This is a genomic window from Mesorhizobium hawassense, assembly GCF_003289945.1.
GTDB classification, from domain to species: Bacteria; Pseudomonadota; Alphaproteobacteria; order Rhizobiales; family Rhizobiaceae; genus Mesorhizobium; species Mesorhizobium hawassense.
This window is the reverse complement of the sequence record NZ_QMBP01000008.1, coordinates 57,672-115,342: the sequence shown is the minus strand read 5'-3', so window position 1 is coordinate 115,342 and position 57,671 is coordinate 57,672. Positions and strand designations below refer to the sequence as shown.

At 58.2% G+C, this 57,671-nt stretch carries 49 protein-coding genes and 2 pseudogenes (2 of these 51 cut by a window edge); 31 read left to right on the top strand and 20 right to left on the bottom strand.

The window, feature by feature from the left end; translation table 11 throughout:
* The 4 genes and pseudogenes from DPM33_RS17830 to DPM33_RS37765 form a co-directional block, all read left to right on the top strand.
* Positions 1-312, top strand: the end of a protein-coding gene (locus DPM33_RS17830) for a transporter substrate-binding domain-containing protein (RefSeq protein WP_112098761.1). It extends 537 nt beyond the left edge of the window; only the last 312 of its 849 coding nucleotides appear in the window; its start codon lies beyond the left edge, outside the window; the stop codon is at positions 310-312.
* A gap of 78 nt (positions 313-390) precedes the next feature.
* A pseudogene (locus DPM33_RS37625) lies at positions 391-807 on the top strand (CapA family protein); the annotation flags it as partial.
* A gap of 304 nt (positions 808-1,111) precedes the next feature.
* Complete coding sequence (locus DPM33_RS37620; RefSeq protein WP_342634350.1) at positions 1,112-1,645, top strand: CapA family protein; 534 nt, start codon at positions 1,112-1,114, stop codon at positions 1,643-1,645.
* A 142-nt stretch (positions 1,646-1,787) separates the two neighbouring features.
* The gene (locus DPM33_RS37765) at positions 1,788-2,204 is read left to right on the top strand and encodes a helix-turn-helix domain-containing protein (protein WP_425373538.1); all 417 of its coding nucleotides are present in this window, start codon (positions 1,788-1,790) and stop codon (positions 2,202-2,204) included.
* Between the two features lie 196 nt (positions 2,205-2,400).
* Here the strand turns inward: DPM33_RS37765 and hxsA are convergent, their stop codons facing one another.
* The 8 genes from hxsA to DPM33_RS17775 form a co-directional block, all read right to left on the bottom strand.
* Positions 2,401-2,940: a His-Xaa-Ser repeat protein HxsA gene (gene hxsA / locus DPM33_RS17815; protein ID WP_112098759.1), complete on the bottom strand. Its 540-nt coding sequence runs from the start codon at positions 2,938-2,940 to the stop codon at positions 2,401-2,403.
* Positions 2,937-4,037 carry a His-Xaa-Ser system radical SAM maturase HxsC gene (hxsC, locus tag DPM33_RS17810; RefSeq protein WP_112098758.1) on the bottom strand — a complete coding sequence of 367 codons (1,101 nt, stop codon included), beginning with the start codon at positions 4,035-4,037 and terminating at the stop codon, positions 2,937-2,939. Before hxsC ends, hxsA begins: the two co-directional genes overlap by 4 nt.
* Entirely contained in the window at positions 4,034-5,443 is a 1,410-nt protein-coding gene (gene hxsB / locus DPM33_RS17805; protein WP_112098757.1) for a His-Xaa-Ser system radical SAM maturase HxsB, read from the bottom strand. Before hxsB ends, hxsC begins: the two co-directional genes overlap by 4 nt.
* The gene (locus DPM33_RS17800; RefSeq protein ID WP_112098756.1) at positions 5,440-5,706 is read right to left on the bottom strand and encodes a hypothetical protein; all 267 of its coding nucleotides are present in this window, start codon (positions 5,704-5,706) and stop codon (positions 5,440-5,442) included. Before DPM33_RS17800 ends, hxsB begins: the two co-directional genes overlap by 4 nt.
* A 327-nt stretch (positions 5,707-6,033) precedes the next feature.
* Positions 6,034-8,106, bottom strand: a complete 2,073-nt coding sequence (locus DPM33_RS17790; protein ID WP_112098754.1) for an ATP-binding protein — start codon at positions 8,104-8,106, stop codon at positions 6,034-6,036.
* Positions 8,107-8,450: 344 nt separating this feature from the next.
* The gene (locus DPM33_RS17785) at positions 8,451-9,005 is read right to left on the bottom strand and encodes a toll/interleukin-1 receptor domain-containing protein (protein ID WP_112098753.1); all 555 of its coding nucleotides are present in this window, start codon (positions 9,003-9,005) and stop codon (positions 8,451-8,453) included.
* A gap of 18 nt (positions 9,006-9,023) precedes the next feature.
* Positions 9,024-10,469, bottom strand: coding sequence for an SIR2 family protein (locus DPM33_RS17780; RefSeq protein WP_112098752.1), 1,446 nt, complete (start codon positions 10,467-10,469; stop codon positions 9,024-9,026).
* Between the two features lie 4 nt (positions 10,470-10,473).
* Complete coding sequence (locus tag DPM33_RS17775; protein WP_112098751.1) at positions 10,474-10,962, bottom strand: TIR domain-containing protein; 489 nt, start codon at positions 10,960-10,962, stop codon at positions 10,474-10,476.
* Positions 10,963-11,339: 377 nt separating this feature from the next.
* Here DPM33_RS17775 and DPM33_RS17765 point away from each other — a divergent pair, with 377 nt between their 5' ends.
* Positions 11,340-12,308 carry a DUF4917 family protein gene (locus DPM33_RS17765; RefSeq protein ID WP_112098749.1) on the top strand — a complete coding sequence of 323 codons (969 nt, stop codon included), beginning with the start codon at positions 11,340-11,342 and terminating at the stop codon, positions 12,306-12,308.
* Positions 12,309-12,791: 483 nt separating this feature from the next.
* Here the strand turns inward: DPM33_RS17765 and DPM33_RS17760 are convergent, their stop codons facing one another.
* The 3 genes from DPM33_RS17760 to DPM33_RS17750 form a co-directional block, all read right to left on the bottom strand.
* On the bottom strand, positions 12,792-14,201 hold the full coding sequence (locus tag DPM33_RS17760) for a hypothetical protein (protein WP_112098748.1): 1,410 nt from the start codon (positions 14,199-14,201) through the stop codon (positions 12,792-12,794).
* A complete protein-coding gene (locus DPM33_RS17755) occupies positions 14,198-15,388 on the bottom strand; it encodes an MFS transporter (RefSeq protein ID WP_167449121.1) in 1,191 nt (396 codons plus the stop codon). The genes DPM33_RS17760 and DPM33_RS17755 overlap by 4 nt, the downstream gene beginning before the upstream one ends.
* 114 nt (positions 15,389-15,502) lie before the next feature.
* A complete protein-coding gene (locus DPM33_RS17750) occupies positions 15,503-16,393 on the bottom strand; it encodes a helix-turn-helix transcriptional regulator (protein WP_112098746.1) in 891 nt (296 codons plus the stop codon).
* A gap of 267 nt (positions 16,394-16,660) precedes the next feature.
* Here DPM33_RS17750 and DPM33_RS17745 point away from each other — a divergent pair, with 267 nt between their 5' ends.
* Positions 16,661-17,656, top strand: coding sequence for a class I SAM-dependent methyltransferase (locus DPM33_RS17745; protein ID WP_112098745.1), 996 nt, complete (start codon positions 16,661-16,663; stop codon positions 17,654-17,656).
* Positions 17,595-18,743 (top strand): LysR family transcriptional regulator, encoded by a 1,149-nt coding sequence (locus DPM33_RS17740; protein WP_112098744.1) that lies wholly within the window; start codon positions 17,595-17,597, stop codon positions 18,741-18,743. Before DPM33_RS17745 ends, DPM33_RS17740 begins: the two co-directional genes overlap by 62 nt.
* Before the next feature lie 316 nt (positions 18,744-19,059).
* Here the strand turns inward: DPM33_RS17740 and pobA are convergent, their stop codons facing one another.
* The gene (gene pobA, locus DPM33_RS17735) at positions 19,060-20,229 is read right to left on the bottom strand and encodes a 4-hydroxybenzoate 3-monooxygenase (protein WP_112098743.1); all 1,170 of its coding nucleotides are present in this window, start codon (positions 20,227-20,229) and stop codon (positions 19,060-19,062) included.
* Positions 20,230-20,547: 318 nt separating this feature from the next.
* Here pobA and DPM33_RS17730 point away from each other — a divergent pair, with 318 nt between their 5' ends.
* From DPM33_RS17730 to DPM33_RS17645, 17 genes and pseudogenes are all read left to right on the top strand, one after another.
* The gene (locus DPM33_RS17730; protein ID WP_208648422.1) at positions 20,548-22,152 is read left to right on the top strand and encodes a GMC family oxidoreductase; all 1,605 of its coding nucleotides are present in this window, start codon (positions 20,548-20,550) and stop codon (positions 22,150-22,152) included.
* A 109-nt stretch (positions 22,153-22,261) separates the two neighbouring features.
* Entirely contained in the window at positions 22,262-23,653 is a 1,392-nt protein-coding gene (locus DPM33_RS17725) for an NAD(P)/FAD-dependent oxidoreductase (protein ID WP_167449119.1), read from the top strand.
* Between the two features lie 236 nt (positions 23,654-23,889).
* Complete coding sequence (locus DPM33_RS17720) at positions 23,890-25,191, top strand: ABC transporter substrate-binding protein (protein WP_167449118.1); 1,302 nt, start codon at positions 23,890-23,892, stop codon at positions 25,189-25,191.
* 69 nt (positions 25,192-25,260) lie between these two features.
* The gene (locus DPM33_RS17715) at positions 25,261-26,199 is read left to right on the top strand and encodes a carbohydrate ABC transporter permease (RefSeq protein WP_167449117.1); all 939 of its coding nucleotides are present in this window, start codon (positions 25,261-25,263) and stop codon (positions 26,197-26,199) included.
* 9 nt (positions 26,200-26,208) lie between these two features.
* Positions 26,209-27,051 (top strand): carbohydrate ABC transporter permease, encoded by an 843-nt coding sequence (locus DPM33_RS17710; RefSeq protein ID WP_112098738.1) that lies wholly within the window; start codon positions 26,209-26,211, stop codon positions 27,049-27,051.
* 11 nt (positions 27,052-27,062) lie between these two features.
* On the top strand, positions 27,063-28,127 hold the full coding sequence (locus tag DPM33_RS37440; protein ID WP_281004796.1) for an ABC transporter ATP-binding protein: 1,065 nt from the start codon (positions 27,063-27,065) through the stop codon (positions 28,125-28,127).
* A gap of 87 nt (positions 28,128-28,214) precedes the next feature.
* The gene (locus DPM33_RS17700) at positions 28,215-29,732 is read left to right on the top strand and encodes an aldehyde dehydrogenase family protein (protein ID WP_208648421.1); all 1,518 of its coding nucleotides are present in this window, start codon (positions 28,215-28,217) and stop codon (positions 29,730-29,732) included.
* A gap of 16 nt (positions 29,733-29,748) precedes the next feature.
* On the top strand, positions 29,749-30,558 hold the full coding sequence (locus DPM33_RS17695; RefSeq protein ID WP_208648420.1) for an aspartate dehydrogenase: 810 nt from the start codon (positions 29,749-29,751) through the stop codon (positions 30,556-30,558).
* 68 nt (positions 30,559-30,626) lie between these two features.
* Positions 30,627-32,246 carry a GMC family oxidoreductase gene (locus DPM33_RS17690; protein WP_112098736.1) on the top strand — a complete coding sequence of 540 codons (1,620 nt, stop codon included), beginning with the start codon at positions 30,627-30,629 and terminating at the stop codon, positions 32,244-32,246.
* Between the two features lie 3 nt (positions 32,247-32,249).
* Positions 32,250-32,741, top strand: a complete 492-nt coding sequence (locus DPM33_RS17685) for a hypothetical protein (RefSeq protein WP_112098735.1) — start codon at positions 32,250-32,252, stop codon at positions 32,739-32,741.
* 476 nt (positions 32,742-33,217) lie between these two features.
* Positions 33,218-34,231 (top strand): AraC family ligand binding domain-containing protein, encoded by a 1,014-nt coding sequence (locus tag DPM33_RS17680; RefSeq protein ID WP_112098734.1) that lies wholly within the window; start codon positions 33,218-33,220, stop codon positions 34,229-34,231.
* 11 nt (positions 34,232-34,242) lie between these two features.
* Positions 34,243-35,439: a CaiB/BaiF CoA transferase family protein gene (locus tag DPM33_RS17675; protein WP_146770276.1), complete on the top strand. Its 1,197-nt coding sequence runs from the start codon at positions 34,243-34,245 to the stop codon at positions 35,437-35,439.
* A 60-nt stretch (positions 35,440-35,499) separates the two neighbouring features.
* Positions 35,500-36,267: an alpha/beta fold hydrolase gene (locus DPM33_RS17670; RefSeq protein WP_112098732.1), complete on the top strand. Its 768-nt coding sequence runs from the start codon at positions 35,500-35,502 to the stop codon at positions 36,265-36,267.
* A gap of 62 nt (positions 36,268-36,329) precedes the next feature.
* Positions 36,330-37,997 carry an FAD-dependent oxidoreductase gene (locus tag DPM33_RS17665; RefSeq protein WP_146770275.1) on the top strand — a complete coding sequence of 556 codons (1,668 nt, stop codon included), beginning with the start codon at positions 36,330-36,332 and terminating at the stop codon, positions 37,995-37,997.
* A gap of 23 nt (positions 37,998-38,020) precedes the next feature.
* Positions 38,021-38,809, top strand: coding sequence for an enoyl-CoA hydratase/isomerase family protein (locus DPM33_RS17660; protein WP_112098730.1), 789 nt, complete (start codon positions 38,021-38,023; stop codon positions 38,807-38,809).
* Positions 38,810-39,230: 421 nt separating this feature from the next.
* Complete coding sequence (locus DPM33_RS36285; protein WP_167449116.1) at positions 39,231-40,271, top strand: helix-turn-helix domain-containing protein; 1,041 nt, start codon at positions 39,231-39,233, stop codon at positions 40,269-40,271.
* A gap of 433 nt (positions 40,272-40,704) precedes the next feature.
* Positions 40,705-41,792: pseudogene (locus DPM33_RS17645) on the top strand (isocitrate/isopropylmalate dehydrogenase family protein).
* A 69-nt stretch (positions 41,793-41,861) separates the two neighbouring features.
* On the opposite strand, the gene DPM33_RS17640 reads toward DPM33_RS17645, so the two are convergent.
* On the bottom strand, positions 41,862-42,533 hold the full coding sequence (locus tag DPM33_RS17640; protein WP_112098728.1) for a FadR/GntR family transcriptional regulator: 672 nt from the start codon (positions 42,531-42,533) through the stop codon (positions 41,862-41,864).
* 168 nt (positions 42,534-42,701) lie between these two features.
* On the opposite strand from DPM33_RS17640, the gene DPM33_RS17635 reads away from it, so the two are divergent.
* The 6 genes from DPM33_RS17635 to DPM33_RS17610 all read left to right on the top strand — a co-directional run bounded on the left by DPM33_RS17635 (position 42,702) and on the right by DPM33_RS17610 (position 49,490).
* Complete coding sequence (locus DPM33_RS17635; RefSeq protein ID WP_112098727.1) at positions 42,702-43,511, top strand: ABC transporter substrate-binding protein; 810 nt, start codon at positions 42,702-42,704, stop codon at positions 43,509-43,511.
* Positions 43,512-43,520: 9 nt separating this feature from the next.
* Positions 43,521-44,300 (top strand): amino acid ABC transporter permease, encoded by a 780-nt coding sequence (locus DPM33_RS17630; protein ID WP_112098726.1) that lies wholly within the window; start codon positions 43,521-43,523, stop codon positions 44,298-44,300.
* The gene (locus DPM33_RS17625; protein WP_112098725.1) at positions 44,297-45,091 is read left to right on the top strand and encodes an amino acid ABC transporter ATP-binding protein; all 795 of its coding nucleotides are present in this window, start codon (positions 44,297-44,299) and stop codon (positions 45,089-45,091) included. Before DPM33_RS17630 ends, DPM33_RS17625 begins: the two co-directional genes overlap by 4 nt.
* 11 nt (positions 45,092-45,102) lie before the next feature.
* Positions 45,103-46,611, top strand: coding sequence for an acyl--CoA ligase (locus DPM33_RS17620; protein ID WP_112098724.1), 1,509 nt, complete (start codon positions 45,103-45,105; stop codon positions 46,609-46,611).
* Positions 46,612-46,814: 203 nt separating this feature from the next.
* Positions 46,815-48,398, top strand: a complete 1,584-nt coding sequence (gene ggt, locus DPM33_RS17615; protein ID WP_112098723.1) for a gamma-glutamyltransferase — start codon at positions 46,815-46,817, stop codon at positions 48,396-48,398.
* 114 nt (positions 48,399-48,512) lie between these two features.
* Entirely contained in the window at positions 48,513-49,490 is a 978-nt protein-coding gene (locus DPM33_RS17610; protein ID WP_112098921.1) for a 2-dehydropantoate 2-reductase, read from the top strand.
* 118 nt (positions 49,491-49,608) lie between these two features.
* On the opposite strand, the gene DPM33_RS17605 is transcribed toward DPM33_RS17610, so the two are convergent.
* From DPM33_RS17605 to DPM33_RS17575, 7 genes are all read right to left on the bottom strand, one after another.
* Entirely contained in the window at positions 49,609-49,974 is a 366-nt protein-coding gene (locus tag DPM33_RS17605) for a hypothetical protein (RefSeq protein WP_112098722.1), read from the bottom strand.
* 73 nt (positions 49,975-50,047) lie between these two features.
* Positions 50,048-50,542, bottom strand: coding sequence for a VOC family protein (locus DPM33_RS17600; RefSeq protein ID WP_112098721.1), 495 nt, complete (start codon positions 50,540-50,542; stop codon positions 50,048-50,050).
* Positions 50,543-50,713: 171 nt separating this feature from the next.
* Positions 50,714-51,736, bottom strand: a complete 1,023-nt coding sequence (locus DPM33_RS17595; RefSeq protein ID WP_112098720.1) for a histone deacetylase family protein — start codon at positions 51,734-51,736, stop codon at positions 50,714-50,716.
* A 19-nt stretch (positions 51,737-51,755) separates the two neighbouring features.
* A complete protein-coding gene (locus tag DPM33_RS17590; protein WP_112098719.1) occupies positions 51,756-54,176 on the bottom strand; it encodes an aminotransferase class III-fold pyridoxal phosphate-dependent enzyme in 2,421 nt (806 codons plus the stop codon).
* 36 nt (positions 54,177-54,212) lie between these two features.
* The gene (locus tag DPM33_RS17585; RefSeq protein WP_112098718.1) at positions 54,213-55,226 is read right to left on the bottom strand and encodes an ATP-binding cassette domain-containing protein; all 1,014 of its coding nucleotides are present in this window, start codon (positions 55,224-55,226) and stop codon (positions 54,213-54,215) included.
* Between the two features lie 18 nt (positions 55,227-55,244).
* Positions 55,245-56,009, bottom strand: a complete 765-nt coding sequence (locus DPM33_RS17580) for an SDR family NAD(P)-dependent oxidoreductase (protein ID WP_112098717.1) — start codon at positions 56,007-56,009, stop codon at positions 55,245-55,247.
* Complete coding sequence (locus tag DPM33_RS17575) at positions 55,993-56,715, bottom strand: GntR family transcriptional regulator (protein WP_167449115.1); 723 nt, start codon at positions 56,713-56,715, stop codon at positions 55,993-55,995. The genes DPM33_RS17580 and DPM33_RS17575 overlap by 17 nt, the downstream gene beginning before the upstream one ends.
* A 264-nt stretch (positions 56,716-56,979) precedes the next feature.
* Between DPM33_RS17575 and DPM33_RS17570 the strand changes: the two genes are divergently transcribed.
* Positions 56,980-57,671, top strand: partial view of an ABC transporter substrate-binding protein gene (locus DPM33_RS17570; RefSeq protein WP_167449114.1) — the 5' portion only. 160 nt of this gene lie beyond the right edge of the window; the window shows 692 of its 852 coding nt (coding positions 1-692); its start codon is at positions 56,980-56,982; its stop codon lies off the right edge, out of view.

The following is a 57,671-nucleotide window of genomic DNA, read 5'->3' as shown; positions in this document are numbered from 1 at the left end:
ATTCGCAGCTATGACAGTCTCGACAATTTGAAGCTCGACCTTACCGCGGGGCGCGTCGACGGCGGCCTCGCCGACTATTTCACATGGCGCGATTTCCTGGAGGCACCTGGTGGATCGGTTGCGGTGTTTTTCGGACCGGAGCTGAATGGTGGTCTCTGGGGTCCGGGTGTTGGCGCTGGCATGCGCAAAGACGATAGCGAGCTGCTCACCAAGTTCAATGCGGCGCTCGACGCTGCCACCAAGGATGGGACTATCAAGGCGTTGAGCCTGAAGTGGTTCAAGACGGACATTTCTCCGGCCCTGCCAAAATAGCCCGGCCTCGCGGCCGACTTCGATGTGGTGCTGGCCGAGTGTCGGCGCCAAACCTTTCACGACCAAAAGGCGAGTTCCATGAGAGACCCATTTTGTGCGGTCGTAACCGGCCAATCATTGATCACGCATGACATCCGTCATGTTCAAGACGAACGGTTCGCGGAGGTTGTACGCTTCTTGCGGCAAGGTGACGTCGTCTTCACGAATTTCGAGTCGACGATCCTCGGCAAACATGGTGGTTGGCCGACCAAAGGCAGGTACTTCGGCTATTCCAGGGCTGAAGTGCTGGATGCCTTGCAGGACATCGGTTTCAACGCGCTCGCCTTGGCAAACAACCACGCGTTCGATCTCGGTGCTGGCGGCGTCCTCTCGACGCTAGAGGAAGTGCAGGGCCGGGGCTTCCTGCATGCGGGCATCGGGGTCGACGCGACCGATGCCCGCAAACCGGGCCGCCGCCGGCTAGGTACACGCGACGTCGCCCTTCTCGCGATCGATGCGGGTCCGGGGCCGTCCAGCATGTATGCCGAGAACCACACGGCCTTTCGCCCGGCTCGCCCTGGCGTCAACCGACTCAAGACCGTTCGGAAAATCGGGGTGCCGGACGGGCATTTCCGGCGATTGGCACGGCTTGGAGGCCATTTGCAAAGCTCTCCATTCGAACTGACCAATTATGCGCAGCCGGAGGATCCGCCGGAGGTGGCGAGCGACAGGGAGCTCAATTTCTACGGCACCGTATTCACTCAAGCCGCCAACTTCGGCCGCATGGTCGAAGTCGATCCAGGCAAACGCGAGCATCCATTTGTCCGCCATCCGTCAGGCGGCAGCGCAAGGCGATTTTGTGATCGCGTATCTGCACCACCACCATTGGGAACCGGGTTGGCAGGATGTACCGCTCTGGGTGCAGGCCTTTGCCCGCACATGCATCGATGCCGGTGCGAACCTTTTTGTCAGCCACGGTGCCCCGGTTCTTCAGGCCGTGGAAATCTACAATGGCTCGCCAATCTTCTACGGTCTCGGAAATTTCCTGTTTCACGTACATCCGGATGAGGGCGAATGGGATCCTCCGGAAGTCTGGCAGAGCATTGTCGCGGCTTGCCGCTATGATGCGAATGGGACGCTCGAAAACATAGACCTTTTGCCGGTCGTGATCGGCGAGGTAAATGAACGCACCGGATCCGAAACGGGAAAATTGGTTCCCATCCCCGCCGCCGGACACGTTGTGCGAGATATTCTCGAGGGTTTCGCAAGCCGCTCGCGTGCCTTCGGCACCGGGATCGAAATATCCGGATACGCCGGCAGGATAGCTGTGCCGCCTGCGCGAAAATTCGGCTGACACAAAACCCAGAACCGTTCGCGACGGATTTTCTACCCTATGACCTGTTGGAGCATCGAACGCGTTGTTGAAGCCTCAACGCTCTAGCCCGTCCCAGGCTGCGCAAAAGCCAAAGGCCGGGCGTGACCCTCACCCGGCCGATGTGCGTGTCGGCAGACGGATCGCGACGGTTCGCGTGCAGTCGGACGTATCACAGGCTCAGCTCGCCCGATCGATAGGAATCACCTTCCAACAGCTCCAAAAATACGAGACCGCTAGGAACCGAGTGAGCGCGTCCATGCTCTACGAGATTGGCAGGTCGCTAGGCGTCCCCGTCAGTCGGTTTTTCGAAGGCCTTCCGGAGAATGGTGAGAGCGGCCATGAGTCTTCACATCTACCAGTCGATGAGCGCATTGGCTTCATTGCCAGCGCAGAAGGTCGACGCTTGATCGAGCGTCTTGTTCGACTTCCTCCGCGAGTGCGTGCCCGCGTGTCCGCCCTTATCGCCGCAATCGGGGAAGAATTTACCCCTCAATGCGATGAAGATCAGGCAGACAGACGGCGAACTGGTACCGGCTAAGCGCAAGGTGGTGCGTTTTACGCCTCCATTCAGCCAAATAGTCGCTTTTGAAGAGCATCCCTAAGACATGACTTCGTCTGAAGCGCCAACAGAGAACTCTAACCAATACGATGTCGCGCCAGCGCGGATAAGTAGCTGATAATGCAACATTATCATTCGTTTTGCTGCGCCGACAAGCTGTGTGTTTTCGGTGAAATTAATCCGCTGTAATGCGCAAGGCGTTCAGTGTCTCCGGCGTAATGGTGCCGGTCACCTTCAGATTGTAATCCGACTGCATTTTCAGAAGGCCAGATCGCATCGCAGGGCTCATCTTTCCATCCAACTCGCCATTATAATAGCCGAACGACAGCATCGCGAACTGAACCTGGAGGACGATCTCCTTGAATTTGGCGGCGTTACCAGGAAGCATAACCAGAGGTGCTGCAGCCGGCGGAGGGGCAGTCGGCGCTTGGTAGGTTGGCGCGGGCTCTTGATACACCGGCGCTGGAGGCTGATAAACGGGTGCAGCAGGCGGGTAGTAGGTACCTCCCGTGGAAGATCGATGACTGCTGTGGGAGCTGTGGCTCGAATGCGAACTATGCCCCGCCAATGTGAATTTGTGATCCAGCTTGAAAATGTCGAACAACGATTTCGACTTGCCTCCATCATTGAATGGAGCGATCGGCATTGCGGTGCTCTCGATTGGCATGAAGCCGGCTGCGAGCAACGACGGAATAGTAAAGAGCCGCTTTCTCATGTGACGCCGAACCTTTCGTACCCATGCGCTTTCGGATGCCATTCGAAGAAGCCGCCGCAATCGTCAAGCAGTCCGCAACCAGCGCACTCCGAGACGTAGGTTCGCTTCCAGTCTGAAATCGTCGACGGAGCAAATGGCCTGTAGTTGGGCGGAAGGGTGCATAGCGGGAAATTATACAACATGGCGTTGATTCCGCGGCTGATGGCGAGATCGAGCGCCTTTCCAACTGTGTCAAAACCTCTGGAACTGTCGAAGAATAACGAGTCCCAGTTCTGCCTGCCGTAGCCGATGTTCTCAAGCTGCATGATCGCCCACTTGTCGACGAACGGCAGCGATGTCGTCACGAACCCGGCCAGATCCGCCAGGCCGGCTGCATTCGGCTTCATAAGCACAGTACGCAATTCGATTTTTGCGCCGGCCTGACAAAGGATTGACAGGCCTTCTCTGACTTTGTCGAACGCGCCCGGCTTTGCCACGATCCCGTCATGAACGTAAGGATCGCTCGAGTAGACAGGAACACCCCAAAGGACACGATTTAAATCTAGCTCGCCGAGCTTGGCCAGGTCATCGCGGTCAAAGTGTTGCGCGTTGGTCAGAACGTGGAAATCAATGTCAGGCCGCGCTGCCAGCATTCGTCTTAGGAATTCCAGCAGTTCCGATTTGAACAGCGTCGGCTCTCCGCCGGATAGACCAATCGTTGTGTTTTCTGGCGAGAGCAGGACTGCCGTCTCAAAATACGGCAACATGTCGACATGCTGCTTTTTCGGTGGCTGCGAGCACATCAAGCAAAGCTGGTCGCACCGTTCAGTGACAAGCAGTGTGTTGTGACGGGAATTTGCCCGGATAAGACGGTGTGCAGTCCCACGTCGAGGCACAACGAACAGCACGTCGCCATTTACATCACTGGCGTCTATTCCAAAGACACGGAGGGTTCTCTCTCCGCCCGAAAAGTCCGCACTTTCGCCGGTTGCGTTACCCAGTACCGCATCGAACGAGCTGAGCGTTGGCGTGTCGTGGGCAACGCCCTCGAAGGACCGGAGTCGAACCACATATGGATCGATCGCGTCAGTCTCGATTTTGAGGCGAAGCGGGATCATGCGTGGACCGGGACCATGTGATCTCCCCAGGACGGAACTCCGGCCCATTTGGCGACGGATTGCCGAGCTGCGTCGTCGCGACGCGTCATCACCTCTACGACTTTGTCGAATAGAGAAATATGCCGTCTGCAGAACCACGTCTCACTGCGAATGAGATCGATATGGCCGTCGCGCGACAAATCGTCGACGACGTCCGTGCCGCAAAAAGGCTGATAAACACAGTGGATGCAGTCGGCATCGAAATTGTTGATCGATGCACTGTTTAGAAGCTGCACTTTCTTCTGGTCAACGCCGCTGGCCACCGTTCCGATCGACAGGTCGACACGCCCGATGCGCGACAACATCCGGGCTTCGTCCGTCGGGTACAACTGCCCATCATGGTCAACGACGATGTAGTCGGACGCTGAGAAATTTGGATTGCGAAGATCGACATGATCGTCGGTCCCGGATCGCAGAAATCGCCGCAGGCACTGGCTGAAATAGTACTCTTCCACGTATCGGCCGGTTCGGTGATTACGGATAATGAGGAAATCGACGAAATCCGAATGGAGCGCATTCCATCGGGCGATCGCATTCGGTTCGTTCTTGCGGCGACGTGCAAAGCCTTGGTGGTTAATAGGTCGCAGATAGATCGACTGTATCCCGTAGTGCTCGAAGTTTTCTACCAGGTCCTCGAAATCTGGCGGACGCTCCACATCGATGGTTGGCAGGGCGGACACCTTGCCGGGACCGAGGCGCCGCACAGCTTCAGCCATGTTTCCGAAGAAGGTGTCCGTAGCCAGGCCGTCGCCAGTGCGCTGCCGGGTATGTGTCTCGTGGTTCCCGTCCAATGACGTGCTGACGAACGTGTCCGGCTGATCAAGAAAGGCCCACTCCACCTCGCCCATGCGCTGAAGGTTGGTGCAAACGACAAACTGGCTGCGCGGAAATTTCGAACGGGTGAAAGCCCGAATTTGCTCGAGGAGATCAACGCGAAGCAATGGTTCTCCCCCCTGGAATTCGATCTTGATGTCCGGGCCTTTCAAATTGCCGATGAAGTCGAGGGAGGCGTTCAATGTTTCATTGGACCAGTCGAAGCCGCGCGCGGCCTCAGGGGCCCGGGAAACCTGGCAATAGCCGCATGTCAGATTGCAACGCAAAGTCGGGACGAGAATGAGATACGAGAGCTCCTGCTGCTTCGATTGCCTGCCCGCCCAACGATAGGCAAAGGATGTCCAATCAGGATCGCCTTCGCGTTCAAACGTGTGTCCATTGCCTCGAAGAAATCTCAGGTCGTCGGGTGAGAGCGCATCGCGTGCGTATCTACCTAGAAACTCGCCGCTTCCGAGAAAAAAACCACCGGCATCGTCGCTAAACAGGAGCGTTCCGTTCGGGAGATCTCTAAATTTGAGTGGCCACACGGTCATCTGGCGGTGACCGCCCCGATCAACGCATGTCGCAGCGGAAGCGTTTCCGAGTAGATCTTCTCACGATAGATGGCGTGAAGGACGTTCTTTCGCAGATCGTCCAGCCTGTCCGGCGGAAGCTCTTCTACCTCTACGCCGTGACTGGAGGCCGAAAACCGCAGCGACGGATATTGGACCTGTAGTCGAATTAACGCGCCTTCCACAAAACACTGAAAGTCTTGTGGAATCTCGATTGCTGCCTGTCCTAGAAAGCGCGCCGCCACGTACCAAGTCCTCCCTCTCAACAAACTATACCTAAAACTCAAGTATGGGAATTAGTGCAGTTCAACTTCGATTTTTCGGTGAGGGCCGATATCACTGATGGTTGGGGTTGTTGCTGAGAGAGCGGCAGTTTTGCTCCTCATATCGGCCATTCAAGATATTTCCGCGATTTCCCAGAAGCTGCCATTCGGCTTAAGCGGTAGTGAAACTATAACTGAGCTCGTTTGGCTGGAGGCTAAGAGCGTCGTAGCCGATGCGCCGCAATCCCCCGATCGAAACGATATCCTGGATGTCTCCGTTCTCGCGGCGCGACCTTTTTCGGCCGAATTCTAGGGTCGCTCCACGTCCATGAGGTTTAGGCGGTCGAAGAAGACGCGGTTGCGACGCTTGGCATCCGCAAGAAGCCGGCCGTAGTCGATGACCTCGAAATAGATCCCGAAGGTGCGGTGATATCCATAATAGGAGCGTTGATCTGGCGTGGGCATAGCGTCCGACATCTTCAGCTCGGCGTGCATGCTAGCCGTGATGTCGCAGACGACGTAGGCGAAAGCGGGAATCTTGTCCCCAGCAACCGACAACGGCCGACCGTTGTCATCCTTGAATTGGCTACCCCGAATGAGCTGTATCTGTTCGAACACTTGTCTGAGTGGGTTGTCGTCCCCGGTGTAGTCGTCCCGCTGCGGTCGTTTGAACTCGATGACGGTGATGCTATTGAGAGGCATCCCATCGTCGGGCTTTTCGGAGAATGCAATCTTCCGGTCGAAGATGAAAAGATCCGGCCGCTTCCGCGATTCCGAGGTAAAATCGGTGTGGGAGTTTAAAGGCCGGTCCGAAGCGATGAACGAATGGAAGTTGAGGCGTTCGTCGATGATCCACAGGTTCTGTTGCGAATAGAGGATATCTTGGTCCGTCGCCCTCATCGGGAACAGGATATTGTGAACGGCCTCTTCGAGCGGATACTTGCCCGTTCGCTTGTCGTTGGAGAGGGCCTTCTCCAACAGCTCGATGATGATCTTGCGGTGGGATACGTACTGGGCAAGGGCCGAGACGCCGAGTTCGTTCGAACGTTCCATGAATTCCGACAGGCGCTGACGGTAGCCTTCGTAGTCGTCCTGCCTTGCTGCCTCGGTTAGTATGCGCGAACCTTCCCTTTTTAGGCTGACCTCGCGTTGATGGAGTTCTCGGTGCAGCGCCAACTCCATGTCCATTTTGGAGGCGTTCGGCGAGATTGAGTCTATGAACTGGTCTAGGTAGCGAAGGAGGGGTTTGTACTGTGGAGCTTCCGTTCGGACGTAATCTCGGACCCGCTTGGCTTTTGCAGCGTTAAGGCTGTCGATCAGTTCGGCCAGGTCCCGTTGTACGAACGCAAGGCATTCCGTCCGGATGTCGGACCGGCGCAGGTCTTCCGCTTGAAGCAGATCGCCTTGTCCGTCCTCCAGTTCCTCGCGGATGTCGAAGTCGGTGCGGAAATTGTTGACCCTTTCGTTGAGGTAGTCCCCTTGGACCACCGCGAGATAGACGAAGCTGCTTCCCTTCTCGTCTTGCAGCCGTCCGACGAAGTTCGGGATGAACTGGTCGAGCCTTTCGGTGATCACCGCGCGGGAGTTCGCCGCGTAGATTAGGCGATGCTTCGATGCGCGAGGCGAGTGTAGGCGAAACCCGTCGATGCGGAAACTTTGTCCGGCTATCTCGAATTTCTCGTTGTGCCCGCCGCGATGGAAGTTCTCGTCGAACACCTTGTTGAGGGACAGTTTGATGCCGCCGTCACGAATCTCGATCTCGGGGCATTCTGGCTGCATCAACACTAGAATAAAATGCTCGGCCAGTCGCTGCGCCAGTATCTCGATGTCGGTCGGGCATTCCTCGCGATAAGGCGAAAGGAAGCCCCCGAGTCTGACCGTAGTTCCTGATGTACCGCTATCGATTTGGGTCGCGCTGGCCACGTCGGGGTCGTAGTCGAAGCCGAACTCGAAATCCCGCAGCCAGTGACTTGGTTCGTCATCGCCGTCGTGAGCCTGGAAAGTCGTCCTGACGCGAACTGTCTGGAAAGCCTTGAGCCACATGAATCGGCCGAGGCCTTTCCCGCCTCGTTCGTACTTATGTTCCGAATACGCCGTGTTGAAAGAGTCAAAGTTCTCGTCAGTGAAGCCGATGCCGGTATCACTGATCTCGAAGCCGACGATAGGGGCGGTGTCCTCGCCGAGCAGGTCTTCGTCGCGCTCCACGACTATCGTGACACGATGCCGCCTATCGGACTTCGCGTCCTGAATTGCTTGAAAAGAGTTCATTACCGCCTCAAACAGCGGAAGGAGCGCCTTCCATTTCGGAAGCTGTGTCTGCCGGATCTGCCCCCTGAGGTTGGTTCGAAGCATTCCTGGCTGCAGGGCTGTGATTTGATTCATTGCATCCGGCCTATCTGCAACTTGATTCACTTGCGCTCCGCCTGCCTAGAAAGGCGCAATGCTATCGCCACTTCAACACAGTTCCAGCTTAGGAAGATTTTAGCAGAAAATTCCTGCCATGTATCCGTAAGAGAACCAAGGCCAACGCGGATTTGCACGTGTGCGTTGAAGCCATCAGTCCCTCTTCCGGCCTAAAATCTGACTGTCCGAAAAGCGTTTAAGTCAGTCGATCAGCGGACCGTGCCGGTATCGGACATTAGAGTGAGCAGCCGCAGGCGTTTGCGCGCTCGCTAGCTTTGATGTCCGCGGTCGTTACGAAGGGGGCCAGTGCACCTACCTCACACTTACGCCCCGGCCAGCCAGTCCTTCAACGTTTGGGCCGTATTCGCTGTATGGTTCCACACCATCCAGACTGATCCCGATTGCCCCTCCATCTCGCCCCAGGCGATACGGGGGTAGAGGCCGAGATACTCCCACGATGCCCAGGTCTTGTCGTTGGCTACGTCAGAGGAGGGGAATAGAGCGATCTTGCTGGTGGTCTTATAGCCATCTGCCACGCCCAATTCCCATGGCACCCAGCGGCTTTCCTTGCTGTTCTTGCTTGCTAACAGGATGAAGCGCTTGGTCTGCCTTATCCGCGTCTTGAGAAGCGAGGCGGTCTTGTCGGTGGTATAGGGGGGCATCTCGGGGTCAACTTTGTCGATGTATACCTTCGCGCCGTGGTTTTCGAGCACGATGGTCGCCCCGACCACCAAGTCTTCATCTTTGGTCGAATGCGACAGGAACGTCGATCCCTCCAGGGGGCGTTCCGATGCTGTCTTCCGAATGGACGCCTGTTCGGTCGCTGTCTTCTTAGCGGCGAATGCGCGGAGTTCATCGCTCGTTACAAATACCGGCATTTGGTCCTCGCCGCGGATTTACGCTTTCGCGATGCGTTTCAGGATGTCCGCCACAAGGGACAGGAGCTGTTCACCCGTCGCAGCAGGATCGGCAAGAGCCTTCAGCTCCTTGTCGGTTGGCCTCAGCGCAGCGGCGCCGGTCGAGGGCATAGCTGAGCCCAGGAGTTCGTCGGAGATAAGCTTCGCCGTCCCTCCCGTCGCTCCCACCGGCAAGATGAAAGCGCCGGCCGCGCGTGCCAGTTCAAACTCCTCGTGGACACCGGATGCCGCGATGATGTTGCTACCATCTCGCTTTGCCCCGCCCAGGAATACGACGATGCCGGAGAGGCGGGCGAGCTCGGTTCGTAGCGCGGTCCAATGCGTCTTGTCCGCGCTTCCGCCTGCGAGTGCTTGCGGGAACGCGCGCACGATGAGCCGCCGATCAACATCCCAACCGCCGCCATCGCGCAGGGAATCAACGAAGCCGGCCATTGCTGCTGGACCCACCAGGACACCCAAGCCACTGACAAGATCGCGGCCTGCCATACCGATCAGTCGGCCCACGCCCTCGGCAAGTCGGTACAACTCCGAAGACCCGCTGCCAGGTGAGTCGAGAGGCCAGCTTCCGCTCACCCACACGCGCATTGCGGCGACCTTGCGCTCGACTTCGCGCAGTAGGGCAGGCACCTCGTCATAGTCAGCGATCTCGACGGCTATTAACCCATATCGACCAAGATCTTTCGTCCAAAGATGATGTTGCGCGGAACGTGCCTGATATTCGTCGTCGCTCGCAAAGTCACTGCGCTTCGGCGGGCGAACGACAGCGAAATGCTCGGGCGGTGCCTCCGTAAAGCTCTCCCGTATCAGGGACAGGACGTGGCGGATATTAGGATCGGTAAGACTCAGCCCGACGAACAGCATCGACAAGCTACTCAAATGGGCTTGCAGCAGGGTGGTGAACGCACCCCGCCGCGAACGGTAGAGTTCATAGTCGTCGGTCGAGATGACAATGTCGTCGACTCGGTCGACCGAGCCATGCATCTTATAAAGACGCGCCGCGCCTGGCGTTGCCTTCAGGCTGAGGTCCTTCGCTCCGGCGACGACGTCGATCGGCCTGCCGATCGCCGCGAACGCGCGTTCCGTCAGCCGATCGTAGTTGGTGGTCCACAGCTGGCGCATCGGTAGCCGCGCCAGGATCTCCAGCGTTTCAGGTACGACCCGATTCTTGCCGATCTCCTTTTTGATGACATTGCGAACCCCGGTCGCGCCGCCGCTTTCAAGGATGTGCCACTGGGCCAGTGCAGCCAGGTCCTGAATGTCGCTGGTTCTGATGCCAAGTTCCTCGCCGATATCGACCAACAGGTCGGCCCAGGAGGGGTATCCCGCTGCCATAGACACGCCAGCGCCGATGAACACCGCGGCATTTCCCTCATGAAGCGCGGCCGGAAATTCCTTCAGAAAACGCGTTCTGCCGACGATAGGCATAGGTTCATTTCCCTGCAGCGCGTGCCGCCGCCTCAATCCAAGTCGCCATGTTGGTGTAGCCGTCGTCGTTGACCCAGTCGTACTGCTTATAGAGCGAACTGAGCGGCACCTTCCGGCCTCCCTGTTCTATCTCCCAAAAGGACAGCGGATTGCGACCTGGTGCATCGGCGCCTTTCTGGGGGTGTTTGACGTTGTGAATGTCAATTGCAAGCATTCCTTTGCCCAGTTGGTAACTGCGCTTGATCTCATGACGCACCCATTCGCGGTCGTAGGTCTCGGCACCGAAGAGAACGGCGGTCACAGACGTGCCCTTCATCTGCTCTTCGATCCACTGTTCGATACCGCCCGCGCGCCGCTTTACCTCTTCGAACTCGGCCTTGTCGTAGAATGGGGGAGCCTCCCCTTCAGTACGTACGACCCACGAGTTGCGCACTTGCACTACGCGATGCACATCGCGGTCGTAATGGAAGCTGAAAAAGACCTTTCTTGCCATTTGGTCCTCCCTTGATGCTGCATCCCTAACAAAGGCAGGCCGTATTGTCTTCGAAAACATGCAATCGAGCGACGGAAACTACCATTACACAGATGTTGCACAATATTCTGACGCTGAACTTGGCCTTGGCCTTCGCAGCGAATCCCAGCCACCAGGTTCCGCCGGATCCGCAGCCGTTCCCCGCAAAGCCTCAGCGCTTGCGCAACCGCTGCTTAGCGCGAGGCAGACTGCAGCGCGTTGGCCAGAATAACGTCAGCTGGGAGACGAGAGCCGACTGAAAGCTTATGTCGCCTTGATACACCGCTTGTTTGTACGTCGCCTAAGTGGTCAAAGAGCGTGGCCCGGAATAGAGGGCTTCTACTGGGAGAGACTACGCAATGCCGGACGTGATCGACTTTAATGATGCCATGAAGCGGACAGAAGGCGAGGATCGCGCGTTGCTGATCGGCAATGGCTTCTCCGCTCAATACTTCAGCTACCGCAATCTGCTCGACAAATCCGGCCTCGCAGCCGGCACCCCGGTGCGCGATCTCTTCGACGCTCTCGGGACGGTCGATTTCGAGGCTGTGGTCCGGGCTCTAGAAGGGGCTGTGCTAGTGGAGCGGGCATACGGGAACGCCGCCCATGCCGCCGACATTCAAGCGGATGCCCAGAAGGTACGGGAAGCGCTGGTGGAGGCGGTCAACGCAACGCATCCCAATCATCGGGAAGATTTAGGTTCGAAATACACAAGCAGCGCCGACTTCTTGTCTTGCTTCTCTACCGTGTTCTCGCTGAACTATGATCTGCTGCTTTACTGGGTCAATCTTGAGAAGCGGCTCCTCCGGGACGGATTCGGGCTGGGTAGGTCTGCTGGCTCCTTCCACGGCCCGTTCTCGGAGGACGCGTACTGCCATCTCTACAACCTGCACGGCGGCCTCCATCTCTTTGAAAGCGGAGGAGGTGAGATAATGAAAGCAGTCGACACTGGTTCTGGAGTCATCGCCACGATCACTGACGAGATCGCCAAGCGCGGCAGGTTCCCAGTCTACGTAGCGGAAGGTACGAGCAACCAGAAGATGCGCAAGATCAACTCGGTCGCCTACCTCCGCCATTGCCTGGACATGCTGAGGGGCAATTCCGCGGTGATGTTCGTTTACGGGCACAGCGCCGATGAGAACGACGCGCACATTTACCGCGCCATTTTTGCGTCTGAGGCGAAGCACATCTACTTCGGTGTCTACAACCCGGACGGCGACAAGCTCAGGGCGCTGGACGGACTCCTCGCAAAGTATCAGAAGACCGCCGGCTCCACGATCGGGTACACATTCTTCGACAGCGCAAGCGCGAAGGTCTGGGCAACTTGACGAGATTGGATTCTGGACGCATGCGAGGTTCTCAACCATCGTCCCGAGTTGTGGCGGACATGCTCATCGGGACACCTGCCCAATTCTACGTCGACCATCAATTCCACAGGGCGTCGCCCGATCCCTGCCGGTAGGTTCATGCCGGAGGCGATCGTCGCTGATATTAGGAAGGCTGCCGGGAATACATCACATCGGGGAGGAACCAGCGAGATATTGGCCGCTGTGCGCGGTACACCGGCCCATAACTGCCAGTCCGCTCTCGGCCCCGTTGCGGCCATTTCTGAACTCGACACTTTGGCTTTTCCAGCGCAAAACTGGCCTTGGCGACGAATGGAAATGTTCATGTGTTCCCGCTAAATGGAAGTCTGGAACTGCTTGCTTTTGAGTACTGCATCGTATCCGAATTCCTAAAGGCGCTCCGACCACTTGCGACCCCAATAGTGACGTCCGACTGAACGTCACGTCCTGCGCTTATTGATGTGCTCAGGAGAAAGCCCATTCCGCATCGGTGGGGGCGATCGCTTGCTCTCGCAACCGCCTGTGAAGTTCCTGCCAGGACGTATCCGAAACAAAGCTGGTCATACCTCCGCAGGCTTCTGTGAAAGACATCTTGCTGAAGCGATCGGTGAAATCGCCAGATGCGGCAATGTCATCGTTTCGAAATGAGTCGAAGAAATCGTCATCGCACTCAATTACTCGGTGTCCCCAAGCGCCCGGTAGATCGTCGGTCACGAGAGCTTCCCGAAGACCGGCATCCACGTCTGCCGCCTCGAGTGCCCGGCAGACGACATAGCGCATCAGGGGGTAGTAGATCGGCTGATGACTGCCTCCGAGCGCGCGGACGCCCGGCAGTACCGACGTGACCAGAAACATGAGGAGGAGATTTGGAATCAGGCTGCGGTCGGCCAACCGCGCGATGATCTCGGAAGCCGCGAAGCGAACCATCTTCGCTCCGGTTGCCGGATTGACAAGTTCGCCAGCGACCAGCCGCAATGGCAGGCGCCTGCCGTTTTGATAGAACCAGAAGAAGTCGGTACTGCGCGAAAGCCAGCCACTCCAGGGGCCGTCTGCAAGCGTGTCGATCTCGGCAAGCATATTCGAGGCGAGCCGTGGGTCTTCCAGCAACCTGGTACGCAGCCAGGAGTTCTCTTCCGACAGATGGTCCGCCACCAGATCGGCAATATCCTCGTCGTCGATCTGCAAGAAGGTGAAGCGGCTTCCAAAAAGTTTTGGCCACAGGCTGAGATTGGCTGCCTTGATGGCATGCGCCGGCCGCTCGAATTGGCCCTTTGGCAAACGGTTGTGTAGTAGATCAAGCGTGTCAGGCTCAGCGCCTTGTTCTGCTGGCACCAGTTCGAACCGATAGGCTCCGGGCCCGGTCAGAAGGCTATACCCGATCATGCGGCTTCGGGGGAGGCCGAAGACGTTGACCGGCTGCCTGTCGACTTTGAGCCAGCCAGGCCCTTTGCGTGCTTTTTCAGCGAGGCTGACCGTCGAAACGGCATAGGACAGATAAGTCGAACAGCCATGCGCCGAGAGGCCAAGCAGGCTAAGAATATGCGTGTAATAAGCTTCCGGGTCCAGAAGAAGAAGCAGATGAGGACCTGTCTGCAGCACGCGGCGCTGTTCGAATTCGCGGCAAATCTGCGCGACGGCATCGATGGACAATCCGTTCCGCTTCCCCGCGTTCTTGATCGTGCCAAGCAGCTTGGTTAGAGCGTGCCGGCGGATCTCCGGCGTGGCTTTCGAAGCCGGCGCGTCGAACAGTCGGGACGCATAGTCGCGGAGCGGGAGGGAATAGTAGGGTTGCATCCACGGGTAAAGCGCTGCCAGCGATCCGAGGACCGCACGCTTCGCTTCTACGGTTCGTGCTAGCTCGTCCACCTCAATCATTCCCCCTTTTGCTTTGCGAAATTGATGCTCAATACATAGACACCGGCGAGAAGGGCCACGCCGAAACCGAAGAAAATCGTCGACGGAAAAACTCTGTCTCCCAATACGGCAGCGATGCCGAAAATGATCAATCCGAGCCCGACAGCCAGACTGTGCATAGCACCCTTAGCTCTGCCCAAGACCCTATCGGATACACGCGACTGCAGCGTGACCTCGACGCTGACGCGGCCCAGATTGTAGAAGAGGCCAAGCGCGGCAAAGATCGCCAATGTCCAAGGCGCGGATAAGGGCGTCAGCGCCATCAAGGCGAGCGCGGTTGAGCCTAAAAGCATGAGGTGCAGTGTATGAGTACTAATCGTTCGTGTCAGCCTTGCTAGAAGGCCCGCTCCGATAAGCGAGCCCGCCGACCATGCCGCCTCGAGGTGGCCGAAATCGACGGCAGTGCCTTGCTGTTCTTCGAAAACAAAACCGGATCCCATTACGCTAACCAGCACTGCGCCTCCGTAGAGTAACGCGTACACGGCAAAGTGGCGAACCAGGTCGGTGTTGGGTACAAAGCTGTTGGCTGCGTAGACCCTGTCCGACGCCCGGTCCAATCGTACCCAACCCAGGCTGGCCGCTGAAGCCACGAAGAAGGCGGCAAGCACTGTGAACACCAGGGCAGGGGAGAGCTCATTGAGCAATGGACCAGCAAGCAGGGCTGCCCCGAGGCAACCGAACTGCACGGCGAAGAAGACAATGGAATTTGAGGTCGCGAGACCAGCGCCTCGAACCACGACAGGGATCATCGACTGCGAGGTCGTAAGTGCCACACGGTCGCAAAATGCGAAGAGGGCTGCCGAGAGGCAGATCGTTACGAACGCGTCCAGATAGAAAAACGCACAAGCGGTCACGAGCAGGACGACAAAGCGGCTAAGGTCCGCCGCGATGTTCAATCGTCGTCGGTCAAACCGATCCGCCGCCACGCCGGCCAGAGGGCTCGCGATAAATTCGACAACACTGACGATCGTAAGCACGGTGCCCACACTCGCGCTTCCGTACCCCGCTTCGACAAGAATCCATGCGGATGCAATGTAATAGCCATTTCGTCCCACAGAGGCCGACAAGGTGCTGGCCAAAAACCCCAGGACCGTTCGAGAAAGGACTGACGGTTTTTTGGTATCAGTGACTCGATCTGCGTTTGACATCGGCGGCCCACCCCCAACCATAGGGCCGTAGGTCAATACCCACTCAGGCGATGTCGGCTTTCCCGTGACGCTGGACTTTGCAAATCCTTGCTGAAATACGGCAGTAGTGCTGCGCTAAATCCTGCATTTGCGCCGAAACTCTATCGGATTCGTGCCGAAGCCCCGCTTGAATGCGGTCGTGAAATGGCTTGAGCTTGCGAAACCGCATTCCAGAGCGATTTGGGTTGCTGACAAATTTGTGGATCGCAGCAAGTCCGCCGACTGCTCTAATCGGCGCTGTGCGATGAACGCATGAGGCGTCATGCCTGTCGACTGCTTGAAGGCCCTGCTGAAGTGAAAACGGCTAATGCCGAGTTCCTCGGCAAGTTGGGTCAGTGTGGGTCTGCCGTCTGAGGATGCCTCGATCATTCCCAGCACCCGTTTGAGATCGAAGGTCGAAAGCCCCCCTTTTGCCACCTGATGACCGGTTTGGTTCAACCTGACCATTTGTACGAACAATTGGGTGACCTGACTCTCCACCATCGTGACGCTGATCGGATCGGGATATCTGAGCTCGGCGGCTATTCTCTGCAACGCCATCTCGATGGTGTTGTCACGAAATCCGATCCACGGTGGCATTTGTGCTGAACGGTAGGACGCCGATCCTTCGAAGGTCTGTTCGGCAAATTCCCGTGCTATCGACACAAGCAGGTATGATGCGATGGCATCGCCCTCATCCCAGCCAGTCCATTCACTCTCGGCTGGAATGTAGATTATTGAGCCGGGCCGCCTTGCCGAGAACGAAACCCGGCGCCCGTCGACGAAATCTTCTCCACGTCGCGCCACGCCCTTTAGGTTGAAGAAGAACATATGCCGCGGGTGGGCGATTCTTGTTTCCTGCCGCTCCAGGCCGGTCCTCCTTATCAAGTCCGCCCGCACGTCTCCCCAGCTCTCATACTGGTGAGCCAATGTCTGATGCCGCGAGGGGCGTATCTTGTCCGGGTCGAGGCAAAAACGATCCGCCAATCGATCCGACCTCCTTACTATGTAGTTCGCCCTCCTGTTTTTTGCCTAACCATAGGTTGTTAGACAACTCACAAATAATTCAGGGTTGGTGGAAGGTGTGCCTTCCGCGAAAAAACGGCAATTGAATGAAAGCCGTTTCTAGCACGCCGGTCTAACCATCGCCTCCGCCTGTACTCGACAATGAAATATTAAGCCAAGCTAATCTTTGTTTCCCCGTCGAGCTTTAGGGCGTCTCACCGACCAAACTTTTGTGGGAGGCACACTGAAATGCGAGGTCTCGACGATTTTCTGGCCGAATGCGACCATGGCCCGCGGATCAATGAACTATCAGGATTCTTCGCCGCGACCGCCGCCGGCCAGAGCGGGATGCCAATCCGGAAGCCCGTGGCAGATGCTCGGCTTCTCCCGAGAGATGAACTCCTTCGGGATCTAGTCGCTCTGCACGCAGCTCGACAGGGCTTTTTTGACCGCCACTACCATGGCAGCATTCCTTACAGATTGGAGGAAGAATGTCGGATGGCCCTCGCCGTGCTGAAATACGCGCGGCAATCTAGCGCCCCTCTGTCGCTTTACAGCCTCGGAACAGCGGAGGGCACCATGGCGAGAACATTGTCCGAGTTGACCGGTGGGCATATACGCAGCCTCTCCTGTAGCCCTAACGCGGAAAATTACAAATGCTTCATGGCGTATGGCGAGCCTGCAGACGCCGAGTTTTTCGTAGGCCCCTTCCATCGATTGACCAAGGACGTGCTCGGTTCAGAAGCCCGGCTCGCAATGTTTGGGCCAGGATTTGATGTCATTCTGGAAGACACCACCTTCCAGATGTACTCGCCGAACCGGTCAAAGCAGATCGAGTTTGTCGCCCAGCACCTGAAGGAGGGAGGCATCTTCGTCTTTGTCGAAAAATTCAGAGCGATCGACGAGGGCGAATACATGCGCCGCGAATGGCAGAAGGATTTCGGGTTCAAGGCGCGATACTTCCCGCAAGAGGAAATCGAGAAAAAGAAGGCGGCTGTCCTCACGACAATGTTCAACAATGAGGTGACTCTGTCAGAGATGTCGCACGCAGTGAGCGGGCATTTCAAATACTGCGTCATGACGTGGAACAGCGGAAATTTCTGCAGTCTTGCGGCGAGCAACAGCAGGGAAAACCTCGACCGATACGTATCACAGATGTCAGCGCCGGCCATTCCGCACGAATATGTCTACGAGACCAGCGTTTCTCCCAGGACCACGACCGCGGCAACAGAAGTTTCAGTGTGACCCCGCCATCAAATGGGGCCGGCGTCAATGCACCTTTGCTGGCGCGCGAGGCTACTGTTGCGTGGGCTTGGCCCTCACGGATGAACGATCTGATCGCGTCGGGCTGAACGGGAATCATCCACCTCGATATGCAAAAAGCCAAAGCGACATGACGCGGAACGGGAACGCTCTCCAGCTACTGACCTACGCCTTTGCAGCCATGGATCACCGTAGTCTGCGTCAGGCGGCAAGAGCCCTGAGGGTCCAGGAATCCTCGGTGAGCCGCAACATCGTCAAGCTCGAACAGCTTTTGGAAATGCAATTGTTCGATCGAAGCGTGCGCGGTGTTCAGGTGACCGAGACCGGCCGCGCCTGGATCGAAATTGTGCGGGCTCACTACGAAGGCTTGCTGGATGCTTTCACAGAGCGTGGTTGCGAAAACCAAGATGCCAAGACGATCAGGATTGGATTGTGCTGGGTAACAGCAGGGGAATTCCTCAAGCGCCTCATCGATCGTTTCAAAGCACTGTATCCGGAGGTAAGGCTGACCATTGAGGATGTTCCAACGGGGCAGTGCTTGGCAGCCATCCGCCGCAGGCGCTTCGACATTGTGTTCACACAAGACATCGGCAGCGTCAGATCCTGTAGCAGCCAGGTGTTTTGGCGCGAGCGTCTTTTCGTGCTCTTGCCGTCTTGTCATTCACTCGCCAAGAAGCCAGTAGTCGAATGGGCCGACCTTGCGGATATGTCTTTGCTCGTTCCGGTGGGACTGGAAGGACCACCATCGGATCTGTGCTTACTCGAGCGTATCGCAGCCGATGGCGGCCCGGCTTCTCAAAGGTGTCTTGCGAACCCGGCGACGATCATCTTCAAAGTGCAACTCGGGCAAGGCGTCACATTCGCCGACGAAAGCTATGCCAGGACGGTCGTTATCGAGTCCGCGACTTGGAAACCGCTCGCGGGGCAAAACAGTGTCACCTCAATCAGGGCTGTCTGGCTCGACTCCAATCCAAAGCGGTCAGTGCTCCGGTTAGTTGCGATGGCCAGGAATATGGCTGGGAGAACGACAGGCATCAACGAGACAGGGGCGGGTCGAGACCCTCGCTAGTCAGCGATGCGGATTTGCGGCGGGAAGGACCCTATCTCGAGGTCGAAAGGCAAGCGCGTTACCGCTATTTGGCTCGGCAATACTGGCGGCGGCTCGAAGGACCGGCATGGGGCAACATCGGGGCGCGATATGCATCGCAGCGGACCGCTGGTGGACGGCATTCTGACACAAGAGTCTCGACCGCCTTGTCGCGTCTCCTCCGATGGCCTTCGGCTTCACGACGGAGATGTCGGCCTCGATCACCCCCTCGTCTAACGGAACTCCCGGAGATACAGCAATTAATGGCGTCAGTCGCGAAAAAGGCTCGGCGGCTAGTTTAGAACGGAAGGCCGACATAATTTTCCGCAAGCGCGGTCGACGCGGCGCGTGAATGGGTGAGATAGTCGAGTTCCGCCTCATGGATCTTCTGCTCGAAATCGCTGGTGTCAGGAAAGCGATGCAGCATCGTCGTCATCCACCAGGAGAAGCGGACAGCCTTCCAAACGCGGGCAAGTGCATTCGGGGAATAGGCGTCCAGCGCGGCGCTGGAGCGGTCCTGATAGTGCTCCGCCAGCCCAAGGAAGAGATAGTGAACGTCGCTTGCTGCGAGATTGAGCCCCTTCGCGCCGGTAGGCGGCACAATATGAGCGGCGTCGCCAACCAGGAAAAGGTGGCCAAAGCGCATGGGCTCAGCAACGAAGGAGCGCAGAGGCGCGATCGACTTCTCGAAAGAGGGTGCGGTGAGCAGCACCTCAGCATGATGAGCAGGCAAGCGGCGGCGCAGCTCCTCCCAGAAACGGTCGTCGCTCCAATTCTCGACTTTGTCGTCCAGCGAACACTGGACGTAATAGCGGCTGCGCGTCATTGACCGCATCGAGCACAGCGCAAAGCCGCGGCGATGGTTGGCATAGATCAGCTCGTGATGGACCGGAGCGACATCAGCGAGCAGGCCGAGCCATCCGAAGGGATAGATCTTCTCAAAGCAGCGGATCGCCTTTGTCGGGACGGATTTGCGGCTGGCGCCATGGAAGCCGTCGCATCCTACCACGAAGTCGCAATCGATGCGGTGCGTGACGCCGTCCTTTTCGTACGTGACATAGGGGGCTGCCTCGAAATCGCGCGGGCGGACGTTGGCGGCCTCATAGATGGTCAGGCAATTGCCGCTTTCGCGACGCGCCATCAAATCACGGGTCACTTCCGTCTGTCCGTAGACCATCACCCGCTTGCCGCCGGTGAGACCAGCCAGGTCGATCCGATGATCGCGGCCGTCGAAGGCGAGCGAAAAGCCGTCATGTGGGAGCCCCTCGGCGTGCAGACGGGTCGCCGACTGCGCCTTTTCCAGCAGCCGGACGGTGCCTTCCTCCAGTACGCCTGCACGTACACGGCCGAGGATGTGGTCCTTTCTGACGCGATCGAGGATGATGTTGTCGATGCCTGCCTCGGTCAGCAATTGACCAAGCAAAAGGCCGGATGGACCGGAACCGATAATGGCGACCTGGGTACGCATCGCTCTCCTCTCGCGCTATCTTCCGTTGAATTCTGCGCGGCCGTGAAGGTGGTCACAATGGACATTTCAGCCAAGAAACTGCAGAAACCGAACATTGCGAGGGAAAAGACCCATGCCCGACGGAGTGCCCACTTAGGCCGCTTTGCCTGCTGCCCACGCGCTGCCGTCGGTAAATGTCCAATAAACCGTCAGATCTTTCCATTGCCGCCGCCATCGCCATCTGGTTGGTAAGACAAAAACGCGACCCGTATGCTGCAGGTTAAAGGCCAACCGGCCCGATCGGCTCCCTTGCGATATCGATGGAAGGCTGACGTTGCTATGCAAGATGACGTCTATGACGCCGTAATTGTCGGCTCCGGGCCTTCCGGAGCGGTGACGGCTCACACGCTCGCCGGCGCAGGCCTCCGGGTCATCTGTCTTGAGCAGGGCGACTATGCGCTCCCCTCGGACTATGCCGCAAACTATGAAATGTGGGAGCTCGTGGCTCGGGGGCATTGGCAGGTAGAGCCTAATCGCCGGGGCAACCCGGCCGATTACCCAATGAACGTCCTGGAGACAGACCTGGCGCCATCCATGTACAACGCGGTGGGCGGGTCAACGATCCACTACAGCGCGCTCTGGTCGAGACTTGCGCCATCCGATTTCCGGGTCCGGACACTCGACGGTGTCGCTGACGACTGGCCGATCTCCTACAGCGAGCTCGCTCCCTTCTATAACGAGGTCGACGATTTTATCGGTGTATCCGGCCTGGAAGGCGACACGGCCTATCCTGACGGGCTGTCGCCGAAGCTTCCCCCGATGCCTCTTGGCAAACTTGGCCTGAAGGCCGCGGAGGCCATGAACAAGCTCGGCTGGCACTGGTGGCCTCATGCGAATGCGATCCCGAGCCAGAAGATCGGCACACTTTCGGCGTGCGCGCGCTGGGGCACTTGCATCCAAGGCTGTCCCGAAGGCGCGAAGGCATCGTTCGACATGGCCTACTGGCCCACGGCAATCAAAGCCGGCGCCAAATTGGTCACCGGGGCCCGCGTCTCGGAGATTACCGTCGATCAGAGCGGTGTCGCCACGGGCGTCCGTTGGATCAGCAAGGGCGAGGTGCATCATACCCGGGCCAAGCAGGTCGTCGTCTGCGCCAACGGCATCGGCACGCCGCGATTGCTCCTGCTTTCGGCGAGCGAGCGGCATCCGCAGGGCCTTGCCAACTCATCCGGCCTAGTGGGCAAAAACCTGATGCTGCACCCGAACTGTACCGTCATCGGCTATTACGAAGAGGATCTGGAATCGTGGCGCGGTCCTGTCGGCTCCGTCATCAGCTCGATGCAGTTCTTCGAAACCGATCGCTCCCGCGGCTTTGTGCGCGGACCGAAGATGCACGCCTGCCCGACGCCCGGGTTGCTGTTCAACGGCATCGATCCTCACAGGCTTCTGCCGTTCGATGAGCTTTGGGGCTCCAGTTTTCACCAGGTCATACGCGATTCACGGAACGCGATCTTCTTTGGCGCGAACATCGACGACCTGCCGGAGGAAAGCAATTGCGTCACGCTTGATCCGGACTTGCGCGACGGCGATGGCATCATCGCGCCGAAAATCCGTTATCGCTACAGCGAAAACACGGTGAAGATGCGCAACTATGTTATGGAGAAGCTTGTGGAAATCCATAGGGTGACGGGCGCGAAGAAGTGCATCGAAATCGTTGAGCTGAAAGGTGAGCCCGGGCATCTGCTCGGAACCGCCCGGATGGGGAATGATCCGAAGACGTCCGTCGTCGACGAATATGGACGCGCCCACGACGTCCCCAATCTCGTCATTTCCGACGGCAGCATATTCGTAACCGGCGGCGCTGCGAACCCGACCAGCACGATTACGGCGCTCGCGCTTCGCAATGCGAAGAAGCTCGTTGAAACTTTGCGCGCAGCAAGCTGAGCGTGATTGCCGTTCCGGCGCGCTTACAGGCCAAGCGCGAAGCCGGCTTCTCCCCGCAATTGTGCCGGCCAGGGTGGATCGGCCCTTCGGCTTGTTCTTCACATCGACTTTGAAAGCCGAACTCCTCGCGAACACTCAACGCGAACTCTTCTGCGGCGAGCCCACAAAGGACTTCACGATGTCCACCCCCAACCTGGATACCTCTTCGATGGATCCTGTGCTTTGGAGCAAGACCCTCCTAGAGCCGGCGATCCGCTTCCCCAGGCTCGAAGAAGATCAATCCGCCGACGTCGTGGTGGTCGGAGCCGGATTTTGCGGTCTGAACGCCGCAATACACGCCGCTCGCAATGGCGCGAGCGTCGTCCTCGTGGACGCGCGAACGGTCGGCAGCGGTGCTTCAGGAAGAAACGGCGGCAACAGCATACCCCAGTTTCCGGGAACGATGACGCCTTCAGATGTCGCCTCGATTCTTGGAAGCCGCAAGGCGCGGGCGCTCGCGGAACTGGTCGTCGCCGGCTCGGACATGGTTTTCCGTCAGGCGGCCGAGCTTCAGATTAATTGTTCCCAAGCACAGCATGGCTGGATGCAGCCGGCGCATTCGCAACGCTCCCTGTCCAGGGTCCGGCGATCCTTCGAGGAATGGCAGGCTTTCGGAGCGCCAGTCGAGTGGCACTCCGCCGCCGACGTACACGACCTTCTCGGCGCCGCCGGCTATATCGGCGGCTGGTCGAATCCGACCGGCGGGTCTCTCAACCCCTACGGCCTGGCGCTTGGACTCGCCAAGGCGGCGCAGAAGGCGGGGGTGAGAATTTTCGAGAACACGGCAGTCCGGCGGATCGAGCACGCGAATGCCTCGCCGGTTCTGGTCTGCAGCGAGGGGCGGATCAAAGCGGGCACCGTCCTCATCGCCACCGGCGGGTATACCGACGACGCCTTCGCGGGCGTGCAGCGCTCGGCAATTCCGGTTTACCTCTATCAAGTTGCGACCAAACCACTGCGTCCGGAGCTTCGGGAACACATCATGCGAACCATGATGTGCTTTTCCGATTGCCGTAAGTCAGGCGGTTTCGGCAGGCTCGATGCCGAGGGGCGGATCATCACCGGAGGGGCGGTGTTCGCACTCGGCGTCGGCCAACGATACGGCGTGAACCATTGTCGAAATCGGCTCAAGCTTCTCTACCCGCAACTGACGGATCAGGACCTCGCCTTCGAGTCCTATTGGGAGGGGTTTTGCGCGATCTCCGAGACGAAGCTCCCACATGTGCTCAGACTCGGAGCCAATATCTTTTCCATCACGGGCTTCTCGACACGCGGCGTCAACCTGGCTCACAGCCTGGGTCGGCTTCTGGGTGAGTTCGCGGCTGGGAGAAAAAGGTTGGACGATATACCGGTGGCGCTTTGGGAGCGGCGGCGGGATGTCGCCTACTGGTATCTAAAATCGCACGCTGCGCGATATGCGTTTCCATGGTTTCAAGTGCTGGACCGAATAGGTCTTTCATAGCAGGGGCCACCTCGCATGTTGAGCGGTTTGTCCAACACTTTGTTGGATATTGCCATTGTCGATCGGGATGGCCAATGGTTTTCTCCTCCTACAGAAGCGACGACGGAGCTCCTGGGGAAGCTCCTGTAAAAACGGCACTCACCGCTACAGCGCCACCGAGCGCTGGGGAAGAGCAGCCTTTCGCGTCGTAAAAGCCACGCAGTTAGAAACCGCATGGAACAATGGAGGAGGTTTACGTGATCAAAGGCTTGAATCATCGAAGCATGAGTCGCCGATCGGCCCTGAAGGCCGCCGCAGGGTTGGTCGCAGCTTATAATCTCGGTTTGTCCGGCGCACGTGCCCAAAGCGGCAAGAGCCTGAACATTCTCAACATGAACCTGCTTTTCAGCGACGTACTGGCGAACCAGATTGCGAAAGCTTATACCGATGCCGAGATCAGCGCGGATCCGGTTCCTCAGAACGAGCAGTATGAAAAGCTGCTCGTCGAGATGTCGCAGGGTTCCTCCACCTACGATCTTCTGGTTTTGGACGCCTTGTTCATCCATCAGGTCCTGGGCAACAAGTGGGTGCAATCCGTCGATGATATCAAAACGAATGATTCATCGCTTCCGGCACTGCAATATGAAAACCTTTTCCCGGAAGCTCTGAAATACGTCCAGAGCGACGGAAAGCGTTACGGTATTCCGCTTACATTCTCGACCCCAATTTTCGCCTATAGAAAGGACCTATTCGAGGAAAAAGGCCTGTCGGTCCCCACGAACTGGGACGACTATCGGAAGTGCGCCGAGGCTCTTCACTCGGGCGACGTCGCTGGCAATATCCTGCTGCTCGGCGGTCAGGACGCGCACATGTCGGGTGATTGGGCAACCCGCTTGATGGGTATGACCAAGCTTGGACCGGAAGACGATGGTGTGCTGGACGCCAAGAACCAACCAATCTTCAACTCCGAAGGCCAGGGCGTAAGGGCGATCGAGCGTCTCAAGGAAGTGCTCCCCTACGCCCCCAAGGGCGCACAGGGACTGGATTATCCTGACGGCATCTCGCTGTTCTCGCAGGGCAGGGCTGCGATGTTCATCAGCTGGTCCGATGTATTCGCCGGGCTGGAGACCGGACCGTTGAAGGGCAAAATCGGATACGCCGCCGTTCCCAGCGAGAAGTTCCAGCAGCAGATGACCGGCGGCATGTCACTGGGCATCAGCGTCAATTCGGCGAACCAGGCCGAGGCCTACAAATTCCTCGATTGGATGCTCAGGGGTGAAGGCTACCGACTCCTGCTCGAAAATGGCGAGACGAACCTTGTGTACAAGTCGCAGCTCGAAGACCCGGCCGTGCGCCAAAAAATTCCGTCCCTGAACGTCTATGAGGACTTCAAAAAGCGCGGCACCACCACGATCGCTTTGCCTCCTTATCGAGTTCCCAACTCGGTCGAAGTGCAGCGCGTACTATATGAGGAGATCCTGGCCGCCATGCTCGACAGGAAGACCCCGCAACAAGCGATGACGGACGCTGAGTCCCGCGTTAAATCCGTCATTCGCTGACCACACGAACCGATCTAGAGGAATGGCCCCGCTGGGTCATTCCCCTAGTGAATGGAAATTGTTATGAGCATGACCTCGATTTCCACTCCGCAGGTGGTCGCCGGCGCCGACAAGGCGCAAAGAGCAGGAGAGCGCCATACCGGCTGGCTGCTCCTTACTCCAGCTTTCGTTCTCATGAACGCCGTCGGTTTCTTTCCGATGGTGTATTCGCTCTACATTTCCCTGACCAATTACAATCCAACGCATGGCGGCAACGCTCGCTTTGTCTGGCTGGACAACTATGCAAGTGCCCTGCTGGATATCCAGTTCTGGCATGCCATAGGTCTGACATTCGTATTCGTTACGCTCAGCGTCGGCACCTCGCTCGTGCTCGCTGTGCTATTATCGCTGCTGTTCAATCTGCGTTATCCGGGCTTTTTCTTGCTGCGGACGATCATTCTGATTCCGATGCTGATCACGCCCATCGCGGTGGGGATCGTCTGGCGCATCATGATGATGCCCGATCTGGGAGTGCTCAATTACCTGCTGACCCTTGTCGGACTGCAGCCGCTTCTATGGACCTCGTCCTCCAGCACCGCGCTCCTGTCAATCATTCTGGTGGATATCTGGCAGTGGACGCCCTTCATGTTCCTCATCGTCTTCGCCGGCATATCCGCGCTGCCGAAAAGCCCTTTCGAGGCTGCTGCGATCGACGGCGCAGGTCCGATACGGGTGTTCTTCTCCATCACTTTGCCGCTGCTCAAGCCCGTCATCGTCATCGCGACGCTCCTGCGCATCGTGGACGCCTTCCGCACCTACGACACGACATTCATCATGACTCGCGGCGGCCCCGATTTTGCGACCGATCTCGTCAGCGTCTATCTGCAGAGGATCAATTTCCGCTTCTTCGATCTCGGCTACGGCGCCGCCCTGTCGTGGATCACCCTCCTGATCGTAACGATCATCATATTGATCTTCACGAAGCTCTCCGGATTCACCCGAATAATATCCGAGAAAGAAAACCGCTAGGAGCTGTCAATGTCGATGCAACATGACGCCATTCGCCGCGGTTCCAAGGCGGCTCTAGCGTATGCGCTGGCGCTTCTCGCCACGGCGTTTTTCGCGTTTCCGATCTTCTGGATGTTCACGTCCTCTCTGAAGGGCGACGAGATCATCACGGCGTATCCACCAGTGTGGATTTTCGCCCCCAGTCTCCAAAACTACGTCAAGCTGGTCGAAGACCTGGGAATAATGACAATGTTTATCAACAGCTCGATCATCGTCGGGCTGTCGACTTGCCTTGCGATGATATCCGGGACTCTCGCCGCCTACGCGCTCGCGCGCTTCGACATCAAGAACAAGCAGATGATCGCCTTCGAAGTTCTGTCGATCCGCATGTTGCCCCCGATCGTCAGCGTGGTCCCGATGTTCATCCTGGCTCGCTGGTTGGGCGTCTTCGACACCTATTGGCTGCTGATCGCAGCCTACGCGCTCGCGGGCCTCCCGTTCGTCGTCTGGGTCATGCGCGTCTTCATCCAGGACATCCCGCAATCGATCGAGGAGGCCGCGCTGATCGACGGCTGCTCTCGGGTCGAGGCGTTCTGGCGGGTGACCTTGCCGCTTCTGATGCCTGGGCTCGCAGCGACGATGGTCATCGTCTTCATGTTTGCCTGGAACGAGTTCCTGCTGGCGTCGATGCTCACTTCGAAAGCCGCCAAGACGCTTCCGGTGATCGCGGCAAATACGTTGAACGCAAAATCCATCGCATGGGGCATGGCCTCGGCGGCCGGGGTGGTGATGTCACTGCCGGTTGTCGTGCTCGTCCTGCTGATGCAACGCTATCTGGTTCGCGGCCTGACCTTGGGCGCAGTAAAGGGTTAAAGGAGGCCTTCGTGGGAATTCAAATCAAAGACGTCCGGAAACGTTTCGGCGCACTCACCGTCGTGAACGGAGTGTCGGTCGATATCGCCGAGGGCGAGTTCTTCGTCCTGCTGGGGGAATCGGGCTGCGGCAAGACGACAACCCTGCGCATGGTAGCGGGGCTGGAGCTCCCGACATCGGGCTCGATCCACATCAATGGCAAGGACGTGACCTACGCTGAACCCAGACATCGCGACATCGCGATGGCGTTTCAGGATTATGGGCTATATCCCAACATGACCGTCTACGAGAACATCGCGTTCCCGTTGAAGATTCGCAAAGTATCGAAGGCCGATCAGCGCAGGAAGGTCGAGGAGACGGCCGGTAAGCTGGGGATCTTCAACTACCTCGGTCGGAAGCCCTTCCAATTGTCCGGCGGCCAGCGGCAACGCGTCTCACTGGCTCGCGCCTTGGTGCGAAATCCCAAGGTCTTTCTTATGGACGAGCCGCTCTCGAACCTCGATGCCAAGCTTCGCGCCGTCATGAGGACGGAGATCAAGAAGCTCGTCTCCGAACTCGGCATCACGACGATCTACGTCACGCATGACCAGATCGAGGCTATGTCCATGGCCGACCGGATAGCAGTCATGCGTCATGGCGACATGGTTCAGGTGGGATCGCCCCTGGAAATCTATGACCGGCCTTTGACCCATTTCGTGGCCGACTTCATGGGCTCGCCGCCGATGAACCTTTTCCCCGCGTCCATGACGACGGCCGGTCGTCCCACCGGTGAGGTACGGGAGTTCGTCGACGCGATCCCCGATCACGAGCGGGATCTGATCTCCAGCAGACTCGATGCGTCAGGACAGTTCACCCTGGGTATCCGGCCCGAGCACTTGAAGCTCGTTCAACTCGGTTCGCCAGGGTCCGCGCGCGCGGTCGTGGATTTCGTCGAACCGCTGGGCCAAACGACGAACGTATATCTCACGGCCGGAGAGAAGCGCTTAATCGCAGTCACGGATCGGTGCGTCAGCCATGTCGGCGATGTGGTGGGCGTCTATGCGCCGCCCGAATTCCTGCGCGTCGTCGCCAACTAAAAGCACGTCGCGTCCTGCGGGAGTCTTGGCCGACCGTCCTGGGACGGCGAGGTTTCCGGCGTCCGATCGCACCTATTGAACCATTCCATGGAGGCCATGTTGAAGCCGACCCAAGCCGATCTTTCACCTCGTGTTTACGGCCATTTTATCAATGGTGCCCTCTCCGTTCCTTCGGCGAATCTGATCGACAGGTATTCCCCGGCCAATGGATCGCTGCTCGCGCGCTTTTCGGCCGGCACGCCAAAAGATGTCGACGATGCGGTCGCGGCTGCGTTGAAAGCGTTTACCCACGAAGGCTGGGCGGATTTGAGCGGGACCGCTCGCGCCAAGTTGCTCAACAGGTTTGGCGACCTGATTGCCGAGAATGCGGAGCGTCTCGTTCGACTGGAAGCCGAGGAAGCGTCTAAAGCCATCAGGATGTCGGCTCACGAGTTGGTCATGGTCGTAGAGATGACCCGTTTTGCCGCCTCCCTCGCTCTTACGGCAAAGGGCGAAGCGCATACCCACCTTGGCCCTGAGGCTCTTGGACTCGTCACGAAGGAGCCGTCCGGCGTCGTCGGAATGATCGTGCCGTGGAATTTCCCACTCGTGTGCCTCTTCCAGAAGCTCCCATACGCGCTTGCGGCCGGATGCACGGTGGTCATCAAGCCGGCGGAGCTGACGTCCAGCACCACACTCGAAATCGCGAAACTGGCAACCGAGGCCGGTATTCCGGCCGGAGTCGTCAACGTCGTGACCGGCAGGGGAGCCGTCGTCGGCGAGGCGCTGACCAGCCACGCGGATGTCTCGATGATCTCGTTTACCGGTTCCACCGCGGTGGGCCGGAAGATCGGCGGAAAGTGCGGCGAAAGCGTAAAGCGCGTAGCCCTGGAACTCGGAGGAAAAGGCGCGAACATCGTGTTCGCCGACGCCGACCTCGAGGCTGCATTGGACGGGGTTCTTCTGAGTTTCGTCTTCAACCAGGGCGAGGTTTGCGCGGCCGGTGCCCGCCTGATCATCGAAGACAGCGTCGCAGACGCGTTCGTTGCAAAGCTTGCCGAGCGTGCGAAGCGGATCAAGGTCGGTCATCCGCTCGACAAAGAAGCGGACATGAGCGCGCTCATACACGAGCACCACATGAACAAGGTTCTCGGCTACGTCGCTGGAGCCAAGGAGCAAGGGGCGGTCGTGATCTGCGGCGGGCAACGCCTCTCCGGCGACACATACGATGACGGCTACTTCGTCGGTCCGACGATTCTGGGCGAGGTCACGGCGGACATGCGCGTCTTCCAGGAGGAGATTTTCGGACCGGTTCTTTGCGTCACCAAATTCAAGAGCCCGGAAGAAGCGGTCCATCTCGCGAATTCAACGGATTATGGCCTGGCCAACGGGGTGTGGAGCAAGGATGTCGACAAGCTTCTCTCGACCGCACGCAAGCTGAAGTCGGGGACTGTCTTCGCCAACACCTATTTCGAGGGCGGCGTACAATTGCCGCAAGGCGGCGTCAAACAAAGCGGCTTCGGCCGGGAGAACGGTCTGGATGCGCTTCATGAATATATGGAGACCAAGCAGACGTTCGTGAAGCTTGGCGTTCGACAGCCCGCGCTCGCTCACACCATCGCCTAGCCCAGGAGGATTTGCTTTGTCAGACGAGAAAAAGCGCCTTGCTCTGATCGGCTTTGGGGCGATGGCCCGCAGCCTTCAGGCGTCGTTTCAAAAGTCTGGTGGCGAGTTCGCCCTTGCGGCGACACTGGTTCCTCCGGACCTGGCGCCAGCGCCGCACGAACTCGGCGGCGTCAGGCTTTTCACGAATGTCGCGGACCTGATTGCGTGGCGCCCATCGCTCGTCATCGAATGCGCGAGCCACGAGGCTGTCCGCGACTTTGTTCCGACCCTGCTGAGGAACGGGCTTCACACGATTATCGTATCGGTGGGCAGCCTGGGCGATAAGACGCTGTTTCAAAGTCTCAAGGCCGCTGCGACGGAAGGCCGAAGCCGCCTGACAGCGGTGTCGGGTGCGATCGGCGGGCTTGATGTCCTCAGGTCCGCGAGAAGCGCCGGCCTAAGCTCCGTCGCCTACACCGGAATGAAGCCCCCCAATGCCTGGCTCGGCACACCGGCCGCGGATGCCATGGATCTGGCAGCCCTCGAAGAACCGACGGTAATCTTTAAGGGCAACGCAGAACAGGCCGCACTGCTGTATCCGAAGAATGCTAATGTCACGGCAGCGGTAGCACTCGCCGGCAACGGTTTTGAGGCTACCGAGGTCATACTTATCGCAGATCCCGCTCTGACTCGGAATTGTCACAGAGTGGACGCGAAAGGCGCCTTCGGCAGTTTCTCGATTGAGCTTCAAAACGAACCATTACCAGATAATCCAAAGACGTCTTGGCTAGCCGCTTTAAGCATTGAAGAGGCGATCTTTCGTCACTTCAGGTCCGTCGACGTTTAGCAACACAATGATACGAGACCGACGACGCTAATCGTCAAAGGCTTCACACACAGAATGGGTTCGAGAACATGAATGGCGACACAGGACAGGAAGGCATCTATGATGCTGTAATAATTGGTTCAGGTCCGTCAGGGGCCATTACCGCCCATGCTCTTGCACTCGCTGGATTTCGTGTCCTGTGTTTGGAACAAGGTGATTACGCACTCCCATCAGACTATGCGGCCAATTTCGACATGTGGGAGCTCGTGGCACGGGGCCACTGGCAAGCTGAGCCCAACCACCGGCGCAATCCTGCCGATTACCCACTTGAGGTGTCGGAGACGGATCTAGCGCCTTCGATGTACAACGCAGTAGGCGGTTCGACCGTCCATTTCAGTGCCCTGTGGTCACGTTTGGCGCCTTCAGATTTCCGAGTGCGAAGCTTGGATGGCGTTGCTGAAGACTGGCCGATCGACTACGCGGAATTGTCACCCTTCTACGATGAAGTTGACAATTTCATTGGTGTGTCAGGCTTGGAAGGCGATCCAGCCTATCCCGAGGGCTATGCCCCCAAAATGCCGCCGATGCCTCTCGGCAAGCATGGCATGAAGGCCGCCCAATCGATGAATGCACTCGGGTGGCATTGGTGGCCTCATTCCAATGCCATACCAAGTCAGAAGATTGGTTCGCTTGAGGCTTGCGCGCGTTGGGGAACATGCACTCAAGGCTGCCCGGAAGGAGCCAAGGCTTCATTCGACCTGGCCTATTGGCCAGCAGCCATCAAGGCAGGCGCGAAGTTAATCACCGGTGCTCGCGTCTCCAATATCGTGGTCGATGAAACGGGCGCTGCGACGGGGGCAGCATGGATTAAGGAGGGAATGGAATATCGGACCCGAGCGCGGACTGTGGTTCTCTGCGCTAACGGTATTGGAACGCCGCGGCTACTTCTTCTATCGGCGTCGGAGAAGCACCCTCACGGGCTCGCAAATTCGTCAGGCCTCGTTGGCAAAAACCTTATGCTCCATCCGAATTGCGCCGTTTTCGGCTACTATGACGAAGATATGGAGTCTTGGCGCGGACCCGCTGGATCTGCTGTCAGCTCAATGCAGTTTTTCGAAACCGATCCGAGCCGCGGTTTTGTCCGCGGCGCCAAGCTGCACGCATGTCCGACCCCTGGACTCCTTATGACCGGCATCGATCCCCATCGGCTTCTGAAGTTCGACGCCCTTTGGGGACAGAATTTTCACAAGGTCCTCAGAGAGGCACGCAACTCACTCATGTGGGGTGCAAATATTGACGATCTGCCGGAAGAGAGCAACCGCGTCACGCTCGATCCCAACCTGACGGACACAGACGGGATTGCAGCTCCGAAAATTCGGTATCGCTATAGCGACAACACGCTGAAGATCAGAGAGTTTACCGTTGCCCGCATGGTGGACATCCACAAAGCCGGCGGCGCCAGAAAAATTATTGAAGTTCCTGACTTGCAGGGCGAACCGGGACATCTTTTGGGTACAGCGAGGATGGGCTCGGACCCCAAGACTTCGGTAGTCGACAAATTCGGCCGCGCACACGACGTGCCTAATCTGGTAATTTCAGACGGCAGCATTTTCGTTACTGGCGGCTCTGCAAACCCAACCAGCACTATAGCGGCACTCGCGCTTCGCAATGCTAAAGAACTCATTCGGAACCTGAAGGAAGGTGCTTAAGTGATGAACGATATGAGAGGGTCCCGTGAAAAGCGCCTGTCTGTCTCGCGGCCCAGCGCTGCACCTCCGCGTGCCTTCACTGAAGCGGAACTCCAGACGCTCCGCATCGTTGCCGATACGTTGATCCCCCCTGACGGAGATTTTCGTTCCGGCAGTACGCTTTCCAAATTCGACCAGCTGGTCACGGCGGCCGCTGCGATTCTGGATAGGCATTTCGACATGTTGACGGGCCTTCTCGCAGAGCTGCGCGCCACGCCTCAGACGGAGATGTGGGAGAGGCTGAAGAGACTCGAGGTGGAAAATGGAGAAGCGTTTTACGTTCTATCCACGCTGCTCGTCGGCGCGTACATCTACTCGGATGAAATGAAGGCAGAACTCAAATATCCTGCACCTCATCGCAACCCTCCGAGTTTGTTTGACGCAGCAGACGAACTCTCCAGCGGAATTCTGGATCCTGTGCTGGAACGTGGCCCAATCTATCGAGCGGTGGAGTGACGCGCCGTCATCGCGACCTCGTTCTTGCCTATGGCATGATGAAGCGCATTTCCGGTTGCTGTACCATAACAGCCCCCCAGCGGGCGCTTTCTTGCCCTCAAGTGGCACATGCAATGAGAGCCAAAGCACCGGGGCGGTCGCCGCCGCAACGGGCGCATTGAGAGCATGTTTCTAAACGCGTGAACCCCCTTCGACATTAAAAGCGCGAGCAACGCTTCGCGGCGGACGGGTTCGGTCTGCAGCGCTGTTCGCTGCCGAGTGCGGTCCGGGATTTAGGGTCTCGAATGTCATATGCTTATGCCGGCATAGCTGCAGTAATCCGATCGATCAGATCGTCCTATCTATTCTTGGATAATGCAATTGCTTGTCGGTGCCTGGCATGGTTTGCCTAGAGAGGCTGCGTAGGGAGCCAGGTGCATCCATCTCCGCAGTCGACGCGCGCGTCATCAGCTACTGACAGGGGTGCTTAGACCGTCATGAATACTGCAAAACAGGTCGAAACCAGCGACGCGAGGAAGCGCCAAGCTATCGTCGTGAAGGCGACCGACGGTGTGGAAGTCGACTTGGGTATCGGCGTCAACTGTGTCGTGCGCGTGAAGGTGGGACCGCTGGACCCCGACTACACTCATTTCTCTGTGGTAGGCCTGGAACTGCTCAAAGACGGATATCTCAACTTCCACAGCCATATGTTCAGCGAACGAGTTGTGATCTGTAGCCGTGGGGCAGGGCGCGTTTATGCCGAAGGTCGGCAGCATCTAGTTTCTAAAGGCACAACGATGTTCTGGGGCAATGGTTTCCCGGTCAAGGTCGAGCAGGACGGGGAGGACCCGCTGCTATTGTCGGTGATCGCTTTGCCCCCTGGGCCCGAATCCCGGTTTGATCTATTTGGCTACACATCGGAACGCCAGATGGATCTGACCAAGCTTCGCGAGATCGTCGGTATTCGGCTCCAGGCTGAAGACAGCGCTCACGCAGCTAGTGGCCGCTTCGTCATCGTCCACGACGAAGAGGGTGACGAGTATTGGCAGGCAGCTCCAAGCCTCGGTGTTGTAAGCATAATGATGGCCCCCCCTATACTGCCGGTCACACATTTCTGTGTAGCGTCCCAACTTCTGGATCCCGGTGCCTTCGTCCGCCCGCACGGTCATGTGTTGTCGGAGGAGATTGTGATTGTCACGGAGGGATCCGGTCTGGCAGTCGTGGAGGGGGTGGAATATGAGATTGCCGCCGGCGACCTTGTAGTGCTGCCGCCCCCACTCATACACAACTTCATAAATAACACCGAAAAGCCGCTCAAATACTGCGGGGTGTTCCTGCCGCCCAGTGTGGAAGGCGCGTTGCGGGAGACGGGTATCCGCAAGTTGCCCGGGCAGCCGCGTCCGGAGGTGAAACGAAATCCAATGACGGAGCGGCTGTTGGTCGAAAAATACGGGTTCATTATTCCGGGAGTTTCTCCAAAAGAAACCGCCCCCGCGAAACGCCTTAATTGAAGGAGCGCGAAGTGACTCTTCCCCTGGAAGGAATTCGTGTCTGCGATCTGTCGCAGATCATGTTCGGACCCTGCGGCACCCAGATTCTGGGTGACTTCGGCGCTGATATCATCAAGATCGAGAAGCCCGGCATCGGCGACCTAAGCAGGGGTATCGATCGGTTTCGGGACCGTCCAGATCAGGAAAGCGCCAATTTCCTGGCGATGAACCGGAACAAGAAAAGCATCGTGATCGACGTGAAGTCGGATGAGGGCCGGGCCCTTCTGAAGGAAATCGCGATCAAGTCTGACGTCTTCGTCCACAATTTCAGACCGGGCGTGGTCGAACGGATGGGGCTCGGATACGACGATATCAAGGCGCTCAAGCCGGATATCATCTACGTTGCCGGTTCAGGGTTTGGCGCCGACGGGCCTCTCGCGGACAAAGGCGGAATGGATTTCGTCGCCCAGGCGATTTCCGGCATTGCCCATGGCAACAAGGATTCTAACGGCAAACCACAATTGTTTCCGGTATCGGCATCCGATTTCTCATCCGGAATGCTGCTGGTCCAGGCTGTGCTGCTCGCGCTCCTGCACCGGGGCCGAACAGGCGAAGGCCAGAAGATCGAAATAAACCTCCTTGACGTCTACATGGTGATGCAGCAGCAGGAAGTGACTCAAAAGCTTCGAACGGGGAAGGATTTCAATCCACTCGTTCAAGACCCTATGGACATTTTCGCCACTGCGGACGGCTTCATATCGGTTATCGCGGTTTTCAAGCCGAATCCGGTCTCGGATATCTGCCGTGCGCTCGAAATTGCCGACATAACGGTCGAACCCGAATTCGCCACGCTCGCCTTGCAAATGAGCAATCGCAAGGAATATCGCCGGCGAATGGCCGAGGGCTTTGCGAAATTTAGCACCGAAGAATGTGCTCGGCGGCTCGACAAGGTCGATATTCTAAACAGCCCGGTTCTCGCGCTCGATGAGACGCTTGCTCATCCGCAAGTTCACCATAACGATATCATGATCGAACTCGATCACCCGACTGCGGGCGTCGTGAAGACCGTAGGCAACGCTATCAAGTCGTCGGCATATCCCAGGATTTCTCGCAACCCTCCGCCCGTTCTTGGCCAGCACTCCACCGAAGTCTTGCGTGAACTGGGCTATGGTGAAGACAGGATTGCGGAACTGATTGCACAACGTATCGTAAATCAGGCCCGTATCTGACCGGCGTCATTTCGGATCTCCTGTCGTACGACGGTATCTAGAAGGTTCGGGGTTTGCGAGATGACGCTGGCTTACAATCGCGAAGGCGATGGTCCGCACGCAGTACTGCTCATGACCGGGCTTGGCGGACATGCCGAGTTCTGGAACGGCCTGCGGCATGATCTGTCGCCGTCGCACACCGTTATCAGTTTCGACCAAAGGGGGTGTGGCCGCAATTCGGACCTGCCGGGCGATCATACGCTCGCCGAGATCGTGGCAGATGCCATCGACATTCTCGACGACGCCGGGCTCGCCAAGGTCTCGCTGGTGGGCCATTCCATGGGCGGGGTCGTTGCACAATGTCTCGTGCTGGATCATGCCAACCGTTTCAGCGCTGTCGTTTTCAGCGGCACGTTCTGCGCCTTCGACTGGTACATGGAATTGGTTGGGGACCTTCGCAACCAGGTTCTGAACGACGCCGGCCCAGAAGCCTACAGCAAACTGTCGGCACTTTTGGCGATGCCTGGCGGCAATGTGTTGGACGCCGATTATGACCTCAAGTCTCGCGTGAAGCGGCCGGCCAAAATGCCAAGCGCGGTCGTCGAAGCGCGTCAACGTGCACCGTACAACTTCGACCGACGGGGCGAATTGGGCTCAATCACCATCCCGAGCCTTGTGGTCGGCGCTGCTGACGATATGTTGGCGCCGCTCTATCAATCCAGGGATATTGCAAGCCTGATACCTAACGCTCAGCTTGAAGTCATGGATGGCGGGCACTTCTTCCCTCTCACGCGTTCACAAATCTACGCTGAGAAGCTCCGAAAATTCCTGGGAAGCGTCCGCCCGTAAATTGCGCTGTAGAGGGGCCTGTTCGACAGGGTGGCTTACTCGATTCAGCCAAGGAGTTGTCGTTGGGTGACTATATGCAAAGAACATCAACGTTGGATATGCCAGACAGCGATGTGACCGACGTCATCGTGGTCGGGACGGGGGCCGCGGCCCTCACGGCAGCGCTGACCGCTGCAGTTGGGGGCAAGACAGTCAGGATCATCGAGAAGACGACGAAGATTGGCGGCACCAGCGCGATGTCGGGGGGCCTCACCTGGGTCCCTGCCAACCCTCAAGCCGCAGCGGCAGGGGCGTCGGATACACCCGAAGAAGCGCTCGAATATATCAGGGCGACCGCTCCTGCAGGCTGGGCGGAAGCCGAAGACAAGCTATGGGAGAGCATGGTGCATGCTGGACCCGCAATGCTCGATCTCGTGGACCGGCATAGTCTAGTACGCTTCAAGGTGGCCAATATCGCCGATCCGTTCATGGATAAACCTGGCGCCAAGGCGTGGGGTCGGGTTCTGACCCTCGAGCCGATCAGCAAGAAGATCCTCGGCCGATACAGAAGAAGTATCCGCCGCTCGACCCTGCCTCAGCGCATTACCGTGGGCGAGACGGTAGCGGCAAGAATCGATCGCCAACCTGTTCGAGGTATGCTGCGGTGCATGCCGACGCTGGTTCACCGCTGGTTCACCGACTCCATCGCGCAAGGCAATGCCCTGATCGTCGGGCTGCTGAAGGGCTGCCTGAACCATGGATGTCGGATTCATCTGTCCACGCGCGCCCTCTCGCTCGTCACGGATCCTGCCAGTGGGGCAGTCAGAGGTGTCGAGGTCGAGCATGACGGTACTTCTGAAACCTACTACGCCCGTCTTGGCGTGGTCCTGGCGACCGGCGGCTTCGAGTGGAACGCTCAGATGCTGGCGGAATACTATCCCAGTGAAGTGGACTTTCTGAGCAGTCCGAGCAGCAACGAGGGAGACGGGCACAGGATGGCCAAGGCGGCGGGCGCCGCCTTCGCTCATATGGATCAGGGCAATGTCGTCATCCAGCCTCCGATCCGCTACGAAGGAGAGTTGCATGGGCTTCCTCTGCGCATCCATGCGGAGCCTGATGCCATTATCGTCGACAAGGCAGGCCGACGCTTCGCCAGCGAATACGAATACTGGGTCTACGACCGCATCATGGAGCGAGATGAAGCGGGCGAGCTCCGCTATCAGCCCGCTTGGGTGATCAGCCATTGGCCAATGGTGAAACGCACCCCATTGATACGCTATTGTCGCCTCTTCAAGTCAGGGTGGCTTGTGACAGCCCAATCTCTCGAAAAGCTTGCCGAGCGTACCGGCCTTCCTGCAGCGAACCTTGTGGAGACGGTTTCGCGGTTCAACGGTTTTGCACGGTCCGGCAAGGATGCCGACTTTGGTCGTGGCGAGAGCCTCTATGAGCAGGAGTTGGCCAAGAGTCTGGGGCTGATGCAGGAAATTGCGCGGCCGCCATTTGTCGCCTACCGTTTCAAACCTTCGCTTCTCGGCACCAAAGGCGGCGTCCGCACCAACCATCTTGGCCAGGCCCTGCGGGCCGACGGCAGCGTCATTGATGGACTTTATTGTTGCGGAAACGTCATGGCCAGTCCCACCGGGGCGAAACCGCCAAGTCAGGGCGGTACGACCATTGGAAGCTACATGACCTGGGGGTATATCTGCTCCATGGCCATCATCCGGTCTTCCGACGGGCATGTGAAGAAATAGAAGAAACTGTTGGAGATTGTTTGATGAGTGACGATTTTTCGGGCAATGTTGTTGTCGAGCGCCCGTCGGATTTTGTGGCGCTGATCCGATTCAACCGGCTGGACAAGAAGAACGCCCTTCACAGCTCGATGATTGTCGAATTAGGCAGGGTATTGTCACGGTTTCAGGATGATGATGCCATTCGCTGCGTCGTTCTGACTGGTACCGAGGATTTTTTTGCTGCCGGGGCCGACATCAAGGAGATGGTGTCTTTCGGGCCGCTGGACGTTGCAAATGCTCCGGCGCGAGTGGCCGCGTGGGCGGCGATCGAGCGCTTCAAGAAGCCGATCATTGCCGCCGTCAACGGCGTCGCGTTCGGAGCGGGATGCGAGCTTGCCCTTCTGTCCGATTTCATCATAGCAGGCGACAATGCGCAGTTCGGGCAGCCTGAAGTCAGGCTTGGCAGCATGCCTGGCGACGGCGGCACCCAACGGCTTCCGCGGAAGCTGTCGCCTAATCTGGCTGCTTATCTGACGATCACAGGCGAAGCGATCGGCGCCGAGCAGGCAGCGAGACTTGGACTGGTCGTCGAAGTGGTGTCGCCCGCCGAAACCGTCGATCGCGCCGTTGCTATAGCTTCCGTGGTCTCGTCCCGCCCGCCGCTTGCTGTCCAGGCCATCAAATCCTGCATCAATGCGGCTGTGGGAGCGAACGACCACAACGGACTAGCTTTCGAACGAGATGCTGTGAACCGGCTTGCGATGACGGCGGACGCGAAAGAGGGGATGAAGGCGTTCGCCGAAAAGCGGCCCCCAAACTTCACGGGTCAATAATTTGGAGCGGCATGGCGGCCGCTGGTGTGTCGTGCTACCGCCGCAGGTTCGTTGCCACGAGGATGTTGCCGTGACTGAGCGAAAGTTGGATTGCGATTGTAGACTTGGATCGTTAGTGCCCCAATATCACTACGTGAATTGAGTAGCCGCGGCGGGTATGCTCCGGGCGGATCCAGCCCATGATCGAACACGCTTTGGACAAACTCGCAAGCCTGAAGCGCGCCGGCTGACCTGACGAGAAAAACAAAAAGCATCATGCAAATCGGCGCGCTGAGCATCGCATTCATCTTGATCGACCATCCGCCAAGACCGGCGCGAAATCACTTTCGCGCCTCAAGGCGCTGATGGTAATATCCAACAACCGGTTGGACATTCTTGAGGACCGCGCCGTTGGTTGTGGAGAGCTGAGGAGCGACATGTGATGCAAGGGACAACGAAGCGGCCTGCCAAGGGCTCAAACCTTACGCCAGCTTACTCGCTTTATGGTGAGAGTTCGGAATTTGGCAAGTCAATCTTTTCGAATGCAGAGTCAATTCTAGTTAGAAGTAACAACCTGCAGTCAAACATAGACCTTCATGTGCATTTAGACCTATATCAGTTTGTATATATTTCGGAAGGCCGTTCGAAGCTTGTCTCCACGGATGGAGAGTATGATATTGGAAAACACAGCCTTGTTATGATACCTCCCAATATTGAGCATGGGTTCTCTTCCTACATTGAGACAAATACCTTTGGGCATGTAATAACTGTTAGCGAAGTGTATTTCGACAGGCTCGCGCAGCGGGGAACTCTTGCCAAGGATATAACTAAGTGCATTACAATCATCGAGAATATTGAGTCGGAGCGCAATCCAGAAGTGCTTACGGCAATAGAGCGCATAATATATGAGCACAAATCGGAAAATTATCCATTCATTCTTGCGCGAGAGGCGGCCGTACTTTTGTTCATCGTCGAGTTCCTTCGGCTGGTTGCTGAGCGAAACGCGCTCCAATTCGGTCTTAAAACGAGCGATGCAGCCAGTTTTTCAGATAAAACGAAAATAGAAGTTCTGTCCAATCTTATTGATATGCATCACAAGATTCAAAAGAATGTACAATTCTATGCTGATCGAATGAATATGTCTGTATCTAATCTTAACAAGATTTCGGTCCAATCAACTGGAAAGACGGTGCACCGCAACATAAAGGAGCGGATTTTGGAAAAGGCCAAGTCGTATTTGTCGAATACAAACGTGAGCGTCAAAGAGATATCATTCACTCTTGGATTCGAGGACCCGGCTTACTTCACTCGATTTTTTACGACGAATACCGGAGTGCCGCCGTTGGCTTTTCGCCGTCTATCATTGCGAGCCCTAGAAGTTAGCCGCGTGCCTTCAGATGAAGCATCCGGTGATGCCGATAAGGACCCGCAGCATTTTTCACAATGGGATCGATCTTCGGAAGTTACCGCGCTGATGTCCTGATCATCGGCATACGGAACGATACGAGAAGCTCTCTGATTTTGGCCTGCGAAAAACCCAACGAAATCAATGACTTTGAAGCTTGGTATGGACCATTATTATGGTTATCTATCAATAGCTTAGAGTCTTTTCTTGCGTGGATTGGCTAAGCTCGTAATGGCGAATCTCCGCGCGTCGGCTTGATCTTGTTGACTTGTGGCGGCTCCGAGGCCCATCAGATGGCACCAGCGTGTCTCTTTTGTCGTGGCAAGCCAGATGGCTGCCGGCGCCCTCGTGTCGATGCGTCGCTGATTTCCGAGGCGGGCGGATCCCGGTCGCCTGGATGTGCAGAATGAGGCTCTTATCGCGGGCAGGACACCTAACCACGCAACGAGGCATCGGCTTCGGATAGGACCCTGCGCGCCGGCAAACTGCACAGCGTGTCAGAAAAACGAAATTGTCCACCGACGCTCCAGCCGAGCCGACCTTCCAGGCCTGCCGGGCGGCGGATGCGATCCTGCATGGCGCCGGCGGCCTGCCTGGAGTGGTCTATCCGGACGGCACGGAAGTCGGCCTCGACTTCACGCTGAAGCTGCGCTTCGAGCTCGACCTCTACGCCAACATCCGTCCGATCCGGCTGTTCGAGGGCGTGCAAGCCCGTTGAACGGCATCAAGGCCGGCGACATCGACTACATCATCCTGCGCGAAAACAGCGAGGGGCTTTACGCAGCGCGCGGGGCAGGAGCGCTGCTGCGCGGCGAGGTCGCCGTCGACACGCTGGTGCAGACACGCGACGGCATCGAGCGCATCGTGCGCAAGGCGTTCGAGTTGGCGCGCCAATCGAACGGCGCGCCACGCGACGGCGTCAGGAGGGTGACATGCTGCGACAAGGCCAACGTGCTGCGCAGCTACGCCTTCTTCCGATCCGTCTTCGACGAGGTGGCGACGGGATACCCCGACATCGTCGCCGAACATGCGCTGATCGATGCCATGGCCATGCATCTCGTGCTGAAGCCCGGCCATTTCGATGTCATCGTCAGTGAGAACATGTTCGGCGACATCCTCTCCGACCTCGCGGCGGCGACGGTCGGCGGAATGGGAATGGCGCCCTCGGCCGAGGTCGGCGATACGAAGGGCTTCTTCCAGGCCGCGCATGGGTCCGCGCCGGACATTGCCGGCAAGGGCATTGCCAATCCCTATGGCACGATCCTGTCGGCGGCGGCGATGCTCGACTGGCTCGGGCGCGGATATGACGACGAAAGGCTGCTCCGCGCCGCCGAACACATCCGCCGCGTGACGGAAGCATGTCTGGCAGGCGGGTTGCTCAGCGCCGATCTCAAGGGGAAATCAATCGACTGCCGAGATCACCGGGAAAGTCTGCGACCGGCTCGCGGCCTGAGGCTATGGGGCAGCTTGGTCGCTGCGTTTCGGTATAAGATTTTCGCCGGCTGGCGCGCCGCCGAGCTGAGGTTGGCGCTCCCAACCGAAGGCAAAGGTCCCGCGTTCGGATCGCGGCGAGTGCGCCATTTACCGCCGGAAGCGTAGCGTCCAGCGTTCGATCTGGTCGTCCTCTTCCGCGTCGTTGTCCGTCCATCGTCCTGGCCGATGTTCGCTTTACGTGCGGGGATCGAGCAGGCTGCGTGCTACGTCTTCTATATGCGCGCGCATAGCGAATTCCGCTTGGGCGGCGTCGCGACCGCTGATCGCATCCACAATCTTCTTGTGTTGCTGCGCATAGTGCTCCCGCCGCTCCGGCGTGAGGACAGCTTGCCGCAGCTGGCTCCACGTCCTTTGCCGTCTTATCGCGTTGAAGCTATCGAAAATTGAAAGCAGGAGTCGATTGCCTGTGACTAGGCACAGCGCCCGGTGAAACTGCCCGTCCCAGGACTCCCATGCGGCAGGATCTCCGGAAGCTCTTCCCTTCTGAACAAGTCCGATCAGATCGGAAATCTGAAGTTCGCTCGCGCGCAGCGCTGCCATTCGGGCGATCTGAGGTTCGATCGCCAGTCGCGCCTCGAGCGCCTCGGCGGGGCTCGTGTTTGCGGTAACGAACGACAACTGTGCTGGCGCTTTTTCGGGGCGCGTACCAACAAAGGTGCCCTGGCCGACATGACGCCAAATTCGTCCTTCCGCCTCCAGCCGATCAAGCGCCACTCGCAGACCCATACGACTGACGTCTAGCTGACGCGCCAGATCTCGTTCCGGCGGAAGTCGACCCTGCGGCTGGAAGCGATTTCCCCGCAGCATTTCGTCAAGCTTCTGATGGGCGTAGTCGGATCTCTTCATTTAGACCATTCTATATTGGTTTATTTTTATCAGCAAGCGACCACTATGTTGACAGGGCCTATACGTTGGGGAATAGATAGCGAAAATCATAACATAACACTATCGGGATATAGACCAATACACAATGGTCCAAATCGTTGGGCCGATAAAGAAGGGGAAGGTTGTCAGATGTCTCGTGTTTCCAAAACTGCCGGTTGTGCCATCGCGCTCGTCTTCGCGGTTGGCGTTGCTCATGCATCAGAAGTGACGCCGCCGGCGGATATCGCCAAGGCAGGCAAGATTACGTATTGCGCGGAATTCGGAAATCCCCCGCTCGGGTTCTATGATGAAAATCAGGTTCTAGGTGGTCTGGATGTCGATATAGGCACCGAGATCGGCAAGCGGATGGGGGTGAAGGTCGAGTGGAAGGAAACTGCATTCAGCGCGATCATTCCGGCTCTCCTGGCCAAGCAGTGCGATGCCATTCTGTCGCAGCTTTTCGACAAGCCGCAGCGCCGCGAGGTCGTGGACTTCACAAACTACATGTATTCGAGCCAGTCGTTCCTGGTGCCGAAGGGAAACCCGAAGAACATCAAAGGGCTTGAGGATCTTTCAGGCCTCAAGGCGGCTGTGGACAATGGCACGACGATCCAAAGCCTGCTGGACGAACAGAACAAGAAATTCAAGGAGGCTGGAAAACCGGAGGTAACGGTCACGGTCTTCCCCAAGGATTCCGATGCCCGCCAGGCGCTGCAAATTGGCCAGGTCGATGTATACGGAACTACCCTCGAAACAGCTGCTTTCTTCCTCCAGAAGGCCGGCCATATTTTCGACATTGGCGGCGAGCCCTTCGCCAAGATCAAGACCGGCATCGCCACCCGCAAGGGCGAGACCGAGATGCACGATGCCGTTCAGAAGGCCTTCGAATCGATGAAGGCCGACGGCACCTACAAGAAGTTGCTCACGAAATGGGGACTTGAAGGGGACGCCATCGAGTAGGCGGTCACCATGAATTTCGAATGGGGCGTTTTTTGGGAATACCTGTTCCGGCCAAGTTCGGTCTATTTGCACGGTCTGTGGTTGACCTTAAGCATCAGCGTGATCTCCCAAGGCTTCGGAACGCTCCTGGGGCTATTCATAGCCTTGGCCCGGATTTCGAAGCATCACGTTCTACAAGTGCCCGCACGAATTTTCGTTTGGGGTTTTCGCGGCACGCCATTATTGGTGCAGATTGTCTTCATTTACACCGGTTTGGCTGCCGCGAACATTTTCCGTTTCGAGGATATCAATCTCGGTTTCGCCGTCCTTCCCGGCAATATGCAGGCAGGCATTCTTGCGTTGACGCTGAACGAAGCGGCCTACATGGCGGAGATCATTCGAGCGGGGATCAATTCCGTCGCCATAGGCCAGACTGAAGCATCAAAGTCTCTCGGAATGACTTATGGCCTCTACATGCGGCGCATCATCCTGCCGCAGGCAGCGCGCGTAGTTGTCCCGCCACTGGGTAACGAGTTCAACAGCATGCTGAAAAACACAACGCTGTTGAGCGTGATCGGCGTTCCTGAACTTCTGCTCGCAACGCAGATGGTAACCTCTGTGACTTTTCGTGTTTTTGAACTGTATATGGTAGTCGCCTGCTACTATCTGACCCTCACCACGCTCTGGGGCTTCGTCCAGCAGCGTCTCGAGACACGGTTTGGCGATCCTGCCACGGCAGCGTCTCGGAAACTGGGACAAAAAGGATATCGGCGCCTCTTCGGCTTTGGCCAGATTGGAGAACCGCGATGAGCGATGATCCGGCGGCAGAGCCCGTGATTGTCACCGCACGCGGGGTGGAAAAGCACTTCGGTGACCTTCAGGTCCTCAAGGGGATCGATCTTACCGTTCGTAAGGGAGAAGTGGTCGTCATCGTTGGCGCATCGGGCTCGGGCAAGACCACGTTCATACGCTGCATCAATCATCTGGAGCGGATCCAGAAAGGTCGCATCGAGGTCAACGGCCATTTGATTGGCTACCGCGAACGCAACGGTCAGCTTGTGGAAGACAGCGAGCGCAACATTGCCCGCCAGCGTTGCGAGATTGGAATGGTCTTCCAACTGTTCAATCTGTTTCCGCATCTGACGGCTCTCGAAAACATCATCGAAGCGCCCATTCACGTTCGCAAGATCCCGCGTGAAGAAGCGCTCCGAACCGGCCGCGCACTGCTCGCCCGCGTTGGCCTGGCCGAGAAAGAAGATACCTATCCCACGCAACTGTCGGGTGGCCAGCAGCAGCGTGTCGCCATCGCCCGCGCTCTGGCCATGCGTCCTGCGCTCATGCTGTTCGACGAGCCTACCAGTGCACTCGATCCCGAGATGATTGGCGAAGTCCTGGACGTCATGAAGGAACTCGCCCGCGAGGGCATGACCATGATTGTGGTGAGCCACGAGATGGGCTTCGCGCGCGAGGTGGCGAACCGCGTGATCATGATGCACGGCGGCCGTATAATTGAGGACGCTCCTCCGGAGCAATTCTTCACCGCGCCCGCTCATGAAAGAACCGCGGCGTTTTTGTCTCGGGTCATCAGCAGGAAAGAGTGAGAGCGGCAGGCATGGACACGATCCGCGATATTCTGAGTTCCGCTGCCTCGGGGGCCCAAGCAATTGCCGCTCCTGCTCGCCCGGACGTCGCCTTTGAAGAACTGCTGGCTCTTGTCGACCGAACGGTCCTATCGCTCAACAGTCTTGGCGTCGGGAGGGGTGACAAGCTCGCGATCGTTCTTGATAACGGCCCCGAGATGGTTGCCGCCTTCCTCGCCTGCGCAACCGCCTGTACGACAGCTCCACTCAATCCAGCCTATCGCGAGGAGGAGTTCTTCTTTTACCTGGACGATCTCAAGGCGAAGGCGCTTCTCGTCGCAGCCGGCAGCAACAGTCCCGCACTTGCTGCGGCTGCGCGTGTCGGGATACCGATAATCCACCTGAATGCGCGAGAGGACGGTCCAGCGGGGCTCTTCGATCTGTCGGGCACGTCGTCGGCGGCCACCACGCCGGGACCGGCGGATTCTGAGGATGTCGCGCTGGTCCTGCATACTTCGGGGACGACCTCCAGGCCCAAAATAGTGCCGCTCAGCCACACGAACCTCCTGACGTCAGCGGCAAACATCGTACGGACGCTCAACCTTGGGCCCTCAGACCGTTGCCTCAATATTATGCCACTCTTCCATATTCACGGTCTGGTTGCGGCGGTGCTTGCCAGCCTGTCTGCTGGCGGCAGTGTTTTCTGCACGCCCGGCTTCAACGCCCTGAAGTTCTTCGGCTGGATGAACGAGGCTAGGCCGACCTGGTATACGGCCGTGCCGACGATGCACCAAGCGATCCTGGCGCGCAGCAGCGGCAATGCGGAGATTATTGCTGCCAATCCTTTGCGCTTCATCCGTTCGAGCTCGGCCTCTTTGCCGGCACCCGTCTTCGCCGAAATGGAACGGGTGTTCGGGTGTCCGGTAATCGAAGCATATTCGATGACTGAGAACGCCCATCAAATGACATCCAATCAGTTGCCGCCAGGCCAGCGTAAGCCAGGAAGTGTCGGGCTCGCCGCGGGTCCTGAGGTGGCGATCATGTCCGAGGATGGAAGGTTGCTCCCTCTGGGACACGTAGGAGAGATCGTCACACGCGGGGCTAATGTGACGCGTGGCTACGAGAACAACCCGAAGGCCAACTCCGAGGCGTTCACCAACGGATGGTTTCGCACCGGCGATCAGGGTGTGATGGACGATGACGGTTTTCTTCGCCTTACCGGTCGGCTCAAAGAGATCATCAATCGTGGTGGCGAAAAAATCGCCCCGCTCGAGGTCGATGAAGTCCTGATGGCCCACCCGGCGGTCCACCAGGCGGTGACCTTCGCCATACCGCATAACAAGCTTGGTGAGGACGTTGCCGCGGTCATTGTCCTGAGGGAGGGCGCCCAGGCCGGCGAGCGCGATATTCGCGAGTTCGCGGCAGGTCGTCTTGCCGACTTCAAGGTGCCAAGACGTGTGGTCTTTGTGCCCGAAATCCCGAAGGGCGCCACGGGCAAGATGCAGCGCATTGGCCTCGCGGCAAAACTTGGGCTGGCTTAGGCATGGCCAGTAAAGTCTCACGCGCCAGGAGTGATTGCGAAGCCGCGCTCCCTCGCTTCGGGAAAGCGAGTTCGAGGCCCACAGGACGCGAAGCCCAAGCCCGTCGGGACATCTTTCAATTGTAACTGACAAGCAAATTGGAATGACGGCGCGGCTCGCGGCTTGCCCCTTTTCATTCCTACCGTTGCCGATAGGAGAACACCATGCGCGACTTCCAACTTCCTGGCCGCTCTCCGGCGATGGCCATGAACGGCATGGCGGCCACTCACAACCCCCATGCTGCGCGAGTGGCCATTGAGGTGTTGCAAAGTGGAGGTGCTGCAATCGATGCGGCAGTCGCCGCGGCCGCGGTGCTTGCGGTCGTCGAGCCACAGCAAACCGGAATCGGCGGCGACTGCTTTGTCATCATGGCCAAGAATGGCACCGATCAGATCGTTGCCTATAATGGCTCCGGGCGAGCACCGTCCGGGCTTCCGAGTGACGAACTCGCCGTTGGCCAGGGCCAACTTGAGGATTCAAGCCCGCATGCCGTCACTATCCCGGGCGCGATTGATGCGTGGACCCGGCTCGTGGCCGACCATGGACGCAAGGAGATCGGCGAGCTTCTTGCTCCTGCAATTGCCTTTGCGAGGGATGGATTTCCAGTTCATCCTCGGGTGGCGGAAGATTGGGCTTTGGAGGAACCGCGGTTGCGGCGCGACCCCAATGCGACCCGCGTTTTTCTTCCGCGTGGCCGGGCCGCTCGGGCAGGGGAGGTATTTCGCAACCCAGGCCTGGCCGACGCGCTCAGCCTGATCGCCGCCAAAGGCAGAGATGGATTCTACAAGGGGCCAGTGGCTCAGGATATCGTGAGCTATCTGCGCAGCCTGGGCGGCCATCACACCCTTGAAGATTTCGAGATCGCCGCAGGCGAATATGTCGAGCCGGTCCGGACGGATTACCGAGGCATGGAAGTCTGCCAGATTCCGCCCAACAACCAGGGCATCACCGCGCTCCTCATGCTCAACATCCTCGAGGGATTTGATCTCGCGGCGCTCGAGCCGATGAGCGCTGAGCGCCTCCACCTTGAAATCGAAGCGGGCAGGCTGGCCTATCGTGATCGTGATGCTTTTGTCTGCGACACGCGGCATGCCGCATTTCCTGTGAATGAAATCCTGTCCAAGGATTACGCAGCACGCCTGCGAAATGAGATCCGCCGCGATCGAGTGGCAGAGCATCTGCCGCCGCCCCTGATGCGCAAATCGGACACGGTTTACCTGACGGTCGTCGACCGCGATCGCAACTGCGTCAGCTTCATCAATTCCGTCTATTGGGGCTTCGGATCAACCCGGGTCGCGCCGACCTATGGCATAACCCTTCAAAATCGCGGCATGGGCTTTTCGCTCGATCCCACTCATCCCAACGCGATAGGGCCTGGCAAGCGCCCCCTCCACACGATCATGCCCGGGCTCGCCATGAAGGACGGTCGGCCATTCCTTTGCTACGGGGTCATGGGTGGTGACTATCAGCCATTTGGACATACACACGTGTTGACCGGCGTCGTCGACTTCGGGCTCGATCCGCAGGAGGCGATCGATCAGCCCCGCGTCTTCCATTCGCTGGGCGAAACTCAGGTCGAGCGTGGCGTCCCGATCGGTACGGTCGAGGGGCTCAGAAAACTCGGCCATCGGATCGTCCAGCCAATCGAGCCGCTCGGCGGCGGACAAATGATAAAGATCGACTGGTCCGAAGGAGTGCTTATCGGAGGCTCGGATCCGCGCATGGACGGGTGCGCGCTTGGCTATTAGATCGCCGATCCAACACATGTATCAGCCTCTGTCGCGGCCAACCCTTGGAAGCTTGTCGCAAGAGATGGATCGGATGCTGGTGGACTGTCCGACACGGCAACGGAGGATCGGATGATGCGGATCTGCGTGTTCGGCGCCGGAGCGATCGGAGGTCTCGTCGGCGCCAGGCTCGCTGCGCAAGGCGACGCCGAAGTCAGTCTCATCGCCAGGGGCGCCCACCTTGCCGTCTTGCGCGACAAGGGTTTGACACTGAAGTCCGAAGAGGGCGAAACCACCGTCACCGTGCGCGCGACGGATCAAGCCGCGGATCTCGGCCCGCAGGATTATGTCTTCCTGGCTCTCAAGGCTCATTCACTTCCCGGCATCATCCCCAGCTTGAAGCCGCTTCTGGCGCCTGAAACGGCGGTGGTTACGGCGCAGAACGGCGTCCCCTGGTGGTACTTCTACAGGCACGGCGGCGTGCATGAGGGCCGCCGCATCGAGGCTGTCGATCCGAATGGGGTGCTGTGGGAGGCGATCGGACCTCAGCGCGTGATCGGCTGTGTCGTGCATCCGGCCGCCGAAATCGAGTCTCCCGGCGTCATTCGACACATCGAAGGCGATCGGCTGCCGCTAGGCGAGCCTTCAGGCGAGAAGACCGAGCGGACCGCCAATCTGGCCGCTCTCCTCTCCTCGGCGGGATTCAGGGCGCCGGTCCGCCCGCAAATCCGCAACGAGATCTGGGTCAAGCTGTGGGGCAATCTCTCGCTCAATCCGGTCTCCGCTCTGACCGGTGGAAAGCTCGACGAAATTTGCGCCGATCCAGGAACGCGAGTAATCATCCGCGCAATGATGGTCGAAGCGCAGACGATTGGGGAAGCGCTGGGAGCAAGTTTCGGGATCGATGTCGATCGACGTATCGCCGGCGCCGCCGCGGTCGGCGCGCACAAGACATCGATGCTTCAGGATCTGGAACTTGGCCGGCCGATGGAGATCGACGCTCTGGTGACGGCCGTCCAGGAACTGGGCCGTCTTACTGGTCAGGCGACGCCGACGATCGATATCGTCGAGGCGCTCATTCGCCAGCGCGCGAAGCTCGCTGGCTGCCTTTGACGACGTCCGTCAATAGGTCGTTTGATCAGCGATCATTCCTGCTGCCGCCGGCCGGATCACCCTGTGGGATGAAAGCCCGATCGACGCCCAACCGTAACGCGCGGAGAGTTGCTCCATTCTAACCGAAATCTATGTTGCAGCCCCAGGTACTAATTACATTTACCCAGATTTCCAACTTGAGTGTATTTCCTAACTGTGCGTTCCAATTGCTCACGATGTGATCGCATAGCGATTGAAACTTTGGTTGAAAATCGTGATCGCTGGTTGAAATCTTTACCACGACATCTGGAACCGCGGAGGCCTGCACTGCGCTTGAGTTAAATGCAATTGCTGTGCACTGGTTCAACTCGACGATGATATCGTGGTCGGGAACGTTGAAAATCTCCTTCGTCCCCGCATAAAGGATATCCATCACAGAGGTGCTGTGGTCGGTCAGTTTTTTCTGAGCTTCAGTGGATTTGGGAAAAACTTCAATGTAAGCCATTATGGTATATTCCCGCGCCTTTCGCTATTTCTTCATAGAGAAATGAATGTTTTATAATCGGCGTTAAAATAGACTATTTATCACGGATATTTATCTCCATAAGCTCTATTGGGAAGCCAATCGAAGGCTCCATGTCCATCTTTACTTCCCTGGAATATCCAGATGAAAGCGTGTCAGTCACCCGCCAACCGAGTTTTGAGAGCCGCTCCAATTCCGCATCCATATCCGGGGTAAGGAAGCCGACCTCACTCAGATGCCCAATTGGGGCGCCACAACCGGTGTCGTATCCTAGCCATTGTTTTTCGAGCGGCTCCATTAGTTCAAGGTAGAAATTGTCGTTCACCCACGCGCCGCTGACAAAAGCCTCTCCCTTGAATAAATTTCCTTCAACGCGAGTAAAACCTTCTTTGCCGATACCAAAAGACTCAGCCAGCAACTTTTCCGTCTGGTCGATGTCTTCAACCCGGATGCAGACGTGGTTCATGATGAGCCTCTGTTCCTGATGGCACTTTTTAACCAGGCGCATCATTCGGCCCTCGAAGCTCTGTTCGCTGTCTTGATTTTCCATGGTTCAATCCTCCGATGTTCTCGCCAAAGTAAGAAGTATTGTCAAAATCGACCGTCAAACGCCGACAGGCAGCCAATCGCGCCTGTCATCGCCAGCAGCAACTCTCTTCTCGAGGGCATATGCAGTCCGCAGGCCAGGTCAGGCACGACATCCGGTGAGGCACAGGCGCAGCTAACCCCCCGGCGCGACAACATTCAGGACACAGGGACCGATAGCTTCAAGGCAGTACCCCCCTTCGAGCACAAACATGTGCGGGCAGCCCAGGGATGCAACGGTTTCTCCAATCCGGCTGAAATCATCCAGATCCAGGGCCAGACGCCCCGCCGGATCCTTGGCATAGGTATCCACGCCAAGCGCCACCACCACGTAGTCTGGAGAATAGTCTCGCAGCCTCTCGATCGCGGCCGTCAAACCTTCTCGATAGCCCGACCAGTCGGTGCCGGGTCGGAGCGGCACGTTCACGTTGAAGCCTTCTCCGGCCTCGGCACCGATCTCGTCGGCGTAACCAGAGAAATAGGGGTAGTCCACCGCCGGATCGGTGTGGAGAGAGATCGTCAGGACATCGGAGCGGGTCCAGAAGATGTCTTGAGCACCGTTGCCGTGGTGAGCGTCAACATCGAGAATCGCGACCCGAGCGCCATCTCGCGTCAGTTCCTGTGCGGCCAGCGCGGTGTGGTTGGTGTAGCTCGTTCCTCCGCCCATGTCACGGCAGGCATGATGCCCCGGAGGACGAGCCAGGACCAGGCCCGCCGATCCCGAGAGGCGAAGGTCCCTGGCGCCCCGAAGCGAAGCCCCGGCTGCGCCCAGGGTGGCAGGCCACATCGCCGGCGTGATCGTGCTCACGCCATCGAACATGTAGTAGGCGATCTTGCCTTCTATCGCGGTTGGGCATCGAGGCGGCCGGTTGCGGTGCGGCCAGACGAAGCCGACGCCGTCGAGTTCGGTTCCGAACGATCTCGACCACTCATCCCAGGCCCTGGCGAGGAATTCCAGGTAGTCTTCGGAATGAATGGTGCTCAGATCTTGCTTAGATGCGGGTGCGCAGTCCAGGACATCAGTGTGGCCGGCCTGCCGTAAGGCGTCCAGAACAACGACAGTGCGCTTCGCCACATCGAGCGTCGGCACGAACCTGCCAGGGTTGAGTTCGATTTTAGACTGATGCTCCAGGTGAGCATCGCATTTGTAAATTTTCATCTGCTGATTCCCGATTGGCTCAGGCGCTGTTTGCGATCCGAAGATCCGGCGGCACCTCTGAAAGCGCGGTGTTGAGGGCTTCCAGGCAACGGTCGGCGTCGGCGGTGCTGAAGGCCAAGGGCGGCCTTATCTTGATGATGTTTCCCAAGGGGCCCGTCGAGGCAACGAGGACGCCCAGGCTCTTCATCCGCTCACGCACCCAGCGGGCCGCGAGTTTCGCGGGAGCGCGCGATGTCCGGTCGACGACAAGCTCGACCCCAAGGAAAAGACCGCGTCCATGGACGTGCCCGACCAGCTCGTTCGTGCCGATCAAGCCGTCGAGGGATCCCTTGAGATGCGCGCCGACACGCTCGGCGTTGCCTTGCAGGTTCTCGCCCTGCAGCACGTCCAAGGTGGCGTTGGCGACAACCGTGGACACGGTGTTGCCGCCGAAGGTGTTGAAGTAGCCAGAGCGACGTTGGAACTCCAGGGCGATGTCGCGACGCGTCACGAGCGCGGCGATAGGATGCCCGTTGCCCATCGGCTTTCCCATGGTGACTATGTCGGGACGAACACCGAAGGCCTCGAAGCCCCACATATGCGAGCCCGACCGACCGAAGCCCATCTGAACTTCGTCCGCGATGCACAACGCCCCTGCGCGGCTCGCTTTGTCGAAGGCAAGGCCCATGTAGTCCGGCGGCGGGACCAATGCCCCGTTGCCGTCAAAGATCGAGTCGATCAGCAGCGCTGCCGCACCCGGTCCCCTTGCTTCGAGGCGCGACGCCGCCTCGGTCACATGACCGGAGTATCGTTCCCCCAAATCGGCCTCGGCACCTCGATAGATTCCCCTGTAGACATTGGGAGGCGGCACCGCTTCGACCCAGCCCGGCTTGTCCTTGATATCGTATTCCAGCAGCGAGAGCGGCGCGACCACCGATGTGTTGCCATGGTAACTGTTCTCCGTGATGATCACGCCTTCGTTGCCGGTAACCGATCGCGCAATGCGAACCGCCAGGTCGTTGGCTTCCGAGCCAGTACAGACAAAGATCCAGGTATCCAGGCCTTCTGGGAGGGTTGCCGTCAGCCGCTCTCCGAGCCGCAGGATCTCTCGATGAAGATAGCGGGAGTTGGTGTTGAGCGTGGCCGCCTGCCGGGCGAGCGCCTCAACGACATAGGGATGGCAATGCCCCACATTGGCGACGTTGTTGTAACAATCCAGGTACTCCGTCCCGGAGGCGTCGAAGAGTTTTGTGCCGCGACCGCGCACGAGTTCTAGCGGCTCGTTGTAGAACGTATAGGTCTCGCCCAAGACGGATTGCCGGCGTGAGATCAGGGCTCCGATATCGCTCGAACTCTGTTTCACCACGGGCGATGGGATCGGAGCGGGCACCACGGACGGTGTCATCGAGGCGACGAACGCGTCGTTGTCGATGTGGGCGAGGCGGGATACGGCGGCCGAATAGAGCGATTGCAATTCGTCGAGTTGCTGGTCATTCCGGCCGTTGACGACGGCCTGGTAGCGGACCAGTCCGATTTGCAGGATCAGCCGGGCCAGCACCAGATCCTTGAGCACCGCAAGATCGGCGGCCTCCAGCGGCATATGCATTTGGTAGCCGCGCACGATGGCTGCCGCGGCCGCAACCGGCTCCGGACTCCAGTGGATGAAAGACGCCACCGCGACCGCCAGGTCCTGTGCGACCGTCCCATAGACCATGTCGCCAAAATCGATAACACCCACAACTTCGAGCGAAGGCTCGGCCCGGACCAGGACGTTGCTCTCGTGGAAATCATTGTAGATGACCTGGGATCGGAGGCCCGGTAGCGCCGGCAGCGTTGATCCGGCGAAGCGTTCCAGCGCCCGGTCGACGTCCTGGCGAATTTCATCGGGGATATGGTCGCGCAGCCAGTCACCAAGGACCAGGCCGTTTCCCAGATCCCAAGGCATTGCGCGAAGGGCGCCGCGATGATTGAAGCCCTGAAGCGCGCGTGCGAGGCGGCCTTGGGCCGCGCCCAGACTTAGGAGGTCGTCGGTGGACAGATTGAAGCCTCGCCGGCTCAACAGATCCATGACAGTTTCACCTGCGACGAACGAGAGAACCCGCACAGCATGCTTTCCTCCCTCTCCGTCCGCAATGCCGGAAAGCAGATCATCTTCAAGGGTCCTGCGAACCCGCGGGACCTGGATAGCCGGATCTACCTGCTCGATATGTTCAAGTGCTTTTGCCTGAAAGATGAGACCTTCCTCATCCTCTTCGAGGGATGCGATCTTGACGACAAACCTTTCGCCTGCCGCGGTGGCGAGACGATAATTCTGTTCTCTTTCCCCTCCCAGCTGACGCCATTCGCCTGACAGTCCGTAACGGTCGAGCACATGGTCCGCGATCGGCTTCAGGTCCAGTTGCGGTGCCTTGATGCTACTCAGGAGCGAGCGTACTTCAGCCTCGGTGAGTGTCGTTTGCATGATCGAAATGGTACCTCGATTTCGACGCCCGGCCAGCTAAGCCGTCATGGCAGACGTGAGCGCGTCGCCCAGATCCTGGCGTCTCATGAAGCCTACCGGCTTGCCCGTGGAATTGCCGAAGGCGATCACGCTGGCCCCGCCCTGGAATGCTTCCGCGACTTTTCGGAGCGTCGCCTCAGCCGCAAGCTGCACGTCGAACGCGTCCGGCTCTCCACGCTGCATGAAATTGTCCGCGGTCAGTATTCGGCTGCGTTCCGCGCTCGCGGTGAATGCTCTCACATAGGAATCCGCGGGGTTCAGGATCAGTTCGGCCGCGCTGCCCGTCTGGACGAGCTGGCCCTTGCGCAAAAGAGCGATGCGGTCGCCGACGCGTGCAGCCTCGTTGAAGTCGTGGGTCACGAACACTGCCGTCTTGGACAGCGTTTTCTGTAACCTGAGAATTTCGTCCTGCATCTCTTCACGAATGAGCGGGTCTAGCGCCGAGAACGGCTCGTCCAGCAGCCAGAGGCTCGGATTGGTGGACAAACTGCGGGCAATGCCGACGCGTTGCTGCTGGCCTCCGGAGAGCTCATGCGGGTAGTGATCCTCTTTGCCGGACAGCCCGACAAGACCGATCATATCGAGTGCCTTTTGCCTCCGCTCAGTTGCGCGCACGCCTTGGATCTCCAGTGGCAGCTCCACATTGCCGACCACCGTGCGGTGGGGAAGCAGCGCGAAATTCTGGAACACCATGCTCATATGGGAACGGCGCAGCAGTTGCAGGCTCTTGTCAGGCACGGCGCGCAGGTCCTGACCCTCGAAGCGCAACTCGCCGGCCGTCGGCTCCACCAGACGCGTCAAGCATCTCAGCAGGGTGGACTTTCCGGATCCGGAAAGTCCCATGATGACCAGGATTTCGCCCTTCGCCACGGAGAGATCGATGTCGGCCAAGGCGACGAAACCGCCGCGCTGCTCCACCGAGGAGATGTTCTCGCCCGGGGACAGCTCGGGATCGATACTATGCGCCTTGGCCGTTCCGTAAATCTTCCAAAGGTTCTTGCAGCTCAACATGGCTATCCCCGCTCGTACTCAGCCCAGTTCCCTGGCTTCGTTCAACATGATTGCGTCAGAGGAGGTATAGCCGCCATCGACGGTGATGCTCGTGCCCGAGACGAAACTGGCCCGGTCGGATAGAAGGAAGGCGACCACGCCAGCGACTTCCTCCGGCTTTCCGTCTCGCCCAAGCGGTGTAACCGACGCTGATCCCGAGGACGCCCCAGTCGTCATGTCGGTTTGGATCCATCCCGGCGAGACCGCGTTGGCGCGGATGTTTCGGGAGCCGAAATTGCATGCGAGGCTCTTGGTCAGATTGACCATCGCCGCTTTGGAGGCAGCGTAAGCCATACTTGCGTAGGAGCCGACGAACGCGTCGGTGGACGCGACCAGAACCACCGATCCTCCTGACACGATCTGCTTCTGCAGTCCAAGCGTCAGCCGCAACGCTGCATTCAGATTGACTTCGAAGGTACGGTCCCAGATCGAAATGTCATATTCGGTAAATTTCTCGAACTTCACGATTCCCGCATTGTGGACGATGCCCCGAAGTTGGACGCCCTTGAGGCGTCGCATCAACTCGTCCTGACTCTGTCGCGCACCCGCATCGAAATGGTGAAGCGTGACTTTGCGCCCCAGCTTCTCGCCATACGAAACGAGGGTCTCTGCGGCTGCAGAATCGTTCAGGTAGGTGGCATGCACATCGTAGCCGTCTCCAAGCAACATTTCTGCCGTCGCTCGCCCGATACCGCGGGATGCGCCGGTGACCAGCGCGATCGGAGCTTTAGTTGGACTCGACATATTGTTCCTCGATTTTCTTTTTGACTTTTGGTTTCAGTTTCTGGTCCTGATCCATTTCAAGGAACAGGTTCACGCCTTTGCAGGCATACTGCAGGGCCGAGGTCAGAATCTCCTTGGCGCTGGCCGCGTCAGCCGCCTCCAAAGCGTCAATGATCGCAACCAGGGCCGCATTCAGTCGCGTGACCATGCCCTTTTCCTCGAAGGCCTCCCGCGACGGCGGCGCGGTCTTGATCCAGACGCTTTCGATCATCTCGATGAGCGCCTGAGATTCCCCTCGCACATAGATTTTCATCAAAAGGCCGTTGAACCGACGGGCGTACCCAACGGTGTCGCCGGCCTCGATGTCGCGCTGCATGCACTCGGCTTCGCTTCGGAGCGCCTGGATCGTTTCATTCGATATGCGCGCGGCGGCCCTCTCCAAGGCCAGGCATTCGAGGCTCACCGAGATTTCAAGGTATTCGTTGAAGCTCTGCCGGGAAACGAAGGGGACGCGCGCCGACCGCTTTTCCTCGATGATGAGAATGCCGTCTTCGCCGAGGCGCCGGAACGCCGTGCGGACCGGCATCGGGCTGACGCCCAGTTCGGCAGCGACATCACGGATCTTCAGGCGCTGACCGGCCCTCCAGCGGCACTCAAGGATATCCTGCCGGACAAGCTTGTACACACGGTCCGACGCGGTCGTGCTTTGCTCGTCCTTCTTCGTCATATGTGACCTATTTGTGATATCTGACATTCCCGCCGATGCCTCATTTATCCCGATAATCTTTGGCAATGCAACCTCCATTTTCCAATTTTGTGATTGACATGTGATAAGAAGTGCGCCCTATTTTGGCTCATCGGTCATTTGAAAGGGTGTCTCGCCATGCGGTTTCCACTCTCATCAGTCATGTTGGCGTCTGCGCTTTGCGCCAGTGTGTGCATTTCTTCCGGGACGGCGCTAGCAGCCGCGGAGTCCCAGGATCCGGTACGGATGGCGGTCGTTAGTGCGCCCGACGCGGACTTCATCACGAACGTGTTCGGGACCTTGCTCAAGAAGGCCGGATACAACATCCAGTACGTCCATACCGACTACACGGCGCAGTTCACGGCCATAGAGCTCGGCGACCTCGAGATCAGTCCCGCAATCTGGTCGTCTTCTCCCGAGCTGATCGCAGCTGCACTTGCGTCTGGCTCTGTGACGAAGGTGGGGTCGGTCGGCGTCAAGATCAGGGAGACCTGGTGGTACCCCAACTATGTTGCCGAGCTATGTCCGGGACTGCCGGACTGGAAGGCGCTCAAGAATCCTGCCTGCATCAAAGCACTGTCCAATCCCGAGACGGATGGAAAGATCAATTATCTCGGAACACCGGCGGACTTTGATGCCGATGACGAGCGCCGCATCGCAGCACTGGGCCTCGACGTCCATATAACCTTGCCGGGCACCATGGCGGCCATGGTCGCCACGATGCAGGGCGCAATCGAGCGGAAAAAACCGATCATCGGATTTGGTTTCGTGCCTCACTGGCTGTACGGCTCCGGCGTCGGCACCTTTGTCGATTTCCCGCCCTATGAGGACGCGTGCCGCAGCGATCCCGCCTGGGGCGTCAACCCCGATCTCGTGGGTGACTGCGCGTTGCCCACCGGAGATATCATCGAGTTGATCAACAATGACTTCGCCAAGCG

Bases quoted from the DNA above. Each gene is read 5' to 3' on its own strand.
- DPM33_RS17710 (WP_112098738.1), top strand. From the start codon at position 26,209: ATGTCGATGCAACATGACGCCATTCGCCGCGGTTCCAAGGCGGCTCTA.
- DPM33_RS17580 (WP_112098717.1), bottom strand. From the start codon at position 56,009: ATGTCGAGTCCAACTAAAGCTCCGATCGCGCTGGTCACCGGCGCATCC.
- DPM33_RS17790 (WP_112098754.1), bottom strand. From the start codon at position 8,106: ATGAATCAAATCACAGCCCTGCAGCCAGGAATGCTTCGAACCAACCTC.
- DPM33_RS17575 (WP_167449115.1), bottom strand. From the start codon at position 56,715: ATGACGAAGAAGGACGAGCAAAGCACGACCGCGTCGGACCGTGTGTAC.
- DPM33_RS17785 (WP_112098753.1), bottom strand. From the start codon at position 9,005: ATGCCGGTATTTGTAACGAGCGATGAACTCCGCGCATTCGCCGCTAAG.
- DPM33_RS17740 (WP_112098744.1), top strand. From the start codon at position 17,595: ATGTCTACGAGACCAGCGTTTCTCCCAGGACCACGACCGCGGCAACAG.
- DPM33_RS17765 (WP_112098749.1), top strand. From the start codon at position 11,340: ATGCCGGACGTGATCGACTTTAATGATGCCATGAAGCGGACAGAAGGC.
- DPM33_RS17630 (WP_112098726.1), top strand. From the start codon at position 43,521: ATGAATTTCGAATGGGGCGTTTTTTGGGAATACCTGTTCCGGCCAAGT.
- DPM33_RS17730 (WP_208648422.1), top strand. From the start codon at position 20,548: ATGCAAGATGACGTCTATGACGCCGTAATTGTCGGCTCCGGGCCTTCC.
- DPM33_RS17690 (WP_112098736.1), top strand. From the start codon at position 30,627: ATGAATGGCGACACAGGACAGGAAGGCATCTATGATGCTGTAATAATT.
- DPM33_RS17620 (WP_112098724.1), top strand. From the start codon at position 45,103: ATGGACACGATCCGCGATATTCTGAGTTCCGCTGCCTCGGGGGCCCAA.
- hxsB (WP_112098757.1), bottom strand. From the start codon at position 5,443: ATGACCGTGTGGCCACTCAAATTTAGAGATCTCCCGAACGGAACGCTC.
- DPM33_RS17610 (WP_112098921.1), top strand. From the start codon at position 48,513: ATGCGGATCTGCGTGTTCGGCGCCGGAGCGATCGGAGGTCTCGTCGGC.
- DPM33_RS17700 (WP_208648421.1), top strand. From the start codon at position 28,215: ATGGAGGCCATGTTGAAGCCGACCCAAGCCGATCTTTCACCTCGTGTT.
- DPM33_RS17640 (WP_112098728.1), bottom strand. From the start codon at position 42,533: ATGAAGAGATCCGACTACGCCCATCAGAAGCTTGACGAAATGCTGCGG.
- DPM33_RS17605 (WP_112098722.1), bottom strand. From the start codon at position 49,974: ATGGCTTACATTGAAGTTTTTCCCAAATCCACTGAAGCTCAGAAAAAA.
- DPM33_RS17685 (WP_112098735.1), top strand. From the start codon at position 32,250: ATGAACGATATGAGAGGGTCCCGTGAAAAGCGCCTGTCTGTCTCGCGG.
- hxsA (WP_112098759.1), bottom strand. From the start codon at position 2,940: ATGAGAAAGCGGCTCTTTACTATTCCGTCGTTGCTCGCAGCCGGCTTC.
- DPM33_RS17780 (WP_112098752.1), bottom strand. From the start codon at position 10,469: ATGCCTATCGTCGGCAGAACGCGTTTTCTGAAGGAATTTCCGGCCGCG.
- DPM33_RS17775 (WP_112098751.1), bottom strand. From the start codon at position 10,962: ATGGCAAGAAAGGTCTTTTTCAGCTTCCATTACGACCGCGATGTGCAT.
- DPM33_RS17745 (WP_112098745.1), top strand. From the start codon at position 16,661: ATGCGAGGTCTCGACGATTTTCTGGCCGAATGCGACCATGGCCCGCGG.
- DPM33_RS17595 (WP_112098720.1), bottom strand. From the start codon at position 51,736: ATGAAAATTTACAAATGCGATGCTCACCTGGAGCATCAGTCTAAAATC.
- ggt (WP_112098723.1), top strand. From the start codon at position 46,815: ATGCGCGACTTCCAACTTCCTGGCCGCTCTCCGGCGATGGCCATGAAC.
- DPM33_RS17635 (WP_112098727.1), top strand. From the start codon at position 42,702: ATGTCTCGTGTTTCCAAAACTGCCGGTTGTGCCATCGCGCTCGTCTTC.
- DPM33_RS17680 (WP_112098734.1), top strand. From the start codon at position 33,218: ATGAATACTGCAAAACAGGTCGAAACCAGCGACGCGAGGAAGCGCCAA.
- pobA (WP_112098743.1), bottom strand. From the start codon at position 20,229: ATGCGTACCCAGGTCGCCATTATCGGTTCCGGTCCATCCGGCCTTTTG.
- DPM33_RS17755 (WP_167449121.1), bottom strand. From the start codon at position 15,388: ATGTCAAACGCAGATCGAGTCACTGATACCAAAAAACCGTCAGTCCTT.
- DPM33_RS17760 (WP_112098748.1), bottom strand. From the start codon at position 14,201: ATGATTGAGGTGGACGAGCTAGCACGAACCGTAGAAGCGAAGCGTGCG.
- DPM33_RS17660 (WP_112098730.1), top strand. From the start codon at position 38,021: ATGAGTGACGATTTTTCGGGCAATGTTGTTGTCGAGCGCCCGTCGGAT.
- DPM33_RS17585 (WP_112098718.1), bottom strand. From the start codon at position 55,226: ATGTTGAGCTGCAAGAACCTTTGGAAGATTTACGGAACGGCCAAGGCG.
- DPM33_RS17590 (WP_112098719.1), bottom strand. From the start codon at position 54,176: ATGCAAACGACACTCACCGAGGCTGAAGTACGCTCGCTCCTGAGTAGC.
- DPM33_RS17670 (WP_112098732.1), top strand. From the start codon at position 35,500: ATGACGCTGGCTTACAATCGCGAAGGCGATGGTCCGCACGCAGTACTG.
- DPM33_RS17625 (WP_112098725.1), top strand. From the start codon at position 44,297: ATGAGCGATGATCCGGCGGCAGAGCCCGTGATTGTCACCGCACGCGGG.
- DPM33_RS17600 (WP_112098721.1), bottom strand. From the start codon at position 50,542: ATGGAAAATCAAGACAGCGAACAGAGCTTCGAGGGCCGAATGATGCGC.
- hxsC (WP_112098758.1), bottom strand. From the start codon at position 4,037: ATGATCCCGCTTCGCCTCAAAATCGAGACTGACGCGATCGATCCATAT.
- DPM33_RS17715 (WP_167449117.1), top strand. From the start codon at position 25,261: ATGACCTCGATTTCCACTCCGCAGGTGGTCGCCGGCGCCGACAAGGCG.
- DPM33_RS36285 (WP_167449116.1), top strand. From the start codon at position 39,231: ATGCAAGGGACAACGAAGCGGCCTGCCAAGGGCTCAAACCTTACGCCA.